General features: G+C 56.0%; 56 protein-coding genes (1 of these 56 cut by a window edge). 22 read left to right on the top strand and 34 right to left on the bottom strand.

The window, feature by feature from the left end:
- On the bottom strand, window positions 1-330 hold the start of the coding sequence (gene clpB / locus HNR65_RS14365; protein ID WP_181552209.1) for an ATP-dependent chaperone ClpB. The gene continues 2304 nt to the left of window position 1, outside the view; only the first 330 of its 2634 coding nucleotides appear in the window; the start codon lies at window positions 328-330; the stop codon falls past the left edge of the window.
- 279 nt (window positions 331-609) lie between these two features.
- Between clpB and HNR65_RS14360 the strand changes: the two genes are divergently transcribed.
- Complete coding sequence (locus HNR65_RS14360; protein ID WP_181552208.1) at window positions 610-987, top strand: hypothetical protein; 378 nt, start codon at window positions 610-612, stop codon at window positions 985-987.
- A gap of 5 nt (window positions 988-992) precedes the next feature.
- Here HNR65_RS14360 and HNR65_RS18180 read toward each other — a convergent pair whose 3' ends face one another.
- Window positions 993-1124, bottom strand: a complete 132-nt coding sequence (locus tag HNR65_RS18180; RefSeq protein ID WP_269750892.1) for a hypothetical protein — start codon at window positions 1122-1124, stop codon at window positions 993-995.
- A gap of 132 nt (window positions 1125-1256) precedes the next feature.
- Between HNR65_RS18180 and HNR65_RS14355 the strand changes: the two genes are divergently transcribed.
- Together HNR65_RS14355 and HNR65_RS14350 are read left to right on the top strand one after the other, a co-directional pair.
- Window positions 1257-2099 carry an amidohydrolase family protein gene (locus tag HNR65_RS14355; RefSeq protein ID WP_181552207.1) on the top strand — a complete coding sequence of 281 codons (843 nt, stop codon included), beginning with the start codon at window positions 1257-1259 and terminating at the stop codon, window positions 2097-2099.
- A gap of 2 nt (window positions 2100-2101) precedes the next feature.
- Window positions 2102-2857 carry an HD domain-containing protein gene (locus HNR65_RS14350; protein ID WP_181552206.1) on the top strand — a complete coding sequence of 252 codons (756 nt, stop codon included), beginning with the start codon at window positions 2102-2104 and terminating at the stop codon, window positions 2855-2857.
- A 32-nt stretch (window positions 2858-2889) separates the two neighbouring features.
- Here HNR65_RS14350 and minE read toward each other — a convergent pair whose 3' ends face one another.
- From minE to HNR65_RS14330, 4 genes are all read right to left on the bottom strand, one after another.
- Window positions 2890-3186, bottom strand: coding sequence for a cell division topological specificity factor MinE (gene minE / locus HNR65_RS14345; protein ID WP_181552205.1), 297 nt, complete (start codon window positions 3184-3186; stop codon window positions 2890-2892).
- Between the two features lie 5 nt (window positions 3187-3191).
- Window positions 3192-3998: a septum site-determining protein MinD gene (gene minD, locus HNR65_RS14340; protein ID WP_181552204.1), complete on the bottom strand. Its 807-nt coding sequence runs from the start codon at window positions 3996-3998 to the stop codon at window positions 3192-3194.
- A 53-nt stretch (window positions 3999-4051) separates the two neighbouring features.
- A complete protein-coding gene (locus HNR65_RS14335; RefSeq protein WP_181552203.1) occupies window positions 4052-4750 on the bottom strand; it encodes a septum site-determining protein MinC in 699 nt (232 codons plus the stop codon).
- A 217-nt stretch (window positions 4751-4967) separates the two neighbouring features.
- On the bottom strand, window positions 4968-6824 hold the full coding sequence (locus tag HNR65_RS14330) for an acyl-CoA dehydrogenase (protein WP_181552202.1): 1857 nt from the start codon (window positions 6822-6824) through the stop codon (window positions 4968-4970).
- Between the two features lie 317 nt (window positions 6825-7141).
- Here HNR65_RS14330 and fbp point away from each other — a divergent pair, with 317 nt between their 5' ends.
- Window positions 7142-8242, top strand: a complete 1101-nt coding sequence (gene fbp / locus HNR65_RS14325) for a fructose-1,6-bisphosphate aldolase/phosphatase (RefSeq protein WP_181552201.1) — start codon at window positions 7142-7144, stop codon at window positions 8240-8242.
- A 230-nt stretch (window positions 8243-8472) separates the two neighbouring features.
- Here the strand turns inward: fbp and HNR65_RS14320 are convergent, their stop codons facing one another.
- Window positions 8473-9459, bottom strand: a complete 987-nt coding sequence (locus HNR65_RS14320; RefSeq protein ID WP_181552200.1) for a methyltransferase — start codon at window positions 9457-9459, stop codon at window positions 8473-8475.
- 260 nt (window positions 9460-9719) lie between these two features.
- Here HNR65_RS14320 and HNR65_RS14315 point away from each other — a divergent pair, with 260 nt between their 5' ends.
- Together HNR65_RS14315 and HNR65_RS14310 are read left to right on the top strand one after the other, a co-directional pair.
- Complete coding sequence (locus HNR65_RS14315) at window positions 9720-10577, top strand: NAD(+)/NADH kinase (RefSeq protein WP_181552199.1); 858 nt, start codon at window positions 9720-9722, stop codon at window positions 10575-10577.
- Between the two features lie 18 nt (window positions 10578-10595).
- Entirely contained in the window at window positions 10596-12089 is a 1494-nt protein-coding gene (locus HNR65_RS14310) for a sigma-54-dependent transcriptional regulator (RefSeq protein WP_181552198.1), read from the top strand.
- Window positions 12090-12107: 18 nt separating this feature from the next.
- On the opposite strand, the gene carB is transcribed toward HNR65_RS14310, so the two are convergent.
- Both carB and HNR65_RS14300 read right to left on the bottom strand, forming a co-directional pair.
- On the bottom strand, window positions 12108-15308 hold the full coding sequence (carB, locus tag HNR65_RS14305) for a carbamoyl-phosphate synthase large subunit (protein WP_181552197.1): 3201 nt from the start codon (window positions 15306-15308) through the stop codon (window positions 12108-12110).
- A gap of 59 nt (window positions 15309-15367) precedes the next feature.
- Complete coding sequence (locus HNR65_RS14300; protein ID WP_332309035.1) at window positions 15368-16750, bottom strand: amidophosphoribosyltransferase; 1383 nt, start codon at window positions 16748-16750, stop codon at window positions 15368-15370.
- Window positions 16751-17074: 324 nt separating this feature from the next.
- Between HNR65_RS14300 and sixA the strand changes: the two genes are divergently transcribed.
- From sixA to dusB, 6 genes are all read left to right on the top strand, one after another.
- On the top strand, window positions 17075-17533 hold the full coding sequence (sixA, locus tag HNR65_RS14295) for a phosphohistidine phosphatase SixA (protein ID WP_181552195.1): 459 nt from the start codon (window positions 17075-17077) through the stop codon (window positions 17531-17533).
- A gap of 183 nt (window positions 17534-17716) precedes the next feature.
- The gene (locus HNR65_RS14290; protein ID WP_181552194.1) at window positions 17717-18757 is read left to right on the top strand and encodes a glucosidase family protein; all 1041 of its coding nucleotides are present in this window, start codon (window positions 17717-17719) and stop codon (window positions 18755-18757) included.
- Between the two features lie 23 nt (window positions 18758-18780).
- The gene (locus HNR65_RS14285) at window positions 18781-19503 is read left to right on the top strand and encodes an acyltransferase (protein WP_220128402.1); all 723 of its coding nucleotides are present in this window, start codon (window positions 18781-18783) and stop codon (window positions 19501-19503) included.
- A 91-nt stretch (window positions 19504-19594) separates the two neighbouring features.
- A complete protein-coding gene (locus HNR65_RS14280; protein ID WP_181552193.1) occupies window positions 19595-19966 on the top strand; it encodes a hypothetical protein in 372 nt (123 codons plus the stop codon).
- 260 nt (window positions 19967-20226) lie between these two features.
- Window positions 20227-21195 (top strand): DUF1848 family protein, encoded by a 969-nt coding sequence (locus tag HNR65_RS14275; RefSeq protein ID WP_232364788.1) that lies wholly within the window; start codon window positions 20227-20229, stop codon window positions 21193-21195.
- The gene (dusB, locus tag HNR65_RS14270; RefSeq protein ID WP_181552192.1) at window positions 21196-22230 is read left to right on the top strand and encodes a tRNA dihydrouridine synthase DusB; all 1035 of its coding nucleotides are present in this window, start codon (window positions 21196-21198) and stop codon (window positions 22228-22230) included.
- Here the strand turns inward: dusB and HNR65_RS14265 are convergent.
- The 3 genes from HNR65_RS14265 to HNR65_RS14255 form a co-directional block, all read right to left on the bottom strand.
- Window positions 22161-22895 (bottom strand): TetR/AcrR family transcriptional regulator, encoded by a 735-nt coding sequence (locus tag HNR65_RS14265; RefSeq protein WP_232364787.1) that lies wholly within the window; start codon window positions 22893-22895, stop codon window positions 22161-22163. The two genes, dusB and HNR65_RS14265, sit on opposite strands and share 70 nt — an antisense overlap.
- A 115-nt stretch (window positions 22896-23010) precedes the next feature.
- A complete protein-coding gene (queF, locus tag HNR65_RS14260; RefSeq protein ID WP_181552191.1) occupies window positions 23011-23409 on the bottom strand; it encodes a preQ(1) synthase in 399 nt (132 codons plus the stop codon).
- A gap of 54 nt (window positions 23410-23463) precedes the next feature.
- A complete protein-coding gene (locus HNR65_RS14255) occupies window positions 23464-24252 on the bottom strand; it encodes a sulfotransferase family 2 domain-containing protein (protein WP_181552190.1) in 789 nt (262 codons plus the stop codon).
- A 263-nt stretch (window positions 24253-24515) separates the two neighbouring features.
- On the opposite strand from HNR65_RS14255, the gene HNR65_RS14250 reads away from it, so the two are divergent.
- Entirely contained in the window at window positions 24516-25385 is an 870-nt protein-coding gene (locus tag HNR65_RS14250) for a radical SAM protein (protein WP_181552189.1), read from the top strand.
- An 89-nt stretch (window positions 25386-25474) separates the two neighbouring features.
- Window positions 25475-27499, top strand: a complete 2025-nt coding sequence (tkt, locus tag HNR65_RS14245; protein ID WP_181552188.1) for a transketolase — start codon at window positions 25475-25477, stop codon at window positions 27497-27499.
- 12 nt (window positions 27500-27511) lie between these two features.
- On the opposite strand, the gene HNR65_RS14240 is transcribed toward tkt, so the two are convergent.
- The 6 genes from HNR65_RS14240 to HNR65_RS14215 all read right to left on the bottom strand — a co-directional run bounded on the left by HNR65_RS14240 (window position 27512) and on the right by HNR65_RS14215 (window position 33062).
- Entirely contained in the window at window positions 27512-28843 is a 1332-nt protein-coding gene (locus HNR65_RS14240; protein ID WP_181552187.1) for a B12-binding domain-containing radical SAM protein, read from the bottom strand.
- A 24-nt stretch (window positions 28844-28867) separates the two neighbouring features.
- Window positions 28868-29356, bottom strand: coding sequence for a siroheme decarboxylase subunit beta (ahbB, locus tag HNR65_RS14235; protein ID WP_181552186.1), 489 nt, complete (start codon window positions 29354-29356; stop codon window positions 28868-28870).
- Between the two features lie 56 nt (window positions 29357-29412).
- Complete coding sequence (gene mtnA, locus HNR65_RS14230) at window positions 29413-30504, bottom strand: S-methyl-5-thioribose-1-phosphate isomerase (protein ID WP_181552185.1); 1092 nt, start codon at window positions 30502-30504, stop codon at window positions 29413-29415.
- Window positions 30505-30919: 415 nt separating this feature from the next.
- Entirely contained in the window at window positions 30920-31261 is a 342-nt protein-coding gene (locus HNR65_RS14225; protein ID WP_181552184.1) for a hypothetical protein, read from the bottom strand.
- A gap of 73 nt (window positions 31262-31334) precedes the next feature.
- A complete protein-coding gene (locus tag HNR65_RS14220; protein ID WP_181552183.1) occupies window positions 31335-31706 on the bottom strand; it encodes a hypothetical protein in 372 nt (123 codons plus the stop codon).
- A 33-nt stretch (window positions 31707-31739) separates the two neighbouring features.
- A complete protein-coding gene (locus HNR65_RS14215; RefSeq protein WP_181552182.1) occupies window positions 31740-33062 on the bottom strand; it encodes a (Fe-S)-binding protein in 1323 nt (440 codons plus the stop codon).
- Between the two features lie 47 nt (window positions 33063-33109).
- Between HNR65_RS14215 and HNR65_RS14210 the strand changes: the two genes are divergently transcribed.
- The 5 genes from HNR65_RS14210 (at window position 33110) to HNR65_RS14190 (ending at window position 36652) form a co-directional block, all read left to right on the top strand.
- Window positions 33110-33268, top strand: a complete 159-nt coding sequence (locus HNR65_RS14210) for a hypothetical protein (protein WP_181552181.1) — start codon at window positions 33110-33112, stop codon at window positions 33266-33268.
- 61 nt (window positions 33269-33329) lie between these two features.
- Window positions 33330-34016: a DNA alkylation repair protein gene (locus tag HNR65_RS14205; protein WP_220128401.1), complete on the top strand. Its 687-nt coding sequence runs from the start codon at window positions 33330-33332 to the stop codon at window positions 34014-34016.
- A 65-nt stretch (window positions 34017-34081) separates the two neighbouring features.
- The gene (locus tag HNR65_RS14200; RefSeq protein ID WP_181552179.1) at window positions 34082-34909 is read left to right on the top strand and encodes a GGDEF domain-containing protein; all 828 of its coding nucleotides are present in this window, start codon (window positions 34082-34084) and stop codon (window positions 34907-34909) included.
- Between the two features lies 1 nt (window position 34910).
- Window positions 34911-36002 carry a patatin-like phospholipase family protein gene (locus HNR65_RS14195; protein ID WP_181552178.1) on the top strand — a complete coding sequence of 364 codons (1092 nt, stop codon included), beginning with the start codon at window positions 34911-34913 and terminating at the stop codon, window positions 36000-36002.
- A gap of 260 nt (window positions 36003-36262) precedes the next feature.
- Entirely contained in the window at window positions 36263-36652 is a 390-nt protein-coding gene (locus HNR65_RS14190) for a hypothetical protein (RefSeq protein WP_181552177.1), read from the top strand.
- 9 nt (window positions 36653-36661) lie between these two features.
- On the opposite strand, the gene HNR65_RS14185 is transcribed toward HNR65_RS14190, so the two are convergent.
- The 14 genes from HNR65_RS14185 to HNR65_RS14120 all read right to left on the bottom strand — a co-directional run bounded on the left by HNR65_RS14185 (window position 36662) and on the right by HNR65_RS14120 (window position 50781).
- Entirely contained in the window at window positions 36662-37375 is a 714-nt protein-coding gene (locus HNR65_RS14185; RefSeq protein ID WP_181552176.1) for an ABC transporter ATP-binding protein, read from the bottom strand.
- A gap of 20 nt (window positions 37376-37395) precedes the next feature.
- Window positions 37396-38166, bottom strand: coding sequence for an ABC transporter ATP-binding protein (locus HNR65_RS14180; protein WP_181552175.1), 771 nt, complete (start codon window positions 38164-38166; stop codon window positions 37396-37398).
- The gene (locus HNR65_RS14175) at window positions 38163-39143 is read right to left on the bottom strand and encodes a branched-chain amino acid ABC transporter permease (RefSeq protein ID WP_181552174.1); all 981 of its coding nucleotides are present in this window, start codon (window positions 39141-39143) and stop codon (window positions 38163-38165) included. Before HNR65_RS14175 ends, HNR65_RS14180 begins: the two co-directional genes overlap by 4 nt.
- The gene (locus HNR65_RS14170; RefSeq protein ID WP_181552173.1) at window positions 39140-40045 is read right to left on the bottom strand and encodes a branched-chain amino acid ABC transporter permease; all 906 of its coding nucleotides are present in this window, start codon (window positions 40043-40045) and stop codon (window positions 39140-39142) included. Before HNR65_RS14170 ends, HNR65_RS14175 begins: the two co-directional genes overlap by 4 nt.
- A 7-nt stretch (window positions 40046-40052) precedes the next feature.
- The gene (locus HNR65_RS14165; RefSeq protein ID WP_181552172.1) at window positions 40053-41180 is read right to left on the bottom strand and encodes a branched-chain amino acid ABC transporter substrate-binding protein; all 1128 of its coding nucleotides are present in this window, start codon (window positions 41178-41180) and stop codon (window positions 40053-40055) included.
- Between the two features lie 95 nt (window positions 41181-41275).
- On the bottom strand, window positions 41276-42172 hold the full coding sequence (locus tag HNR65_RS14160) for a DMT family transporter (protein WP_232364786.1): 897 nt from the start codon (window positions 42170-42172) through the stop codon (window positions 41276-41278).
- Window positions 42173-42507: 335 nt separating this feature from the next.
- The gene (locus tag HNR65_RS14155; RefSeq protein WP_181552170.1) at window positions 42508-43371 is read right to left on the bottom strand and encodes an ATP-binding protein; all 864 of its coding nucleotides are present in this window, start codon (window positions 43369-43371) and stop codon (window positions 42508-42510) included.
- Window positions 43368-44216, bottom strand: coding sequence for a P-loop NTPase (locus tag HNR65_RS14150; protein ID WP_181552169.1), 849 nt, complete (start codon window positions 44214-44216; stop codon window positions 43368-43370). Before HNR65_RS14150 ends, HNR65_RS14155 begins: the two co-directional genes overlap by 4 nt.
- Before the next feature lie 17 nt (window positions 44217-44233).
- Window positions 44234-44602 (bottom strand): NifB/NifX family molybdenum-iron cluster-binding protein, encoded by a 369-nt coding sequence (locus HNR65_RS14145; protein WP_181552168.1) that lies wholly within the window; start codon window positions 44600-44602, stop codon window positions 44234-44236.
- 27 nt (window positions 44603-44629) lie between these two features.
- On the bottom strand, window positions 44630-44992 hold the full coding sequence (locus HNR65_RS14140) for a NifB/NifX family molybdenum-iron cluster-binding protein (RefSeq protein WP_181552167.1): 363 nt from the start codon (window positions 44990-44992) through the stop codon (window positions 44630-44632).
- Window positions 44989-45375: a NifB/NifX family molybdenum-iron cluster-binding protein gene (locus tag HNR65_RS14135; protein WP_181552166.1), complete on the bottom strand. Its 387-nt coding sequence runs from the start codon at window positions 45373-45375 to the stop codon at window positions 44989-44991. The genes HNR65_RS14140 and HNR65_RS14135 overlap by 4 nt, the downstream gene beginning before the upstream one ends.
- 172 nt (window positions 45376-45547) lie before the next feature.
- Window positions 45548-46927, bottom strand: coding sequence for a sigma-54 interaction domain-containing protein (locus HNR65_RS14130; protein ID WP_181552165.1), 1380 nt, complete (start codon window positions 46925-46927; stop codon window positions 45548-45550).
- 273 nt (window positions 46928-47200) lie between these two features.
- A complete protein-coding gene (locus HNR65_RS14125; RefSeq protein WP_181552164.1) occupies window positions 47201-49219 on the bottom strand; it encodes an acetyl/propionyl/methylcrotonyl-CoA carboxylase subunit alpha in 2019 nt (672 codons plus the stop codon).
- Window positions 49220-49227: 8 nt separating this feature from the next.
- A complete protein-coding gene (locus HNR65_RS14120; RefSeq protein ID WP_181552163.1) occupies window positions 49228-50781 on the bottom strand; it encodes an acyl-CoA carboxylase subunit beta in 1554 nt (517 codons plus the stop codon).
- 230 nt (window positions 50782-51011) lie between these two features.
- Here HNR65_RS14120 and hisF point away from each other — a divergent pair, with 230 nt between their 5' ends.
- From hisF to HNR65_RS14105, 3 genes are read left to right on the top strand one after another with little or no spacing between them, the layout of a single operon-like run.
- On the top strand, window positions 51012-52595 hold the full coding sequence (hisF, locus tag HNR65_RS14115; RefSeq protein WP_181552162.1) for an imidazole glycerol phosphate synthase subunit HisF: 1584 nt from the start codon (window positions 51012-51014) through the stop codon (window positions 52593-52595).
- A complete protein-coding gene (locus HNR65_RS14110) occupies window positions 52592-54217 on the top strand; it encodes a DUF4139 domain-containing protein (RefSeq protein WP_181552161.1) in 1626 nt (541 codons plus the stop codon). Before hisF ends, HNR65_RS14110 begins: the two co-directional genes overlap by 4 nt.
- Window positions 54217-55533 carry a class II D-tagatose-bisphosphate aldolase non-catalytic subunit gene (locus HNR65_RS14105; RefSeq protein ID WP_181552160.1) on the top strand — a complete coding sequence of 439 codons (1317 nt, stop codon included), beginning with the start codon at window positions 54217-54219 and terminating at the stop codon, window positions 55531-55533. Before HNR65_RS14110 ends, HNR65_RS14105 begins: the two co-directional genes overlap by 1 nt.
- On the opposite strand, the gene HNR65_RS14100 is transcribed toward HNR65_RS14105, so the two are convergent.
- Together HNR65_RS14100 and HNR65_RS14095 are read right to left on the bottom strand one after the other, a co-directional pair.
- Window positions 55518-56390 (bottom strand): DUF1207 domain-containing protein, encoded by an 873-nt coding sequence (locus HNR65_RS14100; RefSeq protein ID WP_181552159.1) that lies wholly within the window; start codon window positions 56388-56390, stop codon window positions 55518-55520. The two genes, HNR65_RS14105 and HNR65_RS14100, sit on opposite strands and share 16 nt — an antisense overlap.
- A gap of 201 nt (window positions 56391-56591) precedes the next feature.
- Window positions 56592-56792 carry a cold-shock protein gene (locus HNR65_RS14095; protein WP_181552158.1) on the bottom strand — a complete coding sequence of 67 codons (201 nt, stop codon included), beginning with the start codon at window positions 56790-56792 and terminating at the stop codon, window positions 56592-56594.
- Window positions 56793-57116: the final 324 nt, after the last annotated feature.

Genomic DNA, 57116 nt, shown 5'->3' with positions numbered 1-57116 from the left:
AATGTGTTCCACGCTCACATACTGGTCTTTCATGTTGGATGCCTTGGAAAAGGCCGATTCCAGGATTTTCTTGGTTTCCCCGGAAATATAGACCTCTGCTGTGCCCTCCACTGCCGGCAGTTTTTTCATTGCCTCCTGCACGTCCTTGTTTACTTCAGAGGGGCTGGCGCCTATTTTTCTGAGCACGGATACCACAATTCCCTGGGAATCCTCGATCATCCCGGCCAGCAGGTGCACCGGTTCGATCTGTTGGTGGCGGTTCTCCGCGGCCAGGGACTGGGCCTGCTGGATGAGCTCCTGGGATTTTATGGTGAATTTGTCAAACCTCATGATAAAGGCCTCCTTTTGTCACTTTATTTCTGATATGCGCATGGCGCAGATCATGTACGATTTTTTTAAATATTTTGTTTCTATCCGGAATTATTCAAAAATAAAATAAACACAGATGGGGTGATGTCAATGGCGGCCATTGTGTCAGCCGGCGGGGTTTTTAATTGACCCGGGCAAAAGGAGTTATTATTGTAAGATAAAGGGCAGAAACGGGCCGGAATATATCGGAACACGGGCTTTTGGTCCGGACCGGCTCAAATCCCAGACAAGGGAGAGGCCATGAGCAGGCAAGCATCCTTTACCAAGCATGAACGCAAAGTCCTTCCTGATTTCCGTAAAAAAATCAACAACGCCGAGTCCACAGAAGACGTGAAGAAATTTTTTATTTACACAGTCGGATCCCTGTTTTCGGATATTTTTGCGGAAAACGTGGCTGTGGAGCAGGGTGATATTCGCCTTATGCCGGATATGAACCCGCCGTATCAGCTCAGCGACCGGCTAATGGGCATGCCTCAGTTTGTGCAGATGTGGCAGGACTCGGACCTGGCCCACGTGCTGGGCCGATTGGCAGAGGCTGCGGCCAACCGCTACCGCCGCCTGGATAAGCATCCGGAAAAAACCGATTCCAAGATCCAGCGCAGATACGAAAATCGTTGACCGGGCTAAAAATCCCGGGGTTTGCAGATGATTTCCCGGATTTTGAGGTCAAAAAAGCCCGTCTGGTGGGTGGCCATCACTGCGATTTCAACGCATACCTTGGTGCCCTGGCCGAAGAGTTTCAGGGTGTCGGCCATGAGCAGGGCGGGATAGACGCCGCCGTGCTTTTTGGCCGGCTATATTATCATTGCCGGTTTGTTGAGTATATTGTATCATGGAATCCACAGTCAAGACCGGCCGCTAAGATTCACTGCTGCAAGGGGACCGAAATGATCATTGATGTGCATACCCACCTGTTTCCCGGGGTGATCCGCAACAACCGGGACAATTATTTTCTCGATGAGCCGGCTTTTGCCCTGCTTTACCATAGCCCCAAGGCCCGCATGATCGGTGCCGAAGACATGCTTCGCTCCATGGATGAGCACGGGGTGGATATTTCCGTGGTTTTCGGATTCCCATGGTTTAATCCCAAGACCTGCCGGCACCACAATGACTATATCATCGAGTCAGCCCGGCAATGGCCGGACCGGCTCAGGGGTTTCTGCTGTGTCAATCCTTATGCCGAAGGGGCGGAAAAGGAAGTGGAGCGCTGCCTTGCAGCCGGTCTGTCCGGGGTCGGGGAACTGGCCTTTTATCAGGCCGGGGGCATCACAGATGATGCAATCGCGCGCCTGGCCCCGATCATGGAACAGTGCCGGCAAAAAAATCTGCCCGTGTTGATTCATACCAATGAGCCCGTGGGCCACCAGTATCCCGGAAAAAGTGACAACACCCTGGTCCAGATTTATGCCCTGGTCAAGGCCTACCCGGAGAACATCATCATCCTGGGGCACTGGGGCGGAGGGATATTTTTCTATAACCTGCTGAAAAAAGAAGTCAGTGACGTGCTGGCCAATGTTTATTTTGACACCGCGGCATCGCCGTTTCTCTATGACACCCGGATTTACGGGCAGGCCGCAGAACTGGCGGGCGCAGACAGGATCCTGTTTGGTACCGATTATCCTCTGATCCCGCCGGATCGTTATTTCCGGGAAATGGAGGCAGCCGGCATCAGCGCCCGGCTCCGTGATCAAATACTGGGCGAAAACGCCGCCCGGATTTTATCTGTTTGAAAATGAAGCCAATTTACCGCCAGCTCCAGCAGCAGGCCGTGGGCATTGCCGCCCGTTATCCGGCCCCGGATTTTTATTCGGACTTTTCCGGGCAGGTGCGCTGTTCCAGGGGTTTTTTCGGGCAGGACCCAGTGGTGGCGGATTTGTGGTCCTTTGTTGCCGAAAACATAGAAAACGATTTTGGCCATGGGCTGATCCATGTGCGGGAGGTGGCCCTGGATGCCGGGGCCCTGGTGCTTATTGAGGCGCCGCAGATCTGCAGGCACGCAGAGCGCCGTAATCACCGCCTGCGCCTGGCCCAGGCCGCCGGGCTTTTGCATGATATCTGCCGCAAGGAAAAAAAACACGCGGCCGCAGGAGCCGCCTGCGCCAGACGGGTGCTGGCCGATTACCCGTTTTCCGGTCCTGATATTGATGCCATCTGCCTGGCCATTGCCAACCACGAGGCATTCGGGGAAAATCAAAAGGGCGGCAGCCCCGGGGCCCAGCTGTTGTCAGATTGTTTATACGATGCAGACAAGTTCCGGTGGGGACCGGAGAATTTTACCCGGACGGTATGGAAAATGCTGGCCTACCGGGATGTGCCCGTGGACCGGTTTTTGACCCATTATCCCCAGGGCATGTCGTTTCTGAAAAAAATCCGCAATACCTTCCGCACGAACACGGGGCGGCAGTATGGCCCGCAGTTTATCGATCTGGGAATTGCCATCGGCGATGAACTCTACGAGGTCCTCTGCGCCCGGGCAAAAGGGCTTTGATTCCCCTTTGCGGCAATCCCTGCAGCCGGCAGTCATGCGCCGGCACGGGCTTCCCGGTTTTTTTTCTGGTGCTTGGCCGCTACAATGGGGGTGTTTAAGATCAGCGCAGACGATCCCTCGCAGCGCTGGATATCGAGGCTCAGCGACTCCCGGTCGATTTCAAAATAGCGCGATATGACTTCCACCAAGTCCTGCTGCAGGTCTTCGAGCATGTCGTCCTTGACTTCGAGCTTATCGTAGACCAGGGCAAACTGGAGGCGCTTTTTGGCCACGCTTCTGCTGTTGTCCGGCTTGTTTAACAGCTTTCTGATCAGGGCGTTAAAGGACATGAGTATTATTCCTGTTTTTTCCGGCCGAGTTTTTTACCGATTTTTCTCCAGAAGGAGTCATGGGCCATGGGATCTTCCACAGGAAGGTCCGGATGACCGTCAAGCCTCATGGCAATGCGGTTAAAGGCTTTTCCCGCCTTGGAATCCTTCTGCTGCACAATGGGATTGCCCGTATTCGAGGATACCACAACCGCATCATCCATTTCCACCAGCCCGGCCAGATCAATGGATAGCACGTCCACAACGTCCACGTGACTGAGCATGTCGCCCTTTTCCACGAGCTTGGGCACGATCCGGTTGACAATGAGCTTGGGCGTGATGGAATGGGCATAGAGCAGCCCGATGACCCGGTCTGCGTCGCGCACCGACGATACCTCCGGGGTGCAGACCACCAGGGCCTCGTCTGCGGCCTCGATGGCGTTTTTAAAGCCCTGTTCAATGCCGGCCGGACAATCCAGCAGGGCAAAGTCGTATTCCCTGCGCAGCTTGTTGCACAGCCAGACCATGTTTTCCGGCTTGATGATGCTTTTGTCATCGCTCTGGGACGCTGGGACCAAAAACAGGTTATCGATTCTGCGGTCCTTAATGGCCGCTTGTTTGAGCTTGCACTTTTTCTGGACCACGTCCACCACGTTGAATACGATTCGGTTTTCCAGGCCCATGACCACATCCAGGTTGCGCAGGCCAATGTCCATATCGACCACGGCCACGCGCTTGCCCTGAATGGCCAGGGCCGCACCGATGGAAGCGGTCACGGTTGTTTTGCCAACGCCGCCTTTTCCGGACGTGACCACAATGACTTTTCCGTCCACGTTTCACCTCATTGCAAGGGGTTTGTTCCGGGTTGCTGCTGTCAAAACCCGTTTTATCGGATTTCCGGCCATGCCAGACGTTTGAAGATATTGTCCTTTAAATAGTCGGCCATCACGATCTGGTTGTCTTTCAGGGATGCAAATTCCGGTTTTTTCCCGGAAGATGAGGATGTGCCGGCGGCCACGTAGCCGGCGATCTGAATCTGGGTGGGCCGCAGGTCCAGGCCCAGCACAATGGCGTTTTCATTGGCGGGCTGGCCCGCAGCCGCGGTTCCCAGCAGGCTGCCGAGAATAATGATATCGCCGCCGGCAATAGCTTCTGCGCCCGGGTTGAGATCCCCGAGAATGACCAGGTGTTTTCGGGCCTCCACTTTCTGTCCGGAGCGGACCCGGCCGGCGATCACCAGGGTGTCATCCGAGTGATGCAGCCAGGCATTTTGCGCGTTGCGCCCTGAATCCGCAGCTTTTTGTCCGTCAGCGGCCGGTGTTATTTTGGCCTTGGGGGGCCCGGAAACCCGGCCCACCTGGAAGCGCTGCTGCAGAAAGGCTCCCAGGTCTTCAATAAGGGCGTCATCTGCCTGGCTTTCGCCCGGGTCCAATACCACCCGGGCATTGACGGCCAGGTGCCGGAGCCGTTCAAAGGGTTTGCACAGTTCCTGCTTCAGGGTTTCGGCCGGCAGGGACGCATCCATGGTAATCCACAGGCTGTCGCCCACTCCTTTGAGTTTCACGGGCGGTTGCTGAATTGTCATATAAAGGCCTGCCGACAGGTTGGGGTTGACATTTGCATGGGGTTCAGACCGCCTATCATGTATAGAAGCATTTAAAATCGTAGCACATCTTGTATATATAAACCAAAATCCCTTGTCAAGCCCAAAAAACCGGGCCTGCCGTCAAAAAAAGCCGGCAGACCCGTTTGGGGTCTGCCGGCTTTTTTTAAAAATTTGAAACGCGCAGTTTGGGTAAAGCCTATCCGCCAAAAGAGGCGTCGGGCATTTCCACGGCCGCGCCGTTGACATCGGCAATGGCGTCGAGTTTGCCCATGGTGGCCGGCAGAATATTGGTGGCGAAAAATTCCGCGGTTTTCAGGCTGCCCACGTAAAAGGCGGCATCCTTGTTTTTGGCGGCCTTTTCCATGAACTTTTCCATGTCTGCTGCGCCGGCGAGCTTTTCGAGCTTGCGGGCGGCCAGCACGGCCCGCCACAGATGCATCCAGGCAAAGGTCACATCGCCGGTGACATCCAGGAAAGGATGGGCATAGGCATAGGCGTTTAAGATATTATCCGACACCGACGCCTTTGCCAGGGAAACCGCCACTTCACTTAATCGGTTGACCGCGGTTTCCACCCGCTGTGTCACATGGCCCAGCACGCTGATCTTCCCGGCTTCGGCAATGGTTTTTTCCATTTCCCCCAGGTAATCCATGAAAGGCTGGCCCTTTTTCATGCCCAGCTTCCGGCCCAGCAGGTCCATGGCCTGGATGCCGTTGGTGCCCTCGTAGATCTGGAATATCCGGCAGTCGCGCATGAGCTGTTCCATGGGGTATTCCTGGATGTAGCCGTATCCGCCGTAGACCTGGATGCCGTGGCTGGTGACCTCAAGGGCCCGGTCTGTGATGTATCCCTTGATAATCGGCGTTAAAATAGCGGTCCGGTCAGCGTATTTTTCCTTTTCCGCGTCGCTTTGGGCCAGTCCCTCCAGGTCATGGGTGAGGCCGCCGTAATAGATCAGGCTGCGCATGCCCTCAACATAGGCCTTCATGGTCAGCAGCTGCCGGCGCACGTCCGGGTGCTGGATAATGGGCACAGACGGGGCATCAGCCGCCTTGCCTGCGGTCATGTGCTTTCCCTGGATGCGCTGTCTGGCATAATTTACCGCATAGAGGTAAGAGGCCGTGGCCGTGGCAAAGCCCTGCAGGCCCACGAGCTGGCGCGCTTCGTTCATCATCAGAAACATCGCCCGCATGCCCTTGTTTTCCTCACCCAGCAGGGTGCCTGTGCAGTTGCCCTTGCCGCCCAGTGTCAGGGTGCAGGTGGCATTTCCGTGCAGGCCCATTTTTTCCTCAATGCCGGTGCACACCACGTCGTTGAACTCGCCCAAGCTGCCGTCGTCGTTGACCCGGTACTTGGGCACCAGAAACAGGGAGATGCCCCGGGTGCCGGCGGGTGCGCCCTCAATGCGGGCCAGAACCGGGTGGGCGATGTTTTCCACCATGTTTTGCTCGCCGCCGGAGATGAAAATTTTGGTGCCGGAAATGCTGTATGTGCCGTCACCGTTGGGTGTGGCCGTGGTCTGCAGGGCGCCCACGTCAGAGCCGGCTTCGGCTTCGGTCAAAAGCATGGTGCCGGACCATTTGCCGGAGTAGATTTTGGGCAGGTAGGCCTTTTTCTGGGCTTCGGTGCCGAATGTTTTGATCAGGTTGGCCGCGCCGTGGGACAGGCCGTGATAGAGCATGAAAGCGGGGTTGGCGCCGATAAAATATTCCTCTGCCGCCAGGGACAAAGTTTTGGGCATTCCCTGGCCGCCGTAGTCGGGCTCATCGATCATGCCCAGCCATTCGCCTTCGTTGTATAAGGCGTTTACCTGGTGAAAGGCTTCCGGGACCTTGACCGTGCCGTCTTTTTCAAGGCTGCAGCCCACCTCGTCGCTTTCTTTCTGGGTGGGCAAAATGGCCTTGACAGCCAGGTTCCTGGCCTCCGTGACCACCATATCCACGGTTTTTTTGTTGAATTCGGCAAATTTTTCGTTTTTGGCCAGTTCGGTCACCTGCATCTGCTCGTGCAGGACAAAGTCCACGTCTCTGCGATCCGCGATCAATTGTGCCATGATGTTGTCTTCTCCTTGTGCGTTGCCTGATTTATATCGGGAATGAACCCCCCGGAAAGCCCTCAAAGTTGATCCATATCCATAAATGAATCCATGACTAAAGTCAAGTTCGGACCTTTGAACCGGGTTTCAGGACCCGGATTCAAGACTGTCAGCCCGGGCTGGCAGTTGTTCGGGTTGACCTGATTGCAAACATGATTATTTTTAATTTAAAATATTTGAATTCTTATTTATATCAAGTTATTAGTTCGTTTCCGCATGAAGAACATGTCCCGCGGGTGCAATCTTTCCAAATCCAAACAAAGGAGGATAGAACAATGGATAAGAAAGTCACTTTAAGCGTGATCAAGGCAGATGTGGGCGGCCTGGTCGGACATTCCGCCATTCATCCGGATTTGTGCAAGGAGGCCGAAAACCGGCTGGAGACAGCCAAAAATCAGGAACAACTCCTGGATTATTACGTGACCGCGTGCGGCGATGATCTTGAACTGATCATGACCCATCGCAAGGGGACCGACAACACCGAAATTCATCAAATGGCCTGGGATACTTTCTGGGCATGTGCCGAGACGGCCAAAAACCTGAAACTCTACGGGGCCGGCCAGGACCTTTTGACGGATGCGTTTTCCAACACAATCCGCGGCATGGGCCCGGGCCTGGCCGAAATGGAGTTCGAGGAGCGAAAATCCGAACCGGTCATCGTGTTCATGGCCGACAAAACCTCTGCAGGCGCATGGAACCTGCCGCTTTACAAGGCGTTTGCAGATCCGTTTAACACCGCGGGCCTGGTGATCTCCCCGAGTCTCCATGAGGGTTTCAAATTCCAGGTCCATGATGTAAAGGGCCATAAGCGGATCTTTTTTAACGCCCCGGAGGAAATCTATGATCTGCTGGTTTTTATCGGCGCTCCGAGCCAGTACATGGTTAAATCGGTTTACACCAAAGACGGGGAGATCGCCGCGGCCACATCAACCGAGCGCCTCGCGCTGACTGCGGGCAAATACGTGGGAAAGGATGATCCTGTCTATATCACTCGCTGCCAGGGCGATTTTCCGGCTGTAGGCGAACTGCTCGAGCCCTTTACCCGTGCCCAGCTCGTGGAGGGCTGGATGCGCGGCTCTCACACAGGCCCGCTGATGCCCGTTGCCGTAAAGGACGCCAACCCCTCCCGGTTTGACGGCCCGCCCCGGGTAACGGCCCTGGGTTTCCAGATTGCCGATGGAAAGCTCATCGGGCCCAGGGACATGTTTGATGATCCGAGCTTTGACGTGGCCCGGCAGGAATGCAACCGGCTGGCTGACCACATGCGGCGGCACGGTCCATTTGAACCCCACCGCCTGCCCATGGAGGAAATGGAATACACCACCATGCCCCAGGTTATGGAACGCCTGGAAAGCCGGTGGGAGGATCTGAACTAGTGCCTGAACGAAAACCGTCTTTTCCGCCAATCTCTGCGTCCGGCTCAAATTTTAATCCTCAAAATACGTCGAGTATTCCTGCGGTTAAAATTTTCGCCGTCCTGGACCTTAACGAAAAATCCTGGTTTTCGTTCGGGCACGAACTATGCAATGGCCGATTTTCGGATTTGCAGGGAAAACCGCCGCAAGGATATAGACGGCCTGCGGCGGTTTCTGTATTTTCAGGGCGGTTACGACGGTTTGACAGCCATGACCACGCAATCCATGGATTTGCCCTCGCGCGCCATGGCAACATCTGTAAATCCGGCCTGCTCCAGGTCGCTTTTGACCTCTGAGAAGGTATAGGTGTCACCTCCCCGGGTGTTGACCAGCATGTTGATGGCAAAGATGGCCCCGCCCGGGGGCTTGGTTCTGTCTTCGTCCATGATGTGATCCCGTATCAGGATTGTCCCGCCGGGCTCCAGGGCTTGGCAGATGCGGGTGTAGAGCGAGCGGTTCTGCTCGGGACTGTTTTGGTGGATAATGGCCGACAGCAGGGCCAGGTCGCAGTCGGCCGGCATCTCATCGGTGTTATAATCGCCCGCACGCAGTTCCACCCGGTCGGCCATTTGATTTTCCGCAATTCTGGACTCTGCCATGGGAAGCACCCTGGGCAGGTCAAACACGATGGCCGAAAGCCCGGGGGCCTTGTTTAAAAATGCAATGGTGTAGGTGCCCGACGCCCCGCCGATATCCAGCAGTTTTTTATAACCACTGAGATCCAGGTCTGCGGCAATGTCTGCGGCCATTTGCCGTCCCGCCACGTGCATGGCCCCGATAAAATCTTCCAGGGTCTGGCTGTCTTTTTCGGTCATGGGCACCAGGTCGGGCTTTTCGCCTTTTTTAACCACTTCGGTGAGATGGGACCAGGTATCCCAGATCTCGGCCATGTGCAGGACCATGGGCCGGACGGTTTCCGGATGATTGGCGCTGAGCAGCGTGGACTGTCCGGTGTTGTGATAAATTCCCTTTTTTTTGTCCAGAATCTCTGCGGCCACCAGGGCGTCAAGAAGCCGGGTCAGGGCCCGGGGGTCCACACCCAGCTGCAGAAACAGACTGTTTGCGGAATCCGGCTGCTTTTCCAAAAGGGTGAAAATGTCGAGCTGGGCTGCGGTCAAAATAATCCGGCTTGTCATAAACTGCCGGGTGCGTTCGAGAATGGCATCTGGCGGGTGCACGGCTGGCTCCTTTTTGACATGAAATGGGGGTTTTGGTTGTTTGTCCATTTTTGCAACATGGGCACACAAAAGGGCGCGCAAAAGCGGTCGTTGTTTCAGAGTGTAATGGCTACAGCCGGGGCCTTCAAGGAAAAAATCAGCCGCTGCCTTTGTCCCGCGGGGTCTTTGGCCGGGGAAAATTCCTTGCCCGGCCGGCGTGAAACTAGTATGGGAAAGGTACGCAAAACCCTTTTTGGACATCACACGACATCGGGGATACTGTGAAACAGATCGGATTATTCGTCAAGCAGGATTCAGCAGCCCAGAAAACAGCTGATGCTTTTGAAAAATGGCTGCAGAAAAAAAATGTGGCGGTTATACGCCAGAATGCCTTTCAGCCGCAGCTGGGTCTTCAGACAGACCGGGACACAGGGGTGAACCCCGAGACCATGTTATGCGTATTCGTGCTGGGCGGCGACGGCACCTTTTTGAGCGCATCGCGCTGGATCGGTGAAGCCAGTATTCCCATGATCGGCGTGAAGTTCGGCGATATCGGGTTTCTTGCCGAAATCGCAGAGGACTCCCTTTTTACTGCGGCTCAGACTGTGCTTGACCGGGATTTTGAGGTTGAATCCCGGGCCCGGCTCAAGGTGCGCATTTTCAGTCAGGGCAGGTTATGTGTGGAGGAAACGGTTTTAAATGACGTGGTGATCAATAAGGGAGCCCTGGCAAGACTGGCCAATATTGAAACCTGCATTGATGATCATTATCTGACAACCTATCGCAGCGACGGGCTCATTGTCTCCACCCCCACGGGTTCAACCGCCTATTGCCTGGCAGCGGGCGGGCCGGTGGTGCATCCGGCTGTGGAGGGCATTCTGGTGACCCCGATCTGCCCCTTTACCCTGACCAACAGGGTTTTGATCGTGCCGGCCACCTCAAGGATCCAGATCCGTCTCGGGGAAAAGGCCGCAGATATCGTGGCCACATTTGACGGCCAGCAGGGTCTGGAAATTGCGCCCACCGATACCCTTCTCATTGAAAAAAGCCCATCTCCCCTAAAGTTGATCAAGCTTCCGGGTCACAATTATTTTGATATCCTGAAGGCCAAGCTTCGGTGGAGCGGCGGCCGGATATAACCATGAAACGGATGTTTTATGCTCAGTACAGCTGACAGAGAGTTTTTTCAAAAAATTGCCAAAGCCGGTTTGGTCAATCCATTTTCCGATGAACACAAGGACCTGGAACTGGCGTTAAGCGGTCTTTCCCCGCAGGCCTCCCGGTCAGAGCGCACAGAGAAAATCGCCCACGAGTTAAACACCCGCATTGCCGGTTTGCAGGAGGCGTCTGCGGCCAGCCTGGATGCTTACAAGGGCGAGGACCGGGATCTGATGCAGAAAGTGTTTTTGTTTGAGCTGTTCTACCGGTTCAAGGATCATTATGACGAACTGATCAAAAGCCAGTTTGCCGCCGGCGATACCCCGGTGAAAATTCCGTTTTACCATGACGTGCATCAGGCCATGGCCTCCCGCGGCTTCGGGGAGGAGGCCTTCCGGCATTATTTTTCCCTGGCCTACCAGCTCAGGCGGGCGTTTTATTTCATCGACCGCGGCCTGACCGGCATCAGCCCGAGCATGCGCCAGCTGCGGGCCAACCTCTGGAAAAATATCTTCACCCACAACATCGAGCTCTATGACCGCTACCTGCGTGACCGGATGGAGGATTTCTCCACCCTGCTGCTCGGAGAGACCGGAACGGGTAAGGGGACTGCCGCCGCTGCCATCGGCCGCTCCGGGTTTATCCCCCTAAACAAGCGGTGGCGAAGCTTTGTGGAAAGCTTTACCCGTTCCTTTGTGTCATTGAACCTGTCCCAGTTTCCTGAAACCCTTATTGAATCAGCCCTGTTCGGGCATAAAAAAGGCGCTTTTACGGGTGCCATTGACGATTATGACGGTGTGTTTGCCTCCTGCAGCCCCCACGGGGCCATTTTGCTCGATGAAATCGGCGAGGTGCCAAAGCCCGTGCAGATCAAGCTTTTGCAGGTCCTCCAGGAGCGGATTTTCACGCCCGTGGGTTCCCAGAAGCACGGCCGGTTCGAGGGCCGGGTCATTGCGGCCACAAACCGTTCCATAGAGGAAATCCGGGGCAAAAAGGTATTTCGGGATGATTTTTATTACCGGCTCTGCTCGGACATGATCACTGTCCCGCCCCTGCGTCAGAGAATCCAGGAAGATCCCAGGGAGCTCGATATTCTGCTGAATCTCACAGTGGAGCGCCTGGTGGGAAAACCCTCAGCCGAGCTGGCCGATATGGTGCGCGCGGCCATTGATGATGAGCTCGGCCCGGATTACTCCTGGCCGGGTAATGTCCGGGAGGTGGAGCAGTGTGTTCGCCGGGTACTGTTAAAGGGTTCCTATTCCGGGCACACCGCGTTTTCCCCGGCCGGCGGGGGGCTGGACAGCCGTTTGATCGCCGGCATCGAGCAGGGCAGCATCGAGGCCGGATCCCTGGTTTCCGGCTACTGCTACCTGCTTTACCAGCGGTATCAGAATTTTGAGGAGGTGGCCCGCAGAACCGCCCTGGACCGGCGCACGGTGAAAAAATACATCTCGGAGTGGGAGGAGGCGGCAGATTCGCCGCCATCCTCCTGATGCGTATATTTCTTTGTTCTACTTGATCTCCCGGTGATAACGCTGCAATGATTTTGCCTCCGGTTCTCCGGCCCTGCGGGCGGCAATACCCTTGGCTGCAGCTGTTGCCGCGGCCGTGGTGGTGATGTAGGGTACCTTGAAGCGGATGGCGGTTTTCCGGATATAAGAATCGTCCTCCTGGCTGGCCTTTCCCACCGGAGTGTTGATGATGAGCTGGACCTGGCGATTTTTGATGGCATCCACGATATCGGGCCGGCCGTGACCCAGTTTTCTCAGCGTTTCTGCGGCAAGGCCGCGCTTTTCCAGAAAATCCCGGGTGCCCCTGGTGGCATAGATTTGAAACCCCAGATCGGAAAAAAGCCGGGCCGGCTCCAGCACACTGGACTTGTCGCTGTCAGCCACCGTGATCAAAACGCTTCCCTCCACGGGCAGCGGAGATTGTGTGGCCTCCTGGGCCTTGAAAAATGACATCCCAAAGGAATCGCCCAGGCCGAGGACTTCTCCGGTAGAGCGCATTTCCGGGCCCAGAAGCGGATCGACTTCCGGAAACATGTTAAAGGGGAATACGGCTTCCTTGACCCCGTAATGGGTGATCACCGGCCGCTGGAGGTTCATGTCCGCCAGGGTGGCGCCGAGCATGATTTTTGTGGCAATCCGGGCCATGGCAAATCCGCAGACCTTGGAGACAATGGGCACGGTCCTTGACGCGCGCGGGTTGGCTTCCAGGATATAGACCATGTCATCGGCAATGGCGTACTGGATGTTCATCAGCCCCTTGACCCCGAATTCCATAGCGATTTTGCGGGTGTAATCAATGATGGTCTCAACGTGTTTGGGCGGGATGCTCACGGGCGGAATCACGCAGGCCGAATCACCGGAATGGATGCCGGCCAGCTCGATGTGTTCCATGACCGCGGGCACAAACGCGTCCGTGCCGTCGGCAATGGCGTCTGCCTCGGCCTCGATGGCCGATTCCAGGAATTTGTCAATGAGAACAGGCCGCTTCTCGGAAACCTCCACGGCCGCTGCCAGGTAGCGCTGGAGCATGGACTCGTCCATGACAATTTCCATGGCCCTTCCGCCCAGAACGTAGGAGGGCCGCACCATCAGCGGGTAGCCGATGTTTCTGGCAATTTTGAGGGCTTCGTCAAAAGAGCGGGCCATACCCGATTCCGGCTGGGGAATGCCGAGTTTGGCCACAATCTGGTGGAACCGGTCCCGGTCCTCGGCCAGATCAATGGTTTCCGGGGAGGTGCCCAGAATTCTAACGCCCGCGGCTTCGAGCTCAGAGGCGATATTGAGCGGGGTCTGGCCGCCGAACTGGACGATTACGCCCTCGGGCTGCTCTTTTTCATAGATGGAAAGCACGTCCTCCACTGTCAGGGGTTCGAAATACAGCTTTTCCGAGGTGTCATAGTCCGTGGACACGGTTTCGGGGTTGCAGTTGACCATGATGGACTCATAACCCGCCTCCCGGATGGCAAAGGCGGCATGCACGCAGCAGTAGTCAAATTCGATTCCCTGGCCGATGCGGTTCGGCCCGCCGCCGAGCACCATGATTTTTTTGCGGCTGCTGACGGATACTTTGTTTTCGGCGTTGTAGGTGGAATAATAATAGGCGGCATCCGCCACCCCGGATACGGGCACGGCATCCCAGGCCTCTTCAATGCCCAGGGTCTTTCGTTTATCCCGGATCGCAATTTCTTCAATGCCCAGAATCCGGGCCAGATACCGGTCGGCAAACCCGTCTTTTTTGGCGGCTATCAGCAGGTCGTCCGGAGGAACCTGGCCCGGGGCGGCCAGGATTTTTTCTTCAAGCTCCACCAGTTCCTTCATCTGCTGGATAAACCAGGGTTTGATCCGGGTCAGCTCATGGAGCTGATCCACGCCTGCGCCCTTGCGAAGGGCCTCGTACATGAGAAACTGGCGTTCGCTGGTGGGTGTGGCAATGTCGTCGAGCAGTTCTTTTAGGGGTTTTTCATTGAAATTTTTTGCAAATCCAAGCCCGTAACGGTTGATTTCCAAAGACCGGATGGCTTTTTGCAAAGCTTCCTTGTAGTTTTTGCCAATGCTCATGACTTCGCCCACAGCCCGCATCTGGGTGCCCAGCTTGTCGTCCACGCCGGGAAATTTTTCAAAGCCCCATCTGGCGAATTTCACCACCACGTAATCGCCCGAGGGTGTGTATTTCTCAAGGGTGCCGTCGCGCCAGTAGGGCATTTCCTCCAGGGTGATGCCGCCGGCCAGAAGCGCGGATATAAAGGCGATGGGAAAGCCGGTGGCCTTTGAGGCCAAGGCCGAGGAACGAGAGGTCCGGGGGTTGATCTCGATAACCACCACCCGGCCGGTTTCCCGGTTGTGGGCAAACTGAATATTGGTGCCGCCGATGACCTCGATGGCCTCAACAATGGCGTAGCTGTAGTCCTGGAGTTTCTGCTGCAGCTGCCGGGATATGGTGAGCATTGGCGCGGTGCAGAAGGAATCGCCCGTGTGCACGCCCATGGGATCCACGTTTTCAATAAAGCAGACCGTGACCAGGTTGTTGTTGGTATCCCGTACGACTTCCAGTTCCAGTTCCTCCCAGCCCAGGACCGATTCCTCCACCAGGATCTGGTTGATGTAGCTGGCGGCCAGCCCCCGGGCAGCAATGGTTTGCAATTCCTCCACATTGTAGACCATTCCGCCGCCGGTGCCGCCCATGGTGTAGGCCGGCCGGATCACAACGGGATAACCGAGTTCGGCGGCCACTGCCTCGGCGTCTTCCACACTGGTCACCGCCCGGCTTTCGGGCATTTCAATGCCGAGTTTGTCCATGGTTTCCTTAAAGGCCGTGCGGTCCTCGCCCCGCTGGATGGCCTCGATGTTGACCCCGATAACCTTGACGCCGAAGCGCTCAAGCACGCCCAGCTTGGCCAGCTCCGAGGAGAGGTTGAGCGCGGACTGGCCGCCCAGGTTGGGCAGAAGCGCATCCGGGCGCTCCTTGTCGATGATGCGTGTCAGGTTTTCGGGGTTTAACGGCTCGATGTAGGTAACATCTGCCATTTCCGGATCGGTCATAATAGTGGCCGGGTTGGAATTGACCAGCACGATTTCATATCCCAGCGACCGCAGGGCCTTGCACGCCTGGGTGCCGGAATAGTCAAACTCGCAGGCCTGACCGATGATAATGGGCCCGGAGCCGATAATCATAACCTTGTGGATGTCAGTGCGCTTGGGCATATTGTCTCCTTGGATGTTATTGAATCTGTCTGTAAAGCAAAATCCGTGTCGTCTTTGTCTTAATCATAGCTGCTGCCGTCCCAGCAATGGGTGCACAGTTTTTCCTTGGGCAGGCCGATGGCTGCGATCATGTCTTCAAGACGTTGGTATTTCAGGGTATTGAGTCCGAGTTTTTCCCGGATATGTTCTACCATGTCGGTGGTCTGCCGGGTATCCGGGTCCGCGTACCGCCGGATGGTATCCTCCTGCTCCTGTCCCTCCATGTCAAAGATGGCCTTGCGGCCGGCAAGATCCAGGGTGGAGCGCGATGTTGAAAAATTGAGAAACACGCACGGATAGACCAGGGTGGGGCAGGCAATGCGCATGTGCACTTCCCGGGCCCCGGCATCAAACAGGGTGCGGACATTGTCCTTGAGCTGTGTGCCCCGGACAATGGAGTCATCACAGAACAGCAGGCGTTGACCGGAAATCAGGGACGTGACCGGAATCAGCTTCATCCGGGCCACAAGGTCCCGGTCGTTCTGGTTTTGGGGCATAAAGCTGCGGGGCCAGGTAGGGGTGTACTTGACAAAGGGCCGGCCATAGGGCACCTGTTTTTCATTTGCATACCCGATGGCATGGCCGATGCCCGAATCCGGAATGCCCGAAACCAGGTCCACCTCCATGTCATCGGCCCGGGCCAGGGCCTTTCCGCAGCGGTAGCGCACCTGCTCCACGGAGATGTTTTCATAGCTGGATGCCGGATAACCGTAATAGACCCATAAAAAGGCGCAGACCTGCATGTCCGGGCCGGGCGGACGGACGGTTTCATAGCCCTCTGCGGTGATAAAAACGATTTCTCCGGGCCCCAGGTAATGGACAGCTTCGTATCCGAGGTTGAAAAACGCCGTGGTTTCAAATGAGACTGCGTGGGCGCCTTGCTTTTTACCGATCACCAGGGGGGTTCGGCCGAGCCGGTCCCTGGCGGCGTAGATGCCTTTTTCCGTGAGAAGCAGCAGGGTGCAGGATCCACGGATGGCGGCCTGGGCACTGACAATGCCGTTGACAAAATTGTTTTCCTGGTTGATGAGCATCCCGACGCATTCCGTGGGGTTGACTGCGCCTTCGCCCACTTCCGAGAAATGAATGCCCCGGCTGAAAGCCGAGCGGGCCAGTTCCGCCAGGTTATTGATGCGGCCCACCGTGGCAATGCCGAAATTGCCCAGGTGCGATCCAATGATCAATGGCTGGGAATCATGGTCGCTGATCACCCCGATTCCCTTCTTGCCATGAAGATTGGGAAGCTCGGATTCGAACTTGGTGCGAAAATAGCTGTTTTCAATGTTCTTGATGGCCTTGGCCATGCCCTGGCTGTTTTTGACGGCCAGACCGCCCCGCTTGGTGCCGAGATGGGAATGATAATCGGTTCCGTAAAACAGATCCATTGTGCAGTCGGTTTTCATTGTACATCCGAAAAGTCCGCCCATAAATGCGCTTTCCTTTGTTTGCAGTTTCAGGCCTTTTTATATTTTACTGCCGCATGCTTACCTGATTGAATCCATGGAGTAAAATGAAAAATTCAGGTTACCTGTTCTTATCGAAACAAGGCCGCCCATGGCAAGAGGTTATACAAAAAAATCCGATCTCTTCTTCTTGTTTGGATTTGAATCCCTGTTATCTCTGCATTATGGTAGAAAACAGAAAAGGCAGCCCCCGGACCGCAGTCAGCCAATGTGCCTGCCGGCGGGGGAACCCATGTTTAAAGGCACAGAAAGGAGGCGATGGATATGGCACTTTATCTGGTTCAGCATGGCCAACACCTTCCAAAGGAAATTGATGAAAAACAAGGACTTTCCGAACAAGGCATAGACGAGGTGGAAAGAATTGCCGATACAGCGGCTGTCTACGGGGTAAAAATAGACCGGATTCTGCACAGCGAAAAAAAACGTGCCCGGCAGACGGCTGATATTTTTGCCAAAAAGCTTAATGTCGCAGGTGTGGCTGAAACCGGGGGCTTAAAGGCCCTGGATGACCCCAAAGCCTTTGCCGGGCAGATCCGATCAGATGAAAATCTCATGCTTGTGGGCCATTTGCCTTTTATGGAGCGCATGGCATCTTATCTGACCACAGGGAAAACGGATTACACGGTTTTCAAGTTTCAGAACGGCGGCATTGTGTGTCTGGACAAATTGCCGGATTCGGACTTCCGGGCGATTGTCTGGGCGCTGATGCCCCATATCGGGTAGGCGGGTAAAAAAAATTGCTTTCGCAATTGAATTTTGGCATATTGATTATTTTAAAAAAATCACTCAGATTTGGAAAAAAATAATCCAACAATCCGCTGTCAGTCGATATCCGGGCCGGGCGGGTAAGTGCGGCCGTGTGCCGCTCACGCAGATGATTTAGATGACGGGAAAGGCCACGCGAGAATGGATCTGGAGGTGTTACGCAAGAAGCAGCCGGCCGGGGTTGAGCTGGATCAGGTATCGGAACTCATTGTCAGGACCCAGAAGTCAGATGGGGAGATCCCCTGGCATGACGGCGGCAAAACCGATCCCTGGGATCACGTGGAATCGGCCATGGGGCTGGCCATAGGCGGATATCCGGAGGGCGCAAAAAGGGCATATCAATGGCTGGCCGCCCGGCAGCTGGAAGACGGAAGCTGGTATGCGGCATACCAGGACGGCCGGCCCCTGGACCAGACCCGCGATACAAACGTCACCGCCTATATCGCAGTGGGGGTGTATCACTATTACCTGGTGACAGGCGATGAGGGGTTTCTTGCCGAAATGTGGGAACCGGTGCGCCGGGCAATGGATTTTGCCTTAAGCCTTCAGGCGCCCAGCGGCGAGATTTACTGGGCCATGAGCCCGGATCTGAAAGTCGATCCCATGGCGCTGCTCACTGGTTCGAGTTCCATTTATATGAGCTTGAAGTGCGCAATTGCCATGAGCCGGGTGCTGGGCATAAGATGCGACGGCTGGCTGGATGCGGCCGGCCGCCTGAAAAAGGCGGTACAAAACGGTTACCACCTGTTTAACATCGCCAAGTCCCATTATTCCATGGACTGGTTTTACCCGGTACTTTCCGGTGCGGTCACGGGCGGGGCGGCGCGCAAGCGCTTTGACCACTACTGGAAAAAATTCGTGGTGGAAGACATGGGCGTGCTCTGTGTTTCCAACCGTCCCTGGGTGACAGTGGCGGAAACCTGCGAGTGCGTGCTTGCCCTGGCGGCTTCCGGAAATGAGCGGATTGCCGGGATCATTTTCAACTGGATGCATGAGCGGCGGTTTGAAGACGGCTCCTACTGGTGTGGATTTACCTATCCCGACATGGTGATCTGGCCGGAGGAAAAAATCACCTGGACCAATGCTGTGGTGCTCATGGCCGCAGACGCCCTGTATCACCTGACCCCGGCCAGTCGTTTGTTTCATCACGGATTCTGGGAGGAATCCGGCCTTTTTGCCTAACCCTTTAAATCCTGCAGGTTTTTTTGCGAAAAGATCATCGACCTTATTTCCTCAAGCGCGCCTTTACCCGGTTTCAGGATGCCTATACCCGCCGTTTTATCCGGCCCCAGCTCGACGCCCTGGGCCCGGGGGCCATGTGCGTGCATCCCTGGAATATCAAGATTTTCGGCGCACCCATTACCATCGGGCAGCATGTTAACATTCTGACCACTTCAGACAAAAAGGTCCGCTTCACCGTATGGCCGGAAAAGCCGGGCATGGGAAAAATTGCCATTGGCGATTTTTGCCTGGTCTGCCCCGGGGTGCGCATCAGCTCAGCCCATGAAATCGTGATTGCCGATAATTGCATGATGGCGGGCAGCACCTTTATTACGGATGCGGACTGGCACGGCACCTATGACCGGCTGCACACCATCGGCGAGACCGCACCGGTTTATATCCGCGACAATGTGTGGCTCGGCGACCGCACAACCGTGTGCAAGGGCGTGACCATCGGGGAAAACAGTATTATCGGCGCAGGCTCGGTGGTGGTGCGCGATGTGCCGCCCAACGTGATTGCCGCGGGCAATCCGGCCCGGGTGGTGCGCGAACTGGATCCGGAGCGCCGGCTTGTCAAAAGGGCGGCCTGGTTTGCCGATATTGAACAGCTAAACCGGGATATCCATCAGCTCGACCATGAGAATTTGGCGGGCAACAGTTTGATTTATTGGCTGAAAACGGTTTTTGCCCCGGGTTCAAACGACTGAATTCCGGGTTATGGGAAAAACCGGTTGAACTGCCCTGCATCCGGTTGATACAATACCGGCCAAAAGATTTTCGGATGCAAAAAGAGGATATATGGCTGCAGAAAACGATATTGTGTTAATTTATCACGAAGACCAGCCTGTGGTCTTTGCCCGGGTGGAAGAGATCCGGCCGGATGTGAAAAAGGACTGGTTTCAGATCAAGCTTATGCTGCTGCAGGTGCCTGTGCAGACCGTGACCTGGATTCTGCGCGATACCTACATTAATGGGGGGGAATTTACAATGGGCGGCAATCGAATGCGCCTGGAAAAGATCGAGCCCCCGGAAGACCAGGAAGAGCCGGAGGAGCAGGTTTCGGAAAAACAAGAGGCGGCCAAAAAGCAGGAGTCCGGCACAAACGGCCAGGACAGCCCCGACGATTCCGGCGGCACGGTGATTTCCCTAAAGGACCGCAAGCCCAAATAATTTTGATGGCGCCGAAAAAAGTCCAATATCTGCGTTACGCGCAATTTCTCAGAATTTCACGTACGGATAAGTACGCTGCATTCTTCGAAATTGCGCAAGCCTTGATCTTGAACTTTTTACGGCGCCATCTGAAATCAGACTTCCAAGGAAGTCCAAGGGCGGGGTTTGCTTTTGAAGCGACATTGAGCGTTTTTGCGCAAAAATATCAAACTGTTTGAGGAAAGCAGGGCGGGTTTGTAAATTTTAAGCAAAGGCATTTGATGAATCCGCAAAAACGGTCAGGAGCGAAAAAACTGACCCCGGCCGCAGGGCTTTCTTCCTACAAAAACAGCGGATGCGGTAAAAAGCTTTTGGCCATGAAAAATCAGATTGTTGTCTCCGCTTCCCGGCGCACCGATATTCCCGCCTTTTACATGGACTGGTTCATGGAAGGCATCGCCCGGCAATCCTTTGCGGTGAAAAATCCCTATAACCAGGTCGTTTACCCGGTTTCTGCAGGCCCGGCAGACGTGCACACCATTGTGTTCTGGTCCAAGGATTTTTCCCGGTTTTTGGACAAGGGCTGCGGGCAGCGGCTGCAAAAATCCGGCTATCACCTGTTTTTCAACTTTACGCTGAATTCCAAATCCCCGCTGCTGGAACCGGGCATTGTCCCCGTGGCCGACCGGCTGGAACAGGCCGGTGAACTCTGCCGGCGGTTCGGGGCACAGACTGTGCAGTGGCGGTTTGATCCCGTATGTTTTTTCCGTACTGCGGCAAACGGGGCAGAGAGCAATCTTGATGATTTTGAAACAATCGCACGGGCCATGGCCGGATTCGGGGTGCGGCGGTGCGTGACCAGTTTCGTGGATCTGTATGCCAAGGTCAGGCGGCGCAAGGCCCCGGCAGAGGGTTTTGCCTGGATTGATCCGCCCCTTGAGAAAAAGGTCCGGGTGGTGGTGCGCATGCAGCGCCTGCTTGAAAGCCTGGGCATGTCGCTTTATCTTTGCTGTGAGAAGCAGGTACTGGAAGCTTTGCCTTCGGGCACCCGGGTTTTTCCCGGCGCCTGCATTGCCAATGCGTATCTGGTGGAATTGTTCGGCGGCCGGCTTTCATTTCAAAAGGATGCAGGCCAGCGCCGGGCCAGGGGCTGCGGATGCATGACTTCAAGAGACATCGGCGGTTATGCCGATCAGCCCTGTTTTCACAATTGTCTGTATTGCTATGCCAACCCGGGTACGGGAATATAAATGAACACTGAGAATCCTTTATTTGCCGTCGGTGATATTCCCATTTCGCCCCCTACAATCATGGCGCCCATGGCCGGTATCACGGATGCGCCTTTCCGGCGCATGATCAGGCAAAACGGGTGCGCATTGGTGTGCACCGAGATGCTAAGCGCAAACGCCCTGTACCAGAATTCCGGCAAAACCCTGAATATGATGAATCACGGACAAGCAGAAAAGCCCGTCAGCGTCCAGATTTTCGGGGCAAAGCCGCATATGATGGCAACGGCCGCGTCCATGGTGGAACAGGCCGGGGCCGATATTGTGGACATCAATTTCGGCTGTTCGGTGAAAAAGGTGATGAAAACCGGGGCCGGAGCGGCCCTGATGAAGGATCTTAATGCAGCCGGGGCCGTGATTGCAGCAGTGCGCCGGACTGTATCCGTTCCGGTGACCATCAAGATCCGGACCGGGTGGGATGATTCGGGCAAAGATGCCCTGGCACTTTCCCAAATGGCCCAGGATCTGGGCGTGGATGCGGTTTGCGTCCATCCCCGCACCGTACAGCAGCGGTTTTCCGGCATAGCCGATTGGTCCGTGATTGGCAGGGTCAAGGACCGGGTTTCCATTCCGGTGATCGGAAACGGCGATATTCGTCATGCCGTAGACGCCCTGGAGATGATGCGGCAGACCGGATGCGATGCTGTGATGGTCGGCCGGGCCGCCATGGGCAATCCGTGGATTTTCGCACAGATCCGCGCCCTTATCGAAGGCCGGCCGGCGCCTGAACCGGATCTGGAAATGCGGTTTTGCGCCATGAGAAATTACGCAAACCTGATGTGCAGTGTATACGGGGAGGTCCATGCCTGCCGGCTCATGCGAAGCCGCCTGGGATGGCTGCTAAAGGGTCTGCCCCAGGCCAGCGCGTTTCGGCAGGCCGTAACGCAGATTGCCGGCTTAGACGAGGTTTGTGCGCTTCTGGATGGGTATCAGCGGCTGCTTTCCGAAGATTTCCGCAGCACCAGGGCTTCCACGAATTCAATGATAAAATCCGCATAAGCCTGAACCGGGATTTTTCTTCCCGAATATTTCCACCGCTTCAGATACCAGTCCTGGAGCATGGCCTTTGTCACCGCGGCGGTCAGCATGGGGTGGTCAACTCTAAACTCGCCTTTTTCCACTCCCTTTTCCAGGATTTCCCGAATAATTTCCTCTGTAACCAGATCGCTTTCAATGGCTTTTTTGCGATGGGTTTTTTTGAGGTTCTTGGCCTCCATGTAGGAGAAATAAAACCATGGCTGCAGGACCTCGGTAAGGTATAAATGGGTGCGGATGGCTGTCTGGAGCTGAACAGAGGGTGCATCATCGGCCTTGATGCGCTGGGAAAGAATTTTTAAGGTAATGCGCCGGCCCTGGTTCTGGATCATTTCCAGCAGTTCGTCCTTGCTGGAAAAATAGGAATACAGCGCACCCATGGAAAGCCCTGAAACCCGGCTCAAATCCCGCAGGCTCATGGTCTGGAAACCCTTTTCATTGGATATTTGAAGGGTGGTATGGAAGATGTTGACCAGGTTGCGCACCGCAACAGCCTCTTTTTTGATTTTGATGCGGTGCTGGTTTTCCTTGAAAATGTCCCTGCAGATCTCCTCCATGGACAAGAGGGTCATTTTGCGGAAATCGTCGAAGTCTTCCGCTGGCACGGACGTGTTGGGCAGGTGCGGCATGGCTCGGGTGCGGGCCCTTTTGCTTGGGTTTTTGCGCTTTTTTACATCCGCGGGCCGGGCCTGTCAATAAAAAAGCGAGCGCTCGTTTTATTTTTCAACTAAAGGGCATGGCAAATCAGTCCGGGTGGCGGACCGTGACAGTGGTGGAAATCCCGCCCCGTGAGGTGAACTGCCCGGTTACGGTCATCTGCCTTGGGGCAAGCACGGCCGCCAGATCATCGAGAATCCGGTTGACCGCGTTTTCATAGAAGATGCCAACGCTTCTGTACTGGAGCAGGTAGTATTTCAAAGATTTGAGTTCAATGATATGGCCGGAGGGCACATAGGAGATGGTGATGCATCCGAAATCCGGCAGGCCGGTTCTGGGGCAGACCGCCGTGTACTCGGGCTGGTCAATGACGATTTCAATATCGCGTCGGCTGCCGTAGGCATATTCAATGGGTTCAAGCATCCCGGTTTCAATGGTATCCGGTGAAAGCGGCATGTTTTGGGGTTTTTTTTCTGTTTTGTCCATGAGGCGTCCGGTATTTTTTGAGGCTTCGGCAAAACCGCAGTTTTGCCGCTATGCTTAATGCATCGGCCCGGCCTTGTCAATTTCATTTTCTTTTGATTCCTGTTTCGCCTTCCAGGACAACCATTGATCAATTTCCTGCCGGTAGCCGAGAAGATCAATGTCTTTGCTGTAGCGCCGGCAGATGAGTTTGGCGGTTTCCAGGCCCAGGGGCAGCCTTTTCAGCCGGTTTCCGGCCCCTGTGTGCCGGTAGCTGCCGGGCGGTTTTTCAAGGCCGGTTTTTTCGGAAAGAATCTGCCAGTGCGCATCCATGTTTTCAAAATTGCCCACAAAATCCACCAGGCACCGGCCCTGGTGATAGATTTGAAAGTGCTGGCTTCGGAAATGCCGGTCGGAATCTTGATCCGGGATACGGGCAATGTGTCTGGCAAAATTTTCAAAATTCATGTCATGGCGTATGCCATAGCGCTGCATGGAATTTTGTTTTCCATGCCGGCCGGCGCGCACGACCTTGTCCAGATAACAGGAATAAAGCCGGGTCACGGGGTTTCGCACAAAGGCAAACAAAAAATAGCGCCGCCTGAGCCGGCGGGTTTGTCTGACACTCACCGACTTTCGTATGCCGTTTTCCACCTGCCGTTTTTCGTCCACAGACAGTTTCCGGCCGGCCCGGTTCGGCAGGATATGTTTTGCCTGGCGGCGGCAGAAAAGGTTGCGAAGAGAGGTGGAGGCCGCCTTGTAAATGGGAATGTAGCCCACCCTGAGATCCTCGATGATCAGGACCCGGCGGCGGTTGCGCAGGTTTTGCCACTGGTTTGCCTTTCGGCGGATGTATTTTGAAATCATTATGTTATACCTTTCCGGCGGATTGAAAAAGAGATTGAGGCTCTTTAACAGAAGTTGATTTGCATGTAAACCCGGCGGTTGCCTGCCATGGGCCCCGGTGCAATGAAAAAGGGTTGCATTTGATCCGCAGACTGGATAAAAGAACAGGCCAAAAGCCTTTATTTATCCTGATTTATAATTATATTATCATTTTTGCAGTGTGTGTGGAAAAAATATTTTCGGCTGCGGCCGTTGATTGAAAGTCTTTTAAAGGAGTTTTTGTTATGCACTATGAAGGCATGGTTATTCGTCCGCCAAGCGAGGCAGACAGCATTCTGCTGCAGGTCACCGTGGGCTGCTCGCACAACAAGTGCACCTTTTGCGGCACCTACAAGTCAGAGCGGTTTAAGATCAAGCCAGATGAAACCATCATGGCCGATATCGCCTATGCCGCCAAGCACTTCAAGCGGCAGGACCGGGTGTTTATCTGCGACGGGGATGCCTTAATCGTTCCCCAGAAGCGGCTGATCAAGTATTTCCGGGAAATTGAAAAGCAGTTGCCCTGGGTCAAACGGGTTGGCCTGTATGCAAACGCCAAGGGCATATCCATGAAAACCCCGGAGGAACTTCAAGAACTGCGGGACCATGGCCTGGGTATTGTCTACCTTGGGCTTGAAAGCGGCGATGACCAGACCCTGAAGGCCGTTAACAAGGGCGCCGGGTCAAAGAAGATGATTGAAATGGGACGCAAGATCAAGGATGCGGGCATCAAGCTGTCTGTGACCGTGTTGTTGGGTCTGGCCGGGCGGGAGCACTCCCGGGTGCATGCCGAGGAAACCGGCCGGGTGCTGTCTGCCATGGATCCGGATTATGTGGGCGCCCTTTCCCTGATGCTGATTCCGGGCACGCCCCTGCACCAGGATTATGAGGCCGGCCGTTTTGAGTTGCCCGGCTCTGCGGAAATGCTGGCGGAACTCCGGACCATGCTGGCTGCAACGGACCTGTCCGGCGGGCTTTTCCATGCCAACCACGCATCCAATTATCTGCCCATCCGGGCCAAATTGCCGGAGGAAAAGGACAAGACCCTGCGCATGATCGATGACGCCCTGGAGGGTAAAGTCGCCCTTCGTCCCGAGTTTTTAAGGGCCCTGTAAACAAAAGGGGCCACAGGCCGGCCCCGGCAAATATCGCTTAAACTGAAACGCTCAGTTTAGGTGGAACTGACAGCCAAAAGGAGTAGCTCATGAAAAAGCCAGATCCGGCCGGAAACCTTGAAGACACCGAGCTGGCAAGCATCAACACCATCCGGGCCCTGTCCATGGATGCCATTGAAAATGCCGCATCCGGACATCCCGGCGCGCCTTTGGGCATGGCCCCGGCCGCTTACGTGCTGTGGCGGCATTTCATGGCACACAATCCGAAAAATTCCGCCTGGCCGGACCGCGACAGGTTTGTCCTGTCTGCGGGCCACGCTTCCATGATGCTTTATGCCGTCTTGCATTTGTGCGGCTATGATGTGAGCATAGACGATTTAAAGAAGTTCCGTCAGTACGGCAGCCGGACCCCGGGCCACCCGGAAGCCGGTCATACCCCGGGCGTGGAGATTACCACCGGTCCCCTGGGCCAGGGCATTGCCAGCGCAGTGGGCTTTGCCATGGCCGAAAGCCATATGGCCGCAGTGTTTAACCGGCCGGGCCACGAGGTCGTGGATCATTACACCTATGTCATGTGCGGAGACGGCGATCTCATGGAAGGCATTTCCCAGGAAGCCGCATCCCTTGCGGGCCATCTGGGGCTTTCAAAACTGATCTGCATCTATGATGACAATCAGATCTCCATTGAGGGCAGCACGGATATTACCTTTACCGAGGATGTGAGCCGGCGCTTTTCCGCCTGCGGATGGCAGGTGCTGGAAGTGGCCGACGGAAATGACACAGAAGATATCCGCCGGGCCGTGCAAGAAGCCCGGGCAGATAACAACCGGCCCTCCATGGTGGTCATGCGCACCCATATCGCATACGGCAGTCCCAATAAGCAGGGCTCTGCAGACGCCCACGGCGCGCCCCTGGGTGAAGAGGAAGTGCGGCTGACCAAGCAGTTTTTAGGATGTCCGGCGGACAGCCTGTTCTGCGTGCCGGATTCGGCAATTGCCCATATGCGCCAGTGCATTGAAAACGGGCAGGAGGCCGAATCCGACTGGAACCAGCGGTTTGCCGATTACCAGAAAGCGTTTCCGGAACTGGCAGCGGAATTTCAGCGCCGCATGGCCCATGAGCCCGCACAGGGCTGGGATGCCGATATTCCGGTATTTGCCCCGGAAGATGGACCCATGGCAACGCGCAAGGCCTCGGGTGCGGTGCTAAACGCCATTGCCGGAAAGATGCCTGAGCTGCTGGGGGGATCCGCGGATCTGGCCCCTTCCAACAAGACCCTGATCAACGGTGAGCGCGATTTCGGCAAGCAGTCATATGACGGCCGCAACATCCGTTTTGGCGTGCGCGAGCATGCCATGGGCGCCATTGTCAACGGGATGTGGCTCCACGGCGGTGTGCGGCCCTTTGGCGGCACTTTTCTGGTGTTTTCCGACTATATGCGGCCGGCCGTTCGCCTGGCCGCCCTTATGAACGTGCCGGCCGTCTACGTGTTTACCCACGACAGCCTGGCCGTGGGCGAAGACGGCCCCACCCACCAGCCCGTGGAGCACCTGGCGGCCCTGCGGGCCATCCCGCGGCTTTTCGTGGTCCGCCCGGCTGACGCCAATGAAACCGCTGAAGCCTGGAAAATGGCCATTTCCGCCGCCGATCACCCTACGGCCCTGATTTTGAGTCGTCAGGGCCTGCCAGTGTTTGACAGAAACAGGCTTGCCCCGGCCGAAGGCCTGCAAAACGGGGCCTACGTGATTTCCGATGCCCAGGGCAGTCCGGATATACTGATTCTGGCCAGCGGGTCGGAAGTGGCCCTGGCAGTGGAGGCCCAGCAGATCCTGACGGAAAAGGGCAAGCAGGCCCGGGTGGTAAGCATGCCCTGTATGGAGCGTTTTGAGCAGATGCCCGCAGATTACAAAAATCAGATCCTGCCCCCGGATGTGCCGGTGCGCCTGGCAGTGGAGGCCGGTATCAGCCAGGGTTGGCACAAATATACAGGCACCCGCGGGGCGGTGATCAGCGTGGATGATTTCGGCGCCTCTGGCAAGGGCGGCCGGGTCATGGCCGAGTACGGCTTTACCGCAGGCAACGTGGTGGAAAAAGCACTGGAACTGCTGGATTGATTGAATTTCTTATCATTTTTGGATACGGTCCTTGAACCGCGCGGCCAGCTCCCATGAAAAGGCCGGCAAACAGGGCATGACCGCATTGTTGGTCAGCAGCGGATCTGCAGCCAGATCATAACGGGATGCGGCGCAAGCCGCATCCCACATTTTTGTGCCCAAAATGGGGGAATACCAGGCAATGACCGGGGTGATGCCCGCGGCCTTGACCCCGTCAATGGAGGCTTCCACCTCTGTGGGATTCTGGTTCGGCAGGCCGGCCAGCAGGTAGGCGCCCATGTGTTTCCTCGAAAACCCCGCCTCCCTGAGATATGCCGCAGCCCGGAAAAATTCTTCCGCCCCCACCTTGTGGTCCATTCCCCTTTTTTCAAAATCGGTTGTCTCCACGCCCAGGCGCAACGTTTGCATGCCTGCGGCATGCATGCGCTTTGCGGTTTTTGCCGTGATGTTTCGCACATGCAGGGCATTGGGCGTATGCAGGCGCAGGTCCATGCCCGAGCCTGCAAGCATGTCAAAAATGATGTCCGCATGTTTTTCCGCATTGACCAGCAGGGCGTCATCATAGAACACTACGTCCCTGACCCCGCACCACTTGTGCCATGACCGGATTTCAGCAACCACCTCTTCGGGATTGCGCTTTTCAAGGCGCGGCTCAATCAGGCTGCTTGCGCAGTAATCACATGAAAACGGACATCCCCGGGATGTGCGCACCGGCACAAACGGCAGGCCGCGCTGCAGGTCCAGGGCGGGCCGGGGCAGGGCATTGATGTCTCCAAGATCCGTCTTTGGCCGGATGCACCAGCCGGTGTAAGCTTCCAGCGCGTCAAAAACCGCCTGTTCCCCGTGGCCGCAGATGACCCTGTCCGCCCCTGTGGCCCGGGCTGCATGCGCCGGATACAGGGTCGCATACACCCCGCCGAGCACAACAGGCACTTTCGGATAAACCGATCTGACCGCGGCAATGGTTTCAGCCACCCCCGGGTACCAGTAGGCCATCAGGGAGGTGACCAGAACCATGTCCGGCTGCCCCGCGGCCCGGAGATCCGCGGTAATCCATTCGGGATCAGCCCCGTAGCGGCAATAACGCCTGGGCACGTCCATCAGGCGTTCGGGTTTGGCAATGGGGGTTTTGCGGTAAGGACCCCGGCCGCATCTGGCTGCCGGGTCAGTTTGGGGGTGCCGGGGATGGAACCGGTCCAGACAGTCGATGAACGTGACCCGGCATCCGTGATCCCGCAGCAGACCGGCCAGGTAAAGAAGGCCCAGGGGCCGGGCCCAGAAATCATAGGCCGCAAAATCATGAATCCAGGGATTGATGCAAAGGATGTGGGCAGCAGCGGTCATGGAAGCAAGGGAGGTTGGGGCAAATTATTCTTCCGTATCAAGCTCATCTTCAAAATAAACCATGGAGGTTTTTTTTAGTTCACGGTTGGAAAACAAAAGGGTGTAGTCGGTGACCCCGGTCTGCCCGGAAAGCTGGCGGGCCAAATCATGGCAGGTTTTGCGGTCATTGGCATGGATCATGGTATAGAGGTTATATGGCCATTTTTCATGGGCATTGCGCCGGTAGCAGTGGGACACGGCCGGGTTCTGGGCCATTTTCTCGCCCACCGCATCCACCCGGCTTTCCGCCACCTGCCAGGCCACCATGGCATTGGCTGTAAAACCGGATTTCTGGTGGCGCAGGGTGGCCCCGAACCGCCGGATCAGCCCCCTCTGGTGCAGATTGTCCAAAACGGAAAGAACGGTTTCTTCGTCTGAACCAATGCGTTCGGCAATATCCCGGTACGGCCGGGCCGATACCGGGATATCTCCCTGGATGGCGGCCACTACTTTTTTTTCCAGATCGTTTAGCATGGACTTTTACCTAACCGGCTGCAGCCTGGCAAGTCAAGGGTTTTATGATTTTTGGGCTATCGGCTGTGTTTTTGAAAAAGGGTCTTGATGGCAGTTTCTTCGGCCGGGCACACTCCCTTTTCGGTGATAAAGCCCGTGACCAGGCGTGCCGGGGTGACGTCAAAAGCATAATTGGCCGCCTGGCTGTCTTCGGGCAGCAGCAGATGCGTTTTGTTTTTTTCCACCCCGGGCATGTAGCGCACTTCGTCGGAGTCGCGTGTCTCTATGGGGATTTGGCCCACACCGTCGCGGATCTGCCAGTCAAATGTGGACGAGGGAAGGGCCACATAAAAGGCAATACCGTTGTCCCGGGCGGCCAGGGCCTTTAAATAGGTGCCGATCTTGTTGGCCACATCACCGGTGTATGTTGTGCGGTCGGTGCCCACGATCACCAGGTCAACAAGACCCTTTTGCATCAGGTGTCCCCCGGCATTGTCGGTGATCACCGTGTGGGCCACACCCGCGGCACCCAGTTCCCATGCCGTGAGCCGTGCCCCCTGGTTTAAGGGCCGGGTTTCATCCACCCAAACGTGCACGTTGATGCCCTGCCTATGGGCTTGGTATATCGGGGCTGTTGCCGTGCCGTGGGCAATGCAGGCCAGCCAGCCGGCATTGCAGTGGGTCAGGATATTGACCGGCTGCCCGGGCTTTTTTTCCGCGATTTCGGCAATCAGCGGCAGGCCGTGTTCGCCGATTAACCTGGAGTTTTCCGCCTCCAGCCCGGCAATGGCGGCAGCATGCTGCCGGGCGGCTTTTGCACGGTCCTGCTTGTCTGCGGCCAGGGCTTTTTCAAGGGTCTGATCCACGGCCCAGGCCAGGTTGACAGCTGTGGGCCGGGCCCGTCGAATGCGCCGGGCCTGTTGTGCGGCTTCATCCGGGTCTGAAGTATTGGCGGCAAAGGCCAGGTAAACCCCGTAGGCCCCGGTGACCCCGATTAAAGGCGCACCCCTGACCATCATTTCGCAGATGGCAAAAATGACGTCATCCACGTCTGCCAGTTCGGATACAACCATCTGATGCGGCAGTTGTCTCTGGTCAATGATGTAAATTTTTCCGGTATCCGGATCCTCCCAGATGGGACGGGCCGGGTTTTTTTGCAAATGGTTCATGGAGTTGGATTTCTGTTTTTTTTAAATGTGATGGTACCGTAAAAAGCTTTTTACCGCGTCCGCTGTTGTTGCAGGAAGGAAGCCCTGCGGCCGGGGTCAGTTTTTTCGCTCCTGACCGTTTACGGATTCAGCCAATGCCTTCGCTTAAAATTTCAAAAACTCGGCCTGTTGGCCTCAAACAGTTTGAAATTTTTTAGCTCCGGCATTTGCTGAATTTTTCCGTAAACACTCAATGTCGCTTACAAACCGACCCCGCCCTTGGACTTCCTTGGAAGTCTGATTTCAGATGGCGCCGTAAACAGTTCAAGATCAAGGCTTGCGCAATTTCGAAGAATGCAGCGTACTTAGCCGTACGTGAAATTCTGAGAAATTGCGCGTAACGCAGATATTGGACTTTTTACGGCGTCATCAAATGTTATGTCCGGTCTTTGGCGCCAGGCCTGCGGGCAAAGCGGCTGTCCTGGATTTTTTCTTCCACAAAGTCGCTTCTGGCCTCTCCGTCCAAAGGGCGGTTATTGGATTTGCACCACTGGAGAAGCTCGGTGACATCAATGTCCACGATTTCAACCGCATAGCCGGACTGGCGCAGCATTCTGGCCGCGTTTTCCGCATTGGTCTCCCACCGGGCAAACGTCGGTGCCAGGCTTTCGGCATCATCGGCCACCTGCTTGAGGATCTCCCATTGCTGCCGGGAATACCAGGCCAGGCCAATGGCGTTTTCCTTTTTGTGCTTGGGTTTTTTTTTTGATTTTTTCATGGCCCCAAGCATAAAACACCCGGGCAGGGTTTGCAAGCCCTGTTGCCCGGGTGTTTTTTTCACCAAAGAAATTTTACTGCACGATCCTGATATTGTGCCGGCTCCGGCGGAACTGATCCAGATGATGAATCTGGTTTCTCAGGTCCGTGCACATCATTTTGAAATAACGGACATCGCCTTTGCGTTCCGGGGCAATGTTTTCATGGTAATAGGCAAACAACGACCCTGGAGACGATGCATTTAACTGCTCCAACAACCGGCTCAGATCCCTGGCAATCCGGTAGTATTCGGATATTTCCACCGGCCGGGCCAGGACATCCTCGACCAGGCGCTTGATTTGCCGGTACTGCTCGGGGCGGGCGGATACGGCTTTCTCTGTTTTTTCCAGCGCCTGCTTCCGCCGCCGCCGCAGTTCCTCTATGCCGGGCAGTGTTTTGTCGTTCATTTCATCGCCCCTTTTTGTTCAATGCGTGGGCCCCTACATCATGGCTGTCTCCGGGTGAAACACGTTGACCTCTTTTAAATCATCGTTAAGATAGGTTCTTTCATTGGGTCCGAGAATCCCCAGCGACAGGCAGATAATGGTCCAGAGATGGACCACGCCGTAATGGCCGCCGTAATGTTCGCTCAGTTCATGGATCTGGGCATGGCAGTTATGGCAGCCGGCAATGCAGTAGCCCGCCTTGGTGGCCTGGATTTGGTCGTCCTTGATTTTGCCGAATTCCAGGCGTTCATCCTTGTATCCCGACTGGAGAAAGCCGCCGCCGCCCCCGCAGCAGAAGTTGTTGGAGTGGTTGGGGGTCATGTCAATGACGTTTTCCTCTCCAACACAGGATTTGACAACATAGCGCAGATCATCGGCAATGGCATCACCGTAGCTTTTGCGAACGATCTGGCAGGGATCCTGTATGGTGAATTTGACCTTCAGGTCCTTGTTCCAGTCGGAATTGACCTTGAGCTTGCCCTCGCGAATCCATTTGGCATAGTATTCGTAGATGTTTTTGACTTCAAACTGGTGCTCGATGTTGAACTTTTGCAGTCCGGCCCGGACTGCGAATGTGACGTGGCCTCATTCGGTATTGAGAAACGTTTTGCACCCCAGTTCATGGGCCTTGTCCGTGGAGGTCTGGATGATGTGCTTCCATGCGTCATCATCGGCCAGAAACATGCAGTAGTTTTCCCCGCCCCAGCCCTTTGAGCCGTATGTCCAGTTGGCACCCACAAGGTGGAGGATCTTCCAGAGGGGGACCATCTCGTCGGGTTCGGTGACCGGTTCCCGGGAGTTCTGGTTTAAGAAGAATTCCGCGCCCTGCTTGTCAATAGGCGCCTCCATGTCGGCAAATTCCGGCTGGGCTTCCTTGTACTCTTCCAGGACGTCCTCGACCACAAATTCAAAATCCTCTCCTGATGCGCCCATGGCACTGCAGGTATCCACCTTCAGGGCGAGGTCGCAGGAGCCCAGGATTCCTTTGGGCCGCTGATCCCTTGGCCAGCTTGCCCGTGCATAAAAAACAAGCTGGGGGATGTTGATTTTCATGGGGCATACGTAGATACACCGCTGGCACATGGTGCACATCCATACCCACGGCGTGCTTTTGATCTCCTCGTCCATGCCCAGTGCCGCCATGCGGAGAAACTTTCTGGGATCAAGTCCTTCCAGGCCGGTGGCCGGGCATCCTGAAGCGCATGCACCGCAGGTCAGGCACAGATCCAGGTTGCCCTCCTCGGGCAGGATCTGCTTGACCTTGTCCATGAAGATGCTTTTCTTGGCGCCGCCAAGTTTGATGGGTTCGTCTGCCATATCCGCAAAGCCTCCTTTTTGGTCCTTTTTGCCAGGGCCTCATAAAAATGGTTGCTGAAAAAGTTTTTCTTGTAACTGGGACTATGCTCAAAATAGGGGACCCTGCTTTCGGATGTCAAGTATTTTTAGCAAAAGCCAATAATTTTGCCGGGGTAATCAACAACCGGTTGATTTTTTGGGCGGAAAAAGGTATGCAGGAAACTTGAAACAAACCGCAGCCGAAAGTGTTTGACCATGAGTTACCAACCCGCAGATGCGTCTGTCTTGATGGCAGAGTTGCATGCCCTTGCAGACCCGGAAGCCGCTGCAGGGCTTCAGCGGTTTTTCAAGACCGCAAGGGGACAATACGGTGAGCAGGACCGGTTTCTGGGAATCCGGGTGCCTGAATTGCGTAAAATTGCTGGAAAACACCGCGCCCTTCATATCCACGATGCGGGCCGTCTGCTGCGCACTCCGTATCATGAAGCCCGGATGCTGGCGCTGTTGATTTTGATCCGGCAGTTTGCCAAGGGTTCCCTTGAGGACCGTACTGCCATTTACAATCTTTACATGGCCCACACGGAACACATCAACAGCTGGGATCTGGTGGATGCTTCGGCCGGACAGATACCCGGGGCATACCTGCGGGAGCGCAGCCGCTGGCCCCTTTATGAACTGGCGGCCTCGGATCTGCTGTGGGAACGGCGCATATCCATGATTGCCACCTGGCCCTATATCCGGGAAAATGATTTCACCGATGCCCTGGCAATAGCCGAAATCCTTGTCAGCGACAATGAGGATCTGATTCAAAAGGCTGTGGGCTGGATGCTCCGGGAAATCGGCAAACGGGACATGGCCGTGGAAGAGACGTTTTTAAAATCCCATTGTCGAGAAATGCCCCGTACCATGCTGCGGTATGCCATTGAAAAATTTCCGGAGGAAAAGCGGCAAAACTATCTCAAAGGCCTTGTCTGAAGCCGGATGCGATAACGGGTGGATACTACGCGGGATTGTTTACATGAAATACAACGGAGCAGGAATTGCCGCATTTAAGCATTAAAACCAGACTCAACAGTTTCCTCGGCCTGATTCTTTTGGCCGGGTTTTTATCGGTTTGCCTGTCTGGTTATTATACCAGCAAGGCCTGCCTGGAAAACAGTGCGGCGCGTGGCTCTTCGGCCCGGATCAGCCTTGACAGCCGCCAGGAAGCGCCTGCGGGACAAAACACGGACACGACAGTACGGACGCTGAGATACCGTCTTTACCGGAACCTGTTGATCAGCCTGATGGTTACGGCTCTGGTGCTCGTGATCAATGCCCTGGTGATCAATCGTTTTCAGGGGCAGCTCGATAAACTGGCAACCGCGGATGACTTGACCGGCATCTCCAACCGCCGGGCCTTTCTCCGCCAGGCCCACCGTGATGTGGCACAGGCCGGGCGCTATGGCACGCCGGTTTCGCTTTTGATTATTGATGTGGACCATTTCAAGAATGTAAATGATGCACTGGGACACGAAACCGGGGATCTGGTGTTAAAGGCAGTGGCCGATCAGATTCGCAACACCATCCGGGAAAATGATCTCGCCGGTCGCATGGGCGGCGAGGAGTTTGCGGTTATTCTTCCCCGCACGGACCTGGAAGCGGCCTGTGCTGCGGCCGAGCGATTACGCCGGGCCGTGGCCGATATCCGGATGCAGAACTTTGGCATGAAGCCGGATTTGACGGTCAGCATCGGGGTTGCGGCCAGACAGGATGCTTACACGGATTTAAACGAGCTGATGCGCATGGGGGATCTGGCCCTGGATGAAGCCAAAAAGCGCGGTAAGAACCGGGTTTGCACCATGTATGACCGAACTGAAAGCAAATAAAATGACAAAACAGCCCCTGACTTTCTGGGCAGGGAAAAAAGCATATGAGAAGATTCGGCGCCTGGGCCTGTCTGCCGGAGATGTGCAGGTCATGGCCGGCGCTGCGGGCGGACCCAAGTGGTTGGTATTAAACCGGCTGGACCGGGCCATATTCGGCAACTGGCTGGCTGCCCGCAAAGCTCCGCTTTTTCTTGTGGGCGCCTCCATCGGGGCCTGGCGCTTTGCCGCCGCCTGTCAGAAAGACCCCGTGGCGGCCATAGCACGGTTTGAAAAAGCCTACATGCAGCAGGCTTATCCGGACAACCCCCCGCCGGAAATCATTGATGCGGAACTCGAACGCATCCTGGACGAATTGCTGGGCGGCGACGGCCCGGAGCAGATTCTGTCCAATCCCGCATTCCGGCTCAGTATCCTGGCGGTGCGGTGCCGGAAGATGACCGGCACGGACCGCAAATCCCGCCTGATACCGGGACTGGGGCTTGCAGCGGCGGCCAATGCCGTATCCCGCAGGGGGCTGGGATTGTTTTTCGAGCGGACCCTGTTTTATGATTCCCGTCAGCGCCCGCCTTTTTTCAGGATGAACGGATTTCCCATACGCCGGGTGGTCCTGGACAAAAGCAATCTCAAAGCGGCCCTGATGGCCTCCGGCTCGATTCCCATGCTCATGTCGGGCATAAAAAACATTCCCGGCGCTCCGGCCGGCATGTACCGTGACGGCGGGATTCTGGACTATCATCTCAATATTGATCTTCAGCCGGGGGGCGAAGGAATCGTTTTGTTTCCCCATTATGCCGAAAAACTTGTGCCCGGGTGGCTCGACAAGCAGGTGTTCTGGCGCAGGCCTGATTTTTCCCTCATGGACAATGTCCTGATGATCACCCCGTCTGCGGATTTTGTCACCCGGTTGCCCATGGGCAAGATTGCCGACAGAAACGATTTCTACACTTTTGCCAGACAGGATGACAAGCGAATGGACTGCTGGCGCCAGGTCGTTGACCAGGGCCGTCACCTGGCCGAGGATTTCATGGAAGCCGTTGAAACCGGAAATATTCGGAATCGTCTGCGTCCCATTTCAGATTTGTCCCGGCGTTAAATTTGATGAGCCTGTAAAAAGTCTTTTTTACAGGCAGTGTTAAGTTTTAAGTGATTAAGTGTTGATGCCTTCGTAAAAAGTCTGATTTCAGATGGTGCCATAAAAAGTTCAAGATCAAGGCTTGCGCAATTTCGAAGAATGCAGCGTACTTAGCCGTACGTGAAATTCTGAGAAATTGCGCGTAACGCAGATATTGGACTTTTTACGGCGCCATCAAGTTTCATCAATTCAGAATCGCTACAGTCAATAAGGAAGCAAAAATGAAAAATCTGTTTATATATTTTACCGCAGGCTGTATCGGGGCTGTGGCAAACAGCCTGGTGGTGTGGTTTTTCGGGGATATCGGTATCACAAAAGCCGCCGGGGTGGCCATTGCCCCGGCACTAAGCGCCCAGTGGCTTTACGCCCGCATTGTCTGGGGCGGGATCTGGGGCTTGGTGTTTGTTCTTCCCCTGTTTCGGTCTAACCTGGTGTTAAAGGGCAGCCTGCTGAGCCTGCTGCCCACCATTGTTCAGCTGCTGGTGATTTTTCCGGATGCGGGAAAGGGCATGGGGGGCATGGCGCTGGGCACGCTGACGCCGGTATTTGTGCTGTTTTTCAACTGGATCTGGGGGGTTGTTGCGGCCGCAGCCATCAAAATCGCCCGGTGAATGGATTGATCACAGGTCTGCGGCGCCCAGATAGGCCTGCACCACATCGGGATTTTCCAGCAGGGCTGCGGCGGAATCGGCCATGACAATATGGCCCACTTCCATGACATAGCCCCGGGTGGCCAGTTTCAGAGCGACCCGGGCGTTTTGCTCCACCAGCACCACTGTGACCCCGGCCTCGTTGATCTGGCGGATGGTTTGAAAAATCTGGCGAACCAGAACCGGGGCCAGTCCAAGGCTGGGTTCGTCAAGCAAAAGCAGCCTTGGATTCGACATCAAAGCCCGGCCAATGGCCAGCATCTGCTGCTCCCCGCCTGAAAGGGTGCCGGCCAGCTGGTCCCGGCGTTCGGCCAGCCGCGGAAACAGTTCCAGTATCCAGTCCAGGCTTTTTTTGATCCGCTGCTGGTTTTTGGAGGTAAATGCCCCGAGATCCAGGTTTTCCTGAACCGTGAGTGTGCCGAATATCCGGCGGCCCTCCGGGGCCTGGGTGATTTTTCTGGTCACGATTTTAAATGCGGGCAGTTTGTGGATGGGTTCACCGTCAAAATGGATTTCTCCTGCGGTGGGACGCACCAGCCCGCAGATGGTATTTAAAGTGGTGGATTTGCCTGCCCCGTTGGCTCCCAGCAGCGTGACGATTTCCCCCTGGTTCACGGAAAGCTCAATGCCGTGGAGGACTTGTACGTTACCGTAGGAGACATGCAGGTTTTTGACTTCCAGCATAAGGTCCCTTGCCGATTGGTTTAAAAGTCTTCATCATCGCTGCCCAGGTAAGCCTCGATCACCAGGGGGTTTTTCTTGATTTCCGCGGGCGGGCCCTCGGCGATTTTTTTGCCGTATTCCAGCACCACCAGGTGTTCGCATGCCTTCATGACCAAGCTCATGTCGTGTTCGATTAAAAGCACGGTGATGCCCCGGGCCTGGATCCTGGCAATCAGGGAAACCAAAGCGGCGGTTTCCAGCTCGTTCATGCCGCCGGCCGGTTCATCCAAAATGATCAGTTGCGGATCCGAGGCAAGTGCCCGGCCGATTTCCAGAAGCCGCTGATTGCCGTAGGAAAGATTGCGCGCCAGATTTTCGGCCTGGTCAAAAAGCCCAACGAACTCCAGTTCTGCCATGGACTTGGCCAGGGCCTGGCGTTCTTCCTTGTGCTGGCGCGGCAGCCGAAGCATGGAAGCCACCGGCCCGGAGCGCATCCGGCAGTGGCATCCGGCCAGCACGTTTTCAACCACTGACATGTTGGCAAACAGCCGGATGGTTTGAAAGGTCCGGGCAATGCCCGCTGCCACGATCCAGTGAGTGGGCCGGCCCGTAATATCCCGGCTGTCAAAGGAAACCGAGCCGCTGTTGGACTCATAGTTGCCGGTAATCAGGTTAAACACCGTGGTCTTGCCGGCCCCGTTGGGTCCGATCAGACCGAACACCGCTCCCCGGGGAACTGCGAAGCTGACACTGTCAACCGCCAGCAGCCCGCCGAATCGCTTGGTGAGATTGTCCACCTGAAGCAGGCTCACAAAGACACCTCATTTTTTTCCAGCTTGTCAATGGGATAGCTTCGGGGTTTGGGCGGGAGAATGCCCTGGGGCCGGAAAATCATCATGATCATCAACGCCAGGCCGAAAATCAGCAGGCGGTATTGCTGAAGCCCCTGGAAAATTTCCGGCAATCCGATGATCAGTGCCGCGCCCAGCAGTACGCCGGCAATATTGCCGGACCCGCCAAGGATCACGATCATAAACATCACCACTGATTCCCAGAAGGAAAAGGACTCCGGAGAGATAAATCCCATCTTGGAGGCATACAGGGTGCCGGTCATGCCGGCCCAGACCGCGCCGATGACAAAAGCGGCCAGTTTGTACCCGGCGGTGTTGATGCCCGAGCCTTCGGCGGCCACTTCATCAGAGCACAAAAATTTCAGCGCCCGGCCGAAGCGTGAATTTTCCAGCAGATAGAACAACACGATGGTAATGGCCAGAAAAGCGGTGACCAGGTAAAAATAATGGGCCGGAGCCACAATCCCGTTGATTCGGAATCCGAAAACGGTGGGACTGGAGATCCCGAAAATCCCGTTGGCCCCGCCGGTGATGTCAAATACGTTGTTGATCAGGGCAATGCGCACGATTTCCACCATGCCGATGGTGACAATCAGCAGATAATCGCCCCGCAGGTGAATAATGGGACGGGCCACCACCAGGGCGAAAAGCCCTGCAGCCAGCCCGGCAAGGGGCATGAGCCACAAAACCGGCACCCCCCATGCGGTGTTGATAATGGCGGTCGTGTATGCGCCAATGGCGTAAAAGGCGGCATGCCCCATGTGAAACATGCCCCCGTAGCCCAGGATAATGTTTAACGACAGGCCCAGCAGGGCATAGATGGCCACGTTGTTTAACACGTCGGTCCAGTATTTGCCGATAAACAGCGGCGCGATTAGCCACAGCAGAATGATGGCCCCATATGCGGGTTTTTTGATTCGTCCGGCCGCAGGTTTCATATTTTTTCCGCCACCCGTTCACCCAGCAGGCCCGTGGGCCGGACGATTAAAATCAGTATCAGTACGAAAAAGGCAATGGCGTCCTTCCATGCCATGGAGATATAGGTGGCCCCAAGTGCCTCGATCACACCCAGCAGCAGGCCGCCCACCATGGCGCCGGGAATGTTTCCGATGCCGCCGAGGATGGCTGCGGTAAAGGCTTTTAAGCCGTAGACCCAGCCCATGGTAAATGTGATCTGGCCGTAGTAAAGCCCCACCATTACGCCGGCGGCCCCGCCCAGGGCCGGGCCGATGAAAAACACCAGCATGATCACCCGGTCCACGTTAATGCCCATGAGCCGGGCCGCATCCTGGTCAATGGCTGCAGCCCGTATGGCTGTGCCGATTTTGGTGCGCTGGATAAACACGTAAAGCCCGATCATCAGGGCAATGGATGCGCCCAGAATCACAAAGCGCATCACCGGTATGGGCAGGCCGAAGATGTAAAAAACCTGGCTGGGCAGCAGTCCCTGGGGATAAACCCGGGTAGACGGTCCGTAGACCAGCATCACCGTGTTGGAAAGCACAATGGAGGCGCCCAGGGCTGACACCACCGCCGAGAGCCGCGGGGATGTGCGAAGGGGCTTGTATGCGGCCCGGTCCAGCAGAATGCCGATGATGCCCACAAGCCCCATGGCCATTACTGCCAGCAAAATAACCCCGGCGGCACCGCCAATGTGGTCGGTCAGTGACAGGGATGTGAGCAGGGTCAGGCCAAGATAGGCGCCGATGGTAAACAGGTCGCCGTGGGCGAAATTAATGAGCTTTAACACCCCGTAGACCATGGTGTAGCCCAGGGCAATCAGGGCGTAGATTCCGCCCACGGCCAACCCGTTTGTCAGCTGTGTGAAAAATTGCTCCAATTCCGGGTTACTCCATGAGCACGAAGTTGCCGTCCGCATCCACCCGGTAAACCCGGTAGACATCGCCGATGCGGTCGCCTTTTTCGTTAAAGGCGATATCGCCGGTCAGTCCGGGAAAGCCTTCCATTTCATCGTGCAGGTAATCAGCCATTTTTTGGGTGTCAGTGCTTTCAGTTTGCCTGATGGCCTCAACGATTACCCGGAATCCGTCGCCGGCCAGCACCGCCCAGATGGAACCCGGTGTGCTTTGGTACCTGGCTTCATAGGCATCCAGAAATTCCCGGGCCTCCTTGGTGGGCAGATCGCCGGGCACGGGCGGGGACAGAAAACGGAAGCCCTCTGCCGCTTTATTGCCGGCAATTTTGACAAGATCCGGGTTGTTGGTGGCATCGCCGCCGATAAAGGGCACATCCCAGCCTTTTTCCATTTTCTGGCGAAGCATGAGCCCGGCTTCCGGGTAATAACCGGTAAAAAAGACCACGTCCGGATCCTTGGTTTTCATTTTGCTCAAAATGGTACCGTAATCCTGTTCGCCCGGTGTCAGGGCGTCAAAGAATACGATGTTGACATCTTCTTCTTTATCCAGCAGTTTTTTGGCTTCGTCTGCCAGGCCCTTGGCGTATGTGGTGTTGTCGTGGAGAATCGCGATGTTTTCATAACCCGAATCCAGAAGGGTTTTGACCGCCACCCGTCCCTGTTCGTCATCGCGCGGGCAGGTGCGGAAAAAATAGGGCAGGCCCTTTTCCGTCAGGCGTACGGCAGTGGATCCGTTTGCCACCTGGATGATGTTGGCCGAGGCGTAAATGTTCTGGGAAGCTTCGGTAATCGATGATCCATAGGTGCCGACCACAGCGGCCACATCCCGGGTGGCCATGCGCTGGGCGGCCAGGGCGGCAGTGCGCGGATCGCCGCCGTCATCACCAATGACCACCTTTACCTGTTTTCCCAGCAGGCCGCCTTCGTTATTGACCTGGTCGGCCAGCAGTTCCACGATTTGCTTCATGTCCTTGCCCTCTGCGGCCCAGGACCCGGTCAGGGGGCACATGAGTCCGATTTTGATGGTGTCCTGGGCAAGCGCCGGGGCGGTGGTTGCGGCCACAATACCGGCCAGCACCAAAAACAGCAATTTTTTCATATCCCCTCTCCTTTCTTGAATTGGTCTTGTTTTTATAAGTCGGGTTCATAAACTGCAATAGCTGTTCTTAGCGAACCCGGGCCCGGGAGTCAATATCAATGAGCGCTTTTCGGCGCAGATGTCCGCTGCAGCAGGCTGCCGGCCACAATCAGCACCAATCCGGCAATCGTGGATATCCGGATCATTTCACCCACCAGCAGGTGGATAAAGACCAGGGAAAGAAACGGCGAAAAAAAGATCAGGGTGCTGATCCGGGAGGTGCTTTGGGTTAATTTCAAAGCGTTTAACCACAGCACAAAGGTAATGCCCATCTCAAATACGCCCACATATGCCGCCCCGATCAGTCCGGGAACCGAAGCCGGCCGGGGATCGGAAAAAAGGGTGCAGGTCACCAGGATAAGGGGCAGGGCAAAAACGAAATTCAAAAACAGCCCGGCCACCGGATCATGGTGGTCCCGGGTGCTGTAAATCCAGTACAGGGCCCAGACCACGGTGCTGCCCAGGGCCAGGGCCACGCCCGGACCACTTGAAAACTGCATTGCCAGGGGGTCGCCCCGGGTGGAGATGATAATTACGCCCAGGTAGCTGATGAAAATGGCCGCCAGTTCCCGGACGCCGACGGGTTGTTTGAGCAGGGGGATGGCCAGAAGCGAAAGGGTAATGGCCCATGTGTAGTTTAAGGGCTGGGCCTCCTGGGCCGGCAGCAGGTCATAGGCGGCAAACAGGATCACGTAGTACAAAAACGGGTTTAACGCCCCGAGGCCGGCGGCCCGCCAAAGGTCTTTTTTTGAGTAGGCCGCCAGCAGTCGGAATCTGCCGGAAACCCCCAGCACGGCCCCCAAACATAAAATGGAGAACACATCGGCCCACAACAGCAGCTGCAGGGGATGGAAATGGCCCAAAGACAGCTTGAACGCAGAGGCCACCGTGGACCACAGCAAAACCGTGGCCCCGGCATAGACATAAGCTTTTTGCTGGCGGGTGAGAGGCAATTTTTTTCCTTCAGCAAAGAAGCAAAATTGATGGCACCGTAAAAGTTCAATATCGGCGTTACGCATGATTTTTCAGAATTTCACGTACAGCTAAGTGCACTGCATTCTTCAAAATTGCGCAAGCCTTGGTCTTGAACTTTTACGGCGCCATCTCAAAATTGACTTTTTACGGGCACGTCAAATTTTATTACCATAAAATGCGGAAATCTTTTTTCTACAGAAAACAAAAACCGGAAACAAGCATTTTCTAAATGCCTGTTTCCGGCAGAAGTTTAAACCCTGAGCCCGTGATTCCTGAACTTTGAACCTTGAACTTTGAACACCTGACCCGGGATTTAGGCCATATAGTTGCCCACTTCCTCCCAGACTTCGCGCACGGCCTGGCAGGCCGGGGCTTTGTCATCATATTCAAACAGGGTCCGGGCCTGGACCATGGATTTGGTCATGGCCGGATCAAAGGGAATCTGGCCCACGCAGGGCACTTGATTGTCTTTGGCGTACTGCCGGATTTCCCGGGAAATGGACTCATTTAAATCATACTTGTTGATACAAAGCATTGCCGGCACGGAAAAGTGGCGGGCCAGTTCCACCACCCGCTGCATGTCATGGCGGCCCGACAGGCTGGGTTCGGTGACAATCAATACCCCGGCTGCCCCGCCGATGGCGGCAATTACCGGACAGCCCATTCCGGGCGGACCATCTGTGAGCACCAGGTCACGGCCTTCTGTTTCGGCAATCTGGGCTGCCTTCTTGCGCACCAGGCTGACCAGCTTGCCGGAATTTTCCTCGGCAATGCCCAGGCGCGCATGGACCATGGTGCCGTAGCGGGTGTCGGATATGTACCAGTTGCCGGAATGGTTTTCCGGAAAATCAATGGCCTTGTCGTCGCAGAAATAATAGCAGACCCCGCAGCCCTCGCAGGATACGGGATCCACCACAAAATCCGCGTTTATGGCATTAAACCGGCACAATTCCAGGCATTTGCCGCATTCGGTACACCGTTCTTTGACGATGGATGCCGTGTGCCCGGCCATAAATTCCTGGCTTTCCCTGATCTTCGGTGACAGGATCAGGTGCAGGTCGGCTGCATCCACGTCTGCATCGCAGAGCACGGGCTTTTGGGCCAGCTGGGACAAAGCCGCTGTGATGCTGGTCTTTCCGCTGCCGCCTTTTCCGCTGATGACCACCAGTTCCTTCATTGTTCCCTCCCGGTCGCAAGTTGGCAAATCTTTTCATAGAGCGTGGCAAACCGTTGCCGCCATTGCGGAAAACTTTCCACCAGGGGTTCGCCCCGGGAATAGGCCTCTGCAATGCCCCGTTCATAAGGGATCTCCATTAAAACCGGGAGGTTTTCGGCGGCTGCGTAATCTGCCACCCGGTCGTCTCCGATATCCGAGCGGTTGATGATCACGCCGCAGGGAATTTCAAGAATTTTCATGGTTTCCACGGCCAGCTGCAGGTCGTTTAACCCAAAGGGTGTGGGCTCGGTGACCAGGACAACAAAATCCGTGTTCTGGACAGCAGCGATGACCGGGCAGGAAGTGCCCGGCGGGGCGTCGATGACGGCTGTTTTCTCCGGTTTGATGCGGGAACGGATCTGCCGGATTAAGGGAGGTGCCATGGCTTCGCCGATGCGGAGGCGTCCGTGGACAAACTCCAGGTCATTGCAACGGCCATGCTCGATAATGCCAATGGTTCTTTTGCCTTCCCCGATCGCCCCTGCCGGGCACACTGCCTGACATCCCCCGCATCCGTGGCAGAGTTCGGGAAATGTCATTACGGTATCGGCAATGGTGATAATGGCGTTGAACTGGCAGATTTCCGCACACAGCCCGCACATGGTACACTTGTCCTCATCCACCACGGGCACCGGCATAAATACACTTTCTTCCGGTTCCAGTACGGGTTTGAGAAACAGGTGTGCATTGGGCGCTTCCACGTCACAGTCCATTAATTGTGCTGAATTGCCGATGGCCAGGGCGAGGCTGGTTGCCACGGTTGTCTTGCCGGTTCCGCCCTTGCCGCTTGCCACGCTGATAATCATGGGTAAATCCTTTATTTTCAATGCCGGCACTGGTGGCCTTCTTTATCGCCGCCACCGCCGGAACATGCATTGTCTCCTGTTTCCAGGCAACTGTTGAGATATTGGGCCACCAAGAGCTCGGGTTCATCCACCGGGGCACCGGTAACCACACGGATTCCGGCCCGGGAAAACAGATCAATGGCCTTGCCGCCCATGCCCCCGGCAAGCACCACATCCACCTGCTGGTCGGCCAGCCATTTGGGCAGCACACCCGGTTCATGCGGGGGCGGTACCAGGAACTGCTTGTCCTGCACCTGATTGTTTTCCGTTGAAATGAGTGCAAATTCCTGAGCATGGCCGAAGTGCGCCGTCAGTTTGCCGTTTGCCAGAGGAATGGCAAATTTCATATACATTCTCCTTGCTTGTTGTGTTGGTTACATCCAGTGGCCGTTTACATTGGGCCCGGCTGCAGCGGCAAGTCCGCCTTTTTTGTATTGTTCCACCGCTTCCTTGACACTGCCTGAAAGGCCCGTGATAACCGGGATTTTGGCCTGTTCCAGAACGGCATACGCCTTTGGTCCGCAATTGCCCGTCAGCACCGCGTTGACCCCCTGGTCGGCAACGGTTTTGGCTGCCTGAATGCCGGCGCCCTGGGCGGCGTTGAGATTCTGGGTGTTTTCGACCACCTCGAAAGTAAGGTCTTCCGGGTTCACGACAATAAAGCAGGCCGCGCGGCCAAATCGTGCGTCCAGATCTGAGTCCAGTGTGTTGCCTGTTGCAGAAACCGCGATTTTCATTTTTGTCTCTTTCCTTTTCGGTTTTTGGCGCGTCTCCGGTTGCGCCTGGAAAAGCAACCCGGCATGCTCATCTCGGCACTGGGAAGGGCGCCCCGGATATAGGCATCAACGACTTCCCGAATATCGCCGGCAATGAAATCATGCCGCCGGATTCCATAAGAATCCAGGACGGCGGCCATTTGACGGGAAACCGCCCCGCAGAGCAGAATGTCAACTTCCATGTCAAGCAGCCGCTGCACCTTGTGCACGGGGTGATCGTTTGCAAAATGCACGGTAACGCGATTGACCACCCGGCCGTCTTGCACATCCATAATCTGCAGTTGCCGGGATACATCAAATACCGGGGATATTCTGCCGTTCCATACTGCCAGGGCAACCTTCATTGCCGTTTCACCTCCAGTCTTTTGAGACTGAAGCATAATGCATGCCATTTGCGCCGGTTGATAAAATATTATCGTTATTACAGATTGTTATCCAATGATGCAGATACTTTCGGATTTCTTTTGGGCTGCAGTCGTGCATTTGTATTCAATTACGGTGTTGCAGTTTTGCAATTTATTCCGCCATTCGATTGCGCCCGTCGTATTCGGGGAATGCAATACCCAGGGATTTCATTTTCCGAAACAGGGTTGTTTTGTGAATGCCCAAATTGCGGGCTGTTTTCAGCCTGTTGTACCCGTTTTCCCGCATGGCTTCCCGAATCAGCTGGGCCTCGAAGGCATTGACCGCATCCTGGAAGTTGGCTGCCGTGCTGCCCGAGGATTTGATCCCGCCGCAACCCTCCGGCAGGTGCCGGGGTTCGATCCATCCATTTTCGCATAGCACGAATGCATGCTCGATACGGTTTTCCAGTTCCCGGACGTTTCCCGGGTAATCATGGGTCATGAGCAGGCCCATGGCTTCGCCGGTCACGCCTTTGACGGCCTTGGCCTGAATGTGGTTGAACCGCCCGATAAAGTGATCCACCAGCAGCGGGATGTCTTCCTTGCGCTTTCGCAGCGGCGGAATGTCGATTTTGATCACGTTGATCCGGTAAAAAAGGTCCTGCCGGAACTCTCCGGCTTCAACCATTTTTTCCAGATCCCGGTGGGTGGCGGCAATCACCCTCACATCCACGTCTATGGGCGCGGTTCCCCCCAGGGGCTCCACCTGTTTTTCCTGCAGCACCCGCAGCAGGCGCACCTGTAAAGCCGGGCTGATATCGCCGATTTCATCAAGAAAAAGAGTGCCCCCCTGGGCCCGGGCAAACCGGCCGGGCTTGTCCTGGTTGGCGCCCGTAAACGCACCAGCCTTGTAGCCGAACAATTCCGATTCCAGCAGCGTATCCGGCAGAGCCCCGCAGTTAACCGCCATAAATGGCCCCTTGTTTCTCGGGCTCAGTCCGTGGACGGCACGGGCCAGCAACTCCTTGCCGGTCCCGGTCTCTCCCCGGAGCAAAACCGTGCTCGTGGACGCCGCTACCTGGGCTGCCAGTTCAAATATCTGCTGCATGTCCGGGCTCCGGCTCACCATGTCACCGAGCTGGTATCTGCCGGAAAGTTCCTTGCGCAGCGCTTCGACGAGGCTTAGATCCCGGAAGGTCTCCGCACCTCCGATGATTTTGCCAGCGCTGTCCCTTAGCAATGCCGTGGAAACACTGACAGGAATGCGGGTACCCTCTGCATCCACGATGAATCCGGAACGGTTGATTTCAGGTTCTCCGGTTTTCAGGGTGCGCTTCATGGCGCAGTCCACCTCGCACATGCTGGCGCGAAACACCTCGTAGCAGGGTTTCCCAATGGCCTCCTGTCGGGAAATCCCGGTGATTTCCTCTGCGGCCCGGTTAAATTCCGAGATCCGCCAGCTTTCATCAATGGTAAACACCCCGTCAGAAATGCTGTCGAGTATGGCTGCCGCGGATTCCGGGGAAATCTGCCGTGTTGTTTCCGTATCCATATTTTTTGTATGAATCTGAGGATAAAGTGTTCTGGCTACAGTCATCATCGGATACCAGCGCCTTGGGTCGATTTGAAAAATCTATATCAAATGAGCATAGTCTCATTTTGTATGTGAGAATATGCTCATAATTTTCAAAAATGCAACCCTTAATTTTCAAAAAAACGCAAGTGATCGTCAGAAAGTCATCGGCAGGAAAAAAACAGCCGGGGACGCAGTTGTGTTCTGCGCCCCGGCATGGGGCCTGGGACAGAATGGGGATAAGATTTTATTTTAGGCCGGTTCTTTGGCAAATGTGACCAAAACGTCGCCGGATTCCACGGTCTGCTGTTTTTTTACCCGGACCTCGTCGACAATGCCGTCTCTGGGAGAGGCCACGCCGCTTTCCATTTTCATGGATTCCAGGATGGCCACCTCCTGGCCCTTGTAGACCCGCTCTCCGGGCTTGATCCGGACTTCGACCACCTGGCCAGGCATGGGGCAGCGGATGACATTTTCGGAAACCTGCTTGATCGGGCTGGGCATGTGTGTGGCCAGTTCCCATTCCCGGGGCGTGTAGATTTCGAAAATCCGGTTCACCCCGCAGTAGGACCCGGCGATGAAGTTTCCGGCAAAACGGATGATAAACCGGTGAACCAGGCCGTTTATGGTCAGCTTCAGGCGGCGGCGGTAAAACTCCAGGGGCGGGTGGGTCACATCGTAGTCCCGGCTGTTTATGGAAAAAGTCCAGTTGTTTTCCGCGGAATTGAGGCGCAATTTCACCTCAAAGGCGTCATCGCCGCACTTGACACGGTATTCGTGCTGCTCCCGGGGCGGGATGCGGGTGCCGATGGGCGAGACCATGGGCTTTAAGGATTCACGCATCAACGTATTTCTGCAGTGAAAGATCAGGGTCACGGCCATGGCCAGACGCCGGAGGTGCTCTTGGGGCGGCGGATCCTTTGCTTCGGCGCCGTCGAAGTTCTCGGGGATGAAGTCAGTGGTGAGCTTTCCGTCCGAAAAGGCCTTGAGATTGAGAATCCGGTTGACAAAATCCACGTTTGTTGTCACGCCTTCGATATGATAGCCGTTTAATGCTCCGATCAGGCGCGTTCTGGCCTGCTCCCGGGTCTTGCCCCAGCAGATGATCTTGGCCAGCAGTGAGTCGTAGAACACGCTGATCAGGCTTCCGGCATGAATACCGCTGTCCACGCGCACGTGCCGGCCCCGGGGCTCGGCATAACGGGTCACCAGGCCTGTGGCCGGGAAAAAGGCTTTGTCCGGGTCCTCGGCGCAAATTCGGGCCTCAATGGCCCATCCCTTGATCTGCAGGTCCTTCTGGGCCAACTTCAGGGGCTTTCCGGCAGCAATTTCGAGCTGCATTTCCACGAGATCCAGGCCGGTGACCATTTCCGTGACCGGGTGCTCCACCTGCAGGCGGGTGTTCATCTCCAGAAAGAAAAATTCGCCCTGGGCATCCATGACAAATTCCACGGTGCCCGCATTGGTGTAGCCGGCCTGGTGGACCAGGCTGCAGGCCACCGCCCCCATTTTTTCCCGCAGAGCCGCGTCCACACCCGGGGCCGGGGCCTCCTCGATGACCTTTTGGTAGCGGCGCTGAATGGAGCACTCCCGCTCTCCCAGGTACAGGGCGTTTCCAAATCCGTCGGCAATGACCTGGATTTCGATGTGACGGGGCCGGGAAATGTATCGCTCAATGAAAATCCGGTCATCGCCAAAGGCTTTTTGGGCCTCTGCCCGGCTGGCATTCCAGGCCGGTTCCAGGGCCTCTTTTTGTTCCACAATGCGCATGCCCTTGCCGCCCCCGCCGCCTGCGGGCTTGAGGATCAGGGGGTAGCCGGTTTCTTGGGCGGCCCGGCCGGCCGCGGCAAAGTCGGCCAGGGGTTCGGTGCCGCCGGGAATAACCGGGACCCCGGCCTTTTCGGCAATATGCCGGGATGACACCTTGTCACCCATCTTCTCGATGGCGGCCGCTGAAGGGCCCACAAAGGTGATTCCGGCTTCTTCGGCCATCCGGGCAAACTTTGGATTTTCAGACAGAAACCCGTAACCGGGATGGATGGCATCACATTGTTTCTTTTGTGCAACGCCCAGGATCTTTTCCATGTCCAGATAGGATTCCGCAGCCGTGCTGCCGCCGAGAAAAACGGCCTCATCGGCTTCCAGCGCATGCTGGCTGCGCATGTCAGGCTCCGAGTAAACCGCTACCGTGGCAATGCCGAGTTTCTTGCAGGTTCTTAAAATGCGCACTGCGATTTCGCCGCGGTTGGCAATCAGGATTTTTTTCAACATTTGCGGCCTCACAAGGGGATATTTCCATGTTTTCGGTCAGGTTTTTCCACTGTTTTGCCTTCCAGAAACTGCAGGGTACGGATCAGCTGATGGCGGGTGTCCCGGGGAAAAATCACATCGTCAATATATCCGCGCCGGGCCGCCAGAAAGGGATTGGCAAACCGTCTGCGGTAATCGGCCATTTTTTCGCTCAGTACGGCCCCGGGATCATCTGCTGCCTGGATTTCTCTGCGGTAGATGACCTCTGAGGCGCCCTTGGGGCCCATGACCGCGATTTCCGCCGATGGCCAGGCGTAATTGACATCGCAGTGGATGTGCTTGGAGTTCATCACCAGGTAGGCACCGCCGTAAGACTTGCGAACGATCACGGAAATTCTGGGCACAGTGGCCTCGATAAAGGCATAAAGCAGCTTGGCCCCGTGCCGGATAATGCCGCCGTGCTCCTGTTCCGGGCCGGGCATGAACCCGGGCACGTCCACCAGGCTGATTAAGGGGATGTTAAAGGCATCGCAGAAACGCACAAAACGAGCCGCCTTGGTGGAGGCGTCACTGTCGAGCACACCGGCCAGCACTGCGGGCTGGTTGGCCACCAAGCCCACCACCTGGCCGCCCAGACGGCCGAATCCGCAGATGATGTTTTTGGCAAAATCCGGGTGGACCTCCATGAACTCGGCCCCGTCCAGGATGCTGTAGATCAGGACATTCATGTCATAGGTCTGCCCGGGATTGGGCGGCACCAGATAATCCAGTGCCGGGTCCGTGCGCTCGGGCGGATCGCTGAAATCCACCAGGGGGGCTTTCTGCTTGTTGTTTGACGGCAGGTAATTCATCAGGCGCCGGACTTCGCGAAGGCAGAGAATGTCATTGGGCTGGGTGAAATGGGCGACCCCGGATTTGGCGCCGTGGACCCCGGCCCCGCCCAGGTCCTCGGAGGTGATGTCCTGGTGGATGACGGTTTTGACCACGTTGGGGCCGGTGACAAACATGTAGGAGGAATTCTGGACCATGAACACGAAATCGGTCATGGAGGGGCTGTAGACCGCGCCCCCGGCGCAGGGGCCCATGATGCAGGAAATCTGCGGGACCACACCGCTGGCCTTGACGTTTCGGTAAAAAATTTCGCCGTATGCGGCCAGCGCATCCACGCCTTCCTGAATCCGGGCTCCGCCCGAGTCGTTTAGACCCACAATGGGGCATCCCACGCGCACGGCAAGATCCATGACCTTGCAGATTTTCTGGGAGTGGGCTTCACCCAGGGAGCCGCCGATGACGGTGAAGTCCTGGCTGAACACGCACACTTCCCGGCCCTCCACTGTTCCGTGGCCGGCCACCACTCCGTCGCCCGGATAGGTGCGTTCATCGCCGATGGCGCTTCCCCGTCCGGTTTTAAGCATGTCAAATTCTTCAAAGGAGCCTTCGTCAAGCAGCAGCTCAAGGCGCTCCCGGGCGGTGAGCTTGCCCTTGAGATGCTGAACCTCGATGCGCTTTTCACCCCCGCACTGCAGGGCCTCCTTGCGCAAGGTTTCCAGAGTGGCAATGTTTTCCTGTAGAGCAATATCCATGGTGTTTCCCCCGCAAAAATCCGGTAAAAAGGATAACTGGCTTGTTTTTATAACGATTTATCAGATATCCATATATAATATCAAAAAATATCGTTCAAGACCATTAATAATGCAAGCAACATTGCAGGCAAAAGCAACCGGCTTGATTTTGGCGCACAAGTCGGGTAACCTGAAGCCCGTCAGGATTGAATCTCAGGGGTAACCGGAATCAGGGATGAAAAAGGGATAAAATGATAACACTGCTTGATTATGGCGCCGGAAATGTCCGCAGCGTGGTCAATGCCATTGAAAAATCCGGCCACACCGTGCACATGGCCGCATCCGGTGATGATATCGCCCGGGCGGAAAAACTGGTTTTTCCCGGGGTGGGCAATTTTGGCAAAATGATGCAGGTGCTGGGTGACAAAGGGTTTGTGGAGCCCCTGCTGACCTTTTTGCGCGCGGACAAGCCCTTTTTGGGCATCTGCCTGGGGCTGCACGCCCTTTTTGAAAAAAGCCATGAAGCCCCCGGAATTGCGGGGCTCGGATTTTTCACGGGCGAGGTCCGGCGGTTTGAAACCGAGTTGTCCGTGCCCCACATCGGCTGGAACGGCATTTGCGTGAAAAAGCCGACCCCCCTCTTTGCCGGCCTGGGCGAGGACGAGAAATTCTATTTTGTTCATTCCTATCACGTGGTGCCGCAGAACCCGGATGTTGTGCTGACCCGGACAGATTACGGCCAGTCGTTTGTCAGCAGCGTGGCTGCGGGCAACATCGCCGCCACCCAGTTTCACCCGGAAAAAAGCGGGGCAGCCGGGCTTGCAGTGCTGCGCAATTTTCTTGAACCCGGTCCGGAAGCCGCAATAGATCTCCGGGACCCGGTTCGGACGCATCTGGCCAAAAGGATCGTGGCCTGCCTGGATGTGCGCGCAGATGACGCCGGGCAGCTGGTGGTCACCAAGGGGGATCATTATGATGTGCGCGAAAACGGGCAGGTCCGGGATCTTGGCGGTCCGGTGGACCTGGCCCGGGATTATTATGCCCAGGGGGCAGATGAAATCACGTTTTTAAACATCACGGGATTCCGGGATTTTCCCATGCAGGACATGCCCATGCTCGATGTTTTGCGCCGCACATCTGAGCACGTTTTTGTGCCCCTGACCATTGGCGGCGGGATCCGAAGCTATACGGATGCAGACGGCCGCAACTGGTCTTCTCTGGAGGTGGCTGCGCAATATTTCAGATCCGGCGCGGACAAGATCTCCATTGGAAGCGATGCGGTTTATATCGCGGAAAATTATCTCAAAACCGGAAAAAAGACCGGAGAAAGCGCCATCGAACAGATTTCCGAGGTCTACGGCAGCCAGGCCGTGGTGATCTCGGTGGATCCCAGGCGGGTCTATGTCCATGACCCGGCAGACGCCCCGGACCAGGTAGTCATTGAAACCGCTGAGCCCGACCCGGAAGGCCGGTGTTTTTGCTGGTTTCAGTGCACGGTGAGCGGGGGGCGTGAGGGCCGGCCCGTGGATGCGGTCACCCTGGCCCGGGTCTGCCAGGAGCTGGGCGCCGGGGAGGTTCTGCTCAATTCCATAGACCGGGACGGCACGGGTGCGGGCTTTGACCTGGAACTGATCAGCGCGGTCTGCGATGCGGTCTCCATACCCGTGATCGCCTCATCCGGTGCGGGCAGCGCCGAACATTTCCTTGAGGTCTTTACGCGCACAAGCGTGGAAGCCGCCCTTGCAGCCGGCATTTTCCACCGCAAACAGTTGCCTTTGGGACAGGTGAAACAATATTTGCAAAACAAGGTTGAAATCCGACGGGAGGGAATATGAAAACAATCCGGGCGGCCGTGATGATCACCGGTTTCGTGCTCATTGCCGGTGTTGCGTTTGGCGCACAGCAGACGGTTTCCACCAAAATCACCAGCACCACGGTTTATTTTGACCAGGCCCGGGTCACCCGCCAGGGGCAAACCGCTGTGGATGCCGGCACCCATCGTTTGCTGGTGGGCGTGGATGCCTTTTCCATGGATCCGGATTCTGTGACCGCAGAAGTCCGGGGAGAAGGGCAGATTCTGGGCGTTGGGGTGGCCAGTATGCCGGTTGCCGATTCGCCCAGGAAAAAGATCCGGGAACTCGAAGCCCGGCGTGATGAGCTCAAAGCAGAGCAGCAGGAAATCACGGATGAAAAAACCGCACTCCAGCGCCAGGAGGCGTTTCTGGATTCAGTGGCGGAGTTTTCCGCAACCCAGGTGCCCCGGGAAATTCAGACGCAGATGCCCTCCCTGGAAGATCTGGCTGCTACCCGGGATTTTCTGGGAAATCAGTACACCAATGTTTTGGCCGGGCAGCGAAAGGCGCAGGACAGCCTGGACAAGCTTGAAAAACAGATCCGGCAGGTGAACCGGGAGCTGGATATGCTCCGGGACCGGACCGACAAAACCGCCTCGGCCATTGAAATCCTGTTTGATTCAAAAATCGCTCAAACTGTTGACATTGCCGCCAGGTACGTGGTGAAAAATGCCGGCTGGTCGCCTGTTTACCGGGCCATGGCCGCGGATGCAGACCAGGGTCTGGATCTTTCCATGATGGCTCAGGTCAGCCAGAAAACAGGCGAGGACTGGGAGGATGTTGATCTTTCGGTCTCCACTGCCGAGCCGGTCCAGGGCGGGCGGCTGCCCGAACTTTCGCCCTGGTTTCTCGATGTTCCCGGCCCGGTTGCGCGCAAAGCCGACCGGGACGCAGGCGCCCGCATGCAAGAGATGGCCATGGGCGCGCATGCCAAAGCACCCGCACCCATGGCTGAGGCGCAAAAGCATGAAACCGCCCTGTCCTTTGAATATGATCTGCCCGTGCCGGTTTCCGTGGCCTCCGGGGAGGATGAAAGCCTGCTGCCCCTTTTTACCCGCACTCTTGAAAGCCGGTTTTATCACCTCGCCGTTCCCCGCCGGGTGCCAGAGGCCTTTCTTGTATGCCGGGCAGAGGCGGATCGTGAACTGCTGGCCGGACCGGTGCAGGTGTTTTTCGAGGGCCGGTATGCCGGCCGCATGTTTCTGGAACAGCAGCCCGCAGGCCGTCCCTTTGTGCTGGGCATGGGAGCGGACCGATCAGTGGCGGTCCGGCGGGAAAAGCTTCGGGATCATCGCAAGGAGACCCGGTTTTTCGGCAAAATCGAGCGTGACACGGTGGTGCGGGAACTGGAATACCGGATTGTTGCGGAAAACCGAAAGCAAAGACCGGTTACAATCCATGTGCGGGACAGCGTACCGGTTTCCAAAACCGACAGAATAGAGGTAAAAGACGTTTCCTTTTCACCGCAGCCCGACCAAAAGGATTTTGCCGATAAGTCAGGGGTCATGCAGTGGGAAATGGAGCTGGAACCCGGCCGGAGCCGGGAGATTTCCATTTCCTTTACCGTGAACTATCCAAACGACATGCCGCAGCCGGTGTTTTAATGATGATGCAGAACCGACTCACAACCATGGGGCCGCATCAGCGAAGGGGCAGGGCGGAAGGCATCTACTCGGTGTGCTCGTCTCACCCGCGGGTTCTTTTGGCCGCGTTTGCCCGGGCTGCGGCAGACACCAGCGATCTGCTCATCGAGGCCACCTGCAACCAGGTCAACCAGTTTGGCGGCTATGCCGGCATGACACCGGCGGATTTTACCCGATACATCAGCGCCATGGCAGACCAAATGGGTTTTGACAAAGGGCGGCTGATTATCGGCGGCGATCATTTGGGCCCGCATGTGTGGAAAAACGAGACTGCCGACAGCGCCATGGACAAGGCCGAAACCCTGGTGGCCCATTGCGTGTCCGCGGGTTATGCCAAGATTCACCTGGATGCCAGCATGGCCCTGGGCGATGATCCGGACGGCCCCCTGGCTCCGGAAGTTTCCGCAGAGCGGGCTGCGCGTCTGTGCCGGGCAGCCGAAGCCGCGGCAAAAAAGCTGCCGGCCGGGGCCTCCTGGCCGGTCTACGTGGTCGGTGCGGAAGTGCCCACCCCGGGCGGTTCCATGGCGGAACCCGGGGATGTGCCGGTGACAGATCCCGGTGAACTGGCCGGGTACCTGGACTGCTGTCAAAAGGAGTTTGAACGCCTGGGACTTGAGGATGCCTGGCTGCGGGTCATTGCCGTGGTGGTCCAGCCGGGTGTGGACTTCGGCGGTCTCTGGGTGGCGCCGTACCAGCGGCTGCCGGCCGCGGCCCTGTCCGCCTTCCATGACCGGCTGCCCAATGCCATGACCTATGAAATCCATGCCACGGATTTTCAGCATCCGGATGCGCTTGCGCAGATGGTGCGCGATCATTTCTGTCTGCTCAAGGTGGGGCCGGCTTTGACCTTTGCCCTGCGCGAGGTTTTGTTTGCCCTGGCCTGCATTGAACAGGAGTGGCTCGGCAGCCGCAAAGATGTTGTCCTGTCCGGTCTCCGGGAGGTGCTCTGCGAGGAGATGGCGCAGTTTCCCGGGCACTGGTCCGGTCACCATCCCGATTCAGGACCGGTGCCGGACTGGCGGGTGCTTTTCAGTTACCTGGACCGGGTGCGCTATTACTGGGGCCGAGACCGGCTGCAGGCGGCGGTGCAGCAGCTGGAAAACAACCTGGGCACGACCATTCCCGAGCCGCTGATTCGGCAGTACATGCCCGATTTGTCCCCTTCCGTGGCGGATAAAGCCGTGGCCCCGGCGTCGCGGGATCTTGCGGATTGGAAGATTCGCAATGCACTCAACCCCTATGCAGCAGCCTGCCGCATGGATCAGAACCCGAAGTAGACCCCAAGGCCGAATGCGTCCATGTCATAGTCATAAAAAGCCCCGTAGGGAATAAAACCGTCATAGTATTCGGCCAGGACCATGATGTCACGGCTGCTGTCTGCGGTTTTGAACTTGAGTCCGGCCTTTACACTTACGGCAGGGGTCCAGCTTCTTTCCTGGACTCCCTTGATATCCACGCCGGCCACGGGCACCCCGTGGAAAAGGACTGGACTGGGGCTTTCATATTCCACCCCCGCTTGGTAGCTCCACCGGTCCATGTGGCCCGGGTCCCGCTGGAGCAGGTAGTGGATGCCGCCGTATACGCGAAATGGCTCCCAGTCGTAGGCGGTGATCAACTCTGCGGCCTCGTAGTCAAATCCAGAGTATTTATCCAGAAGGCCGGGATCGTCTGACACGTAATCATCGCCCAGGTGAGAGCTTTGGTGATAGACCCGCAGGCGCAGGGAAGCGTCCCGGTCCCGGTATGTCCACAGCAGGCCGATGCTGTAATCCGAGTTGAGCAGGTCATAGGAGGAGGTGTCCATGTCAAAATGGGAAAAGACTCCGCCGCTGATGCTGATCTGCCAGGCACGCTCGGGTCCCAGGTTTTTGCGGTAGACGCCAAAGGTCTCGCCAAGACCGATGGCCGCGCCGGTAAAGTCTTTTCTCATCTCATTGTTTATGTGGCGGACAGAGCCGAAAAACCGGGGTTCCTTGGGGTCGGCCAGGATCGGCTTGAAAATCTCCTCTTTCGGGAAAAGCCCCCCTTCATCCGGGTTTTGGGCCATGGCCGGGGAGGAGGCCAGGAAAAACATGGCGGCTGCTGTGAGACAGCAAATGAGGCTGCAGGCGGCGGATCTGATAGCTGTTTCCATGGTCAGACTCCTGTATGGTAAAGATTTCAAATGTCAAATGCTGTTAAAATAGTCCTGCCCAAACATTGTTGTCAAGTTTCGGCCGCAAACACCTGCCATGCAGTTGCCTGCAGTTTGTCCGGTAAAAAATTGCGCGAATAAAAAAAGCGCCCGGGAAAGATCCCGGACGCTTTTTGAATTGCCTCATGGTGCGGGTATAAATTATACCACGGTCACGTCAACGGCTGCCGGGCCTTTTTGCCCCTGCTGAACCGTGAAAGTGACCTTGTCGCCTTCGTTGAGCGATTTGAAACCGGTTGCATTGATCCCGGAATGGTGAACAAAAACATCTGTTCCATCCTCGGTCTCGATAAAACCAAAGCCTTTTTTGTCGCTGAACCATTTTACTGTGCCATTTGCCATAGTGTCATCCTCCTTTTGTGAAAGTTCTCTTGGTCTCCTTCGGATGGCCACTATCGAAATAGCTGTGCTGTTGGAAAGAAACCGTCCGGGTAATCATCTCAAGTCATTATAAGATTAAAATGACTATAGACCCGTTTCCGCAAAAGTCAAATAATAAAGAAGCTGTTCTGCATTTTATTTTTTCCTGAAAGAATAGGGAGATAAAAAATTTTAAAATTTAAAACATTCAGTTTGGGTTTTTCTTTTTTCGAAACATTTGCAAACTTCACGTTTACGTTGACTTTTGATCAAAAACATCGCTAAAATAATTTTTTCTATCGGTTT

Origin of the sequence: Desulfosalsimonas propionicica (genome assembly GCF_013761005.1) — a bacterium.
Lineage (GTDB): Bacteria > Desulfobacterota > Desulfobacteria > Desulfobacterales > Desulfosalsimonadaceae > Desulfosalsimonas > Desulfosalsimonas propionicica.
Note: the sequence above shows the minus strand (reverse complement) of the source record. Positions and strands in the feature narration are given on the sequence as shown.

Coding starts and splice junctions, on each gene's coding strand:
- HNR65_RS14210 (WP_181552181.1), top strand. CDS start 33,110: ATGGTTGCTGAAAAAGTTTTTCTTGTAACTGGGACTATGCTCAAAATA.
- HNR65_RS14185 (WP_181552176.1), bottom strand. CDS start 37,375: ATGCTGGAAGTCAAAAACCTGCATGTCTCCTACGGTAACGTACAAGTC.
- HNR65_RS14250 (WP_181552189.1), top strand. CDS start 24,516: ATGCACTATGAAGGCATGGTTATTCGTCCGCCAAGCGAGGCAGACAGC.
- HNR65_RS14300 (WP_332309035.1), bottom strand. CDS start 16,750: ATGAAAACCGACTGCACAATGGATCTGTTTTACGGAACCGATTATCAT.
- HNR65_RS14330 (WP_181552202.1), bottom strand. CDS start 6,824: ATGGCACAATTGATCGCGGATCGCAGAGACGTGGACTTTGTCCTGCAC.
- HNR65_RS14240 (WP_181552187.1), bottom strand. CDS start 28,843: ATGACCGCTGCTGCCCACATCCTTTGCATCAATCCCTGGATTCATGAT.
- HNR65_RS14105 (WP_181552160.1), top strand. CDS start 54,217: ATGATGATGCAGAACCGACTCACAACCATGGGGCCGCATCAGCGAAGG.
- minE (WP_181552205.1), bottom strand. CDS start 3,186: ATGTCCTTTAACGCCCTGATCAGAAAGCTGTTAAACAAGCCGGACAAC.
- HNR65_RS14255 (WP_181552190.1), bottom strand. CDS start 24,252: ATGATTTCAAAATACATCCGCCGAAAGGCAAACCAGTGGCAAAACCTG.
- queF (WP_181552191.1), bottom strand. CDS start 23,409: ATGGACAAAACAGAAAAAAAACCCCAAAACATGCCGCTTTCACCGGAT.
- HNR65_RS14225 (WP_181552184.1), bottom strand. CDS start 31,261: ATGAAAAAATCAAAAAAAAAACCCAAGCACAAAAAGGAAAACGCCATT.
- ahbB (WP_181552186.1), bottom strand. CDS start 29,356: ATGCTAAACGATCTGGAAAAAAAAGTAGTGGCCGCCATCCAGGGAGAT.
- HNR65_RS14135 (WP_181552166.1), bottom strand. CDS start 45,375: ATGAAGGTTGCCCTGGCAGTATGGAACGGCAGAATATCCCCGGTATTT.
- HNR65_RS14335 (WP_181552203.1), bottom strand. CDS start 4,750: ATGACAATTCAGCAACCGCCCGTGAAACTCAAAGGAGTGGGCGACAGC.
- HNR65_RS14290 (WP_181552194.1), top strand. CDS start 17,717: ATGGATCTGGAGGTGTTACGCAAGAAGCAGCCGGCCGGGGTTGAGCTG.
- HNR65_RS14195 (WP_181552178.1), top strand. CDS start 34,911: ATGACAAAACAGCCCCTGACTTTCTGGGCAGGGAAAAAAGCATATGAG.
- hisF (WP_181552162.1), top strand. CDS start 51,012: ATGATAACACTGCTTGATTATGGCGCCGGAAATGTCCGCAGCGTGGTC.
- HNR65_RS14100 (WP_181552159.1), bottom strand. CDS start 56,390: ATGGAAACAGCTATCAGATCCGCCGCCTGCAGCCTCATTTGCTGTCTC.
- HNR65_RS14275 (WP_232364788.1), top strand. CDS start 20,227: ATGAATCCGCAAAAACGGTCAGGAGCGAAAAAACTGACCCCGGCCGCA.
- tkt (WP_181552188.1), top strand. CDS start 25,475: ATGAAAAAGCCAGATCCGGCCGGAAACCTTGAAGACACCGAGCTGGCA.
- HNR65_RS14355 (WP_181552207.1), top strand. CDS start 1,257: ATGATCATTGATGTGCATACCCACCTGTTTCCCGGGGTGATCCGCAAC.
- mtnA (WP_181552185.1), bottom strand. CDS start 30,504: ATGAACCATTTGCAAAAAAACCCGGCCCGTCCCATCTGGGAGGATCCG.
- HNR65_RS18180 (WP_269750892.1), bottom strand. CDS start 1,124: ATGGCCGACACCCTGAAACTCTTCGGCCAGGGCACCAAGGTATGCGTT.
- carB (WP_181552197.1), bottom strand. CDS start 15,308: ATGCCCAAGCGCACTGACATCCACAAGGTTATGATTATCGGCTCCGGG.
- HNR65_RS14175 (WP_181552174.1), bottom strand. CDS start 39,143: ATGAAACCTGCGGCCGGACGAATCAAAAAACCCGCATATGGGGCCATC.
- HNR65_RS14145 (WP_181552168.1), bottom strand. CDS start 44,602: ATGAAATTTGCCATTCCTCTGGCAAACGGCAAACTGACGGCGCACTTC.
- HNR65_RS14280 (WP_181552193.1), top strand. CDS start 19,595: ATGGCTGCAGAAAACGATATTGTGTTAATTTATCACGAAGACCAGCCT.
- fbp (WP_181552201.1), top strand. CDS start 7,142: ATGGATAAGAAAGTCACTTTAAGCGTGATCAAGGCAGATGTGGGCGGC.
- HNR65_RS14205 (WP_220128401.1), top strand. CDS start 33,330: ATGGCAGAGTTGCATGCCCTTGCAGACCCGGAAGCCGCTGCAGGGCTT.
- HNR65_RS14120 (WP_181552163.1), bottom strand. CDS start 50,781: ATGGATATTGCTCTACAGGAAAACATTGCCACTCTGGAAACCTTGCGC.
- HNR65_RS14125 (WP_181552164.1), bottom strand. CDS start 49,219: ATGTTGAAAAAAATCCTGATTGCCAACCGCGGCGAAATCGCAGTGCGC.
- sixA (WP_181552195.1), top strand. CDS start 17,075: ATGGCACTTTATCTGGTTCAGCATGGCCAACACCTTCCAAAGGAAATT.
- dusB (WP_181552192.1), top strand. CDS start 21,196: ATGAACACTGAGAATCCTTTATTTGCCGTCGGTGATATTCCCATTTCG.
- HNR65_RS14350 (WP_181552206.1), top strand. CDS start 2,102: ATGAAGCCAATTTACCGCCAGCTCCAGCAGCAGGCCGTGGGCATTGCC.
- HNR65_RS14310 (WP_181552198.1), top strand. CDS start 10,596: ATGCTCAGTACAGCTGACAGAGAGTTTTTTCAAAAAATTGCCAAAGCC.
- HNR65_RS14110 (WP_181552161.1), top strand. CDS start 52,592: ATGAAAACAATCCGGGCGGCCGTGATGATCACCGGTTTCGTGCTCATT.
- HNR65_RS14150 (WP_181552169.1), bottom strand. CDS start 44,216: ATGATTATCAGCGTGGCAAGCGGCAAGGGCGGAACCGGCAAGACAACC.
- HNR65_RS14220 (WP_181552183.1), bottom strand. CDS start 31,706: ATGAACGACAAAACACTGCCCGGCATAGAGGAACTGCGGCGGCGGCGG.
- HNR65_RS14360 (WP_181552208.1), top strand. CDS start 610: ATGAGCAGGCAAGCATCCTTTACCAAGCATGAACGCAAAGTCCTTCCT.
- HNR65_RS14130 (WP_181552165.1), bottom strand. CDS start 46,927: ATGGATACGGAAACAACACGGCAGATTTCCCCGGAATCCGCGGCAGCC.
- HNR65_RS14140 (WP_181552167.1), bottom strand. CDS start 44,992: ATGAAAATCGCGGTTTCTGCAACAGGCAACACACTGGACTCAGATCTG.
- HNR65_RS14190 (WP_181552177.1), top strand. CDS start 36,263: ATGAAAAATCTGTTTATATATTTTACCGCAGGCTGTATCGGGGCTGTG.
- HNR65_RS14155 (WP_181552170.1), bottom strand. CDS start 43,371: ATGAAGGAACTGGTGGTCATCAGCGGAAAAGGCGGCAGCGGAAAGACC.
- HNR65_RS14095 (WP_181552158.1), bottom strand. CDS start 56,792: ATGGCAAATGGCACAGTAAAATGGTTCAGCGACAAAAAAGGCTTTGGT.
- HNR65_RS14265 (WP_232364787.1), bottom strand. CDS start 22,895: ATGCCGCACCTGCCCAACACGTCCGTGCCAGCGGAAGACTTCGACGAT.
- HNR65_RS14165 (WP_181552172.1), bottom strand. CDS start 41,180: ATGAAAAAATTGCTGTTTTTGGTGCTGGCCGGTATTGTGGCCGCAACC.